The following is a 57,671-nucleotide window of genomic DNA, read 5'->3' as shown; positions in this document are numbered from 1 at the left end:
CCGAACATCAAGATCGTCAGCGTGCAGTACGGCGGCGGCGACCAGCTCAAGTCGACCGAGATCGCCAAGTCCATCCTGCAGGCCTCGCCGAACCTCAAGGGCATGTTCGGCGCGAACGAAGGCTCGGCCATCGGCGTGGTCAATGCCGCGAAGGAAACCAAGCGCAAGATCGTCATCGTGGGCTACGACTCGGGCAAGCAGCAGAAGGACGCGATCAAGGACGGCACCATGGCCGGCGCGATCACGCAGAACCCGGTGGGCATCGGCTACAAGACCGTCGAGGCGGCGGTCAAGGCGCTCAAGGGCGAGACGCTGCCCAAGGTGATCGACACCGGCTTCTACTGGTACGACAAGAGCAACATCGCCGACCCGAAGATCGCGGCCGTTCTCTACGATTGACCGGTGCGGCGCAAGCATGCAGCACGTCCTCGCGCTCGACCTGAAAGACGACCCGGCGCTGATCGCCGAGTACGAGGCGCATCACCGCGCCGTGTGGCCCGAGGTGCAGGCGCACCTGCGGCGCCACGGCGTGCTCGAGATGAAGATCTACCGGCTCGGCACCCGCATGGTCATGGTGATGCACACCGACGATGCGGTCTACGACGCCGCGCGCATGCAGGCGGCCAGCGAGTCCGATCCGGTACTGGCCGAGTGGGAGGCGCTGATGTGGAAGTTCCAGGCGCCCACGCCATGGACGCCGGCGGGCAAGAAATGGATCGAGCTGGCGAAGGTGTTCGACTTCAGGTCGCCGCCGGTATAGGGGCCTGCGGCGCGATTTCGCGGAGCGGCGTTACGCGGCCTTGCCCTTGATCAACGACAACATGTGCCCCACGCGCGGGTGGCTGCGCCCGCCGAGCACCTCCAGGTAGGCCGCCTGCACGGCTTCGGGCCCCCGATGGTGGTCGGCCACAAGCCAGGGCGCGGCCGGGTCGGTCACCTGCGCGATGAAGGCCCGCCACGACGTCAGCAGCTTCTCGCCCAGCCCGGCGGCGCCCCATTCCTCGGTGCGCTTCTTGATCTGCGCCGGCGCAAAGAACAGCGTCGCACGCGGGCCGGGCAAATCCTTCGCGCCGCCAAGGTGCTCGACGTGCGTGCCGCCGATCGAACCGCTGTACTTCAGGTTGACGAAGCGCGTGTGGATTTCGAGCCGCATCGCGGCGTTGCCGGCGAAGTCGACATACACGCAGGCTGCATCGGTCGGGATCTGGTCCAGCTCGTCGTAGCCGACCACGCGGCTGTAGCAACCGAGGCTCTCGCAGAACAGCTTGTTGCCGGGCGATGTCAGGCCGATCACATCGATGCCGGGCCGCTGCGCCAGCATGAATGCGGTGCCATAGGCGGTCTTGCTCGATGCGCTCGACAGCAGCACGGTGTCGGCGCCGAAGAAGTCGTTTTCCGCCAGGAAGTCGTCGATGAGCCACGAGGTGGTGAACAGTGGCCGCAGGAGCGCCTGGACATCCTCGCTGTCCGCGGTGTAGATCGGATCGGCGCTGCAGCGCATGTAGCGGTTGTAGACAGCGTGCAATTCGGCGCGGTGCGCGGCGGCATCGACGAAGCTTTCGGGGCGGAGCCGGTCGGCCTGAAGTACCACCTGGTCGGCCATGGGGAAGTAGCCGTAGAGGCGCTCGCCGACCGCCACGCCCGGGTTCAGCGACTGCACGACCGTGCCGAAGCCCCAGACCGGAATCACGCCCCATCCCTCTTCATGGCTCGGGAAGAACTCCCAGTAGTTCATCGCCGCGCCGAATGCGGCGTAGGTGATGTTGTTGGCCGTCAAGGCGAAGGCATCGATGCGAACCCGCACCTGGCCCGCGGCGATGGGCGCGTCCGCGGTGGTGCGCAGGCGCGTGGTGGCGAGCGCTTCCTTGCGGGTGAGGAGGGTGGTGGTGGACATGAGGTGGTTTCTGCGATGGCGGCCAATCGCGAACATTAGCGCAGGCGGGTGGCGAACGCACGAAAAAAAAGCCCCGGCCGCCGCGGGGGCGACGGCCGGGGCCTTCGAAATCAGCGCCGGATCAGACGATTTCGAGATTCACGTCGATGTTGCCTCGGGTGGCGTTCGAGTAGGGGCAAACCTTGTGTGCCGCTTCGACCAGCAGCTTCTTCTGCGCGTCGTCCAGGCCCGGCAGCGTGATGCCCAGCGTGACCGCGATGCCGTAGGCCGCGCCGCCGTTGATCGGCCCGAGCGAAACCTTGGAATCGATGGCCACGTCGTCCGGCACCTTCACGCTGATCTTCGGGCCGACAGCCTTCATGGCGCCGATGAAGCAGGCGGCATAGCCGACCGCGAAGAGTTGCTCCGGGTTGGTGCCCGGCTTGCCCGAACCGGGCGAGCTCAGCTTGAGGTCGATGGCGCCATCGCTGGACTTGCCGGCGCCGTCGCGGCCACCGGTGGTGTGGGCTTCGGCGGTGTAGAGAATCTTGTCGAGTTGGGTGGTCATGTCGTTCCTTGGGTGGATGAAAAAAATGCTTCGCTGTCGAAGCGGTGGTGGGAGAAATCTATGCAGCCGCCTTCACGCGATCGCGCAGTGACCGCAACTGCCGCGTGAGGTCAACCAGTTCATCGATCGAACACTGGCTTGCTGCCAGCAGGCAAGCCGGCACGCTCGCCGCCTTTGCCTTGAGCTTGCGGCCGGCAGCCGTCAGCGTGACGTGCACCCGGCGTTCGTCCGCGACGTCGCGCAGCCGGGTGACCAGTCCGTTGGCTTCGAGGCGCTTGAGCAATGGCGTGAGCGTGCCCGAGTCGAGCGACAGTTGCGTGCCAAGCTCCGACACCATCAACCCGTCGCGCTCCCAGAGCGCCAGCATGACAAGGTATTGCGGGTAGGTGAGGTGGAGCTTTTCGAGCAGCGGCTTGTAGAGGCGCGTCATGGCGAGCGACGCCGAATACACCGCGAAGCAGAGCTGGTTGTCGAGCTTCAGCATTTCGTCGGTGGTGGGGGCGTTGCGCATGGCCTGAATTGTAGCGATCAATTAAATTGTGTGCAACTTAATTGTAAGAGGTCGAAACCTCCGGATCTGTGGCTACAGCATCCACTCGATCGGCAACACCCGCAGGAAGTCGACCCAGCCGCGGCGCATGGCGGTGGAGCCGGGCTCGGTGGTGTAGCGCGTCTCGCCCTGCGGACCGTGCTCGATCCATTCCAGGCTGTCGCCGTCGGGCAGCAGGCGCACTTCGTACGCTTCGTTGGGCAGGCGGCCATCCAGCGTGGTCGAGAGGGTGTTTGCGAGGACCGGGCTGTCGATGATCATGCCCATCTCGGTGTTGAGGCGCGCAGAGCGTGGATCGAGATTGAACGAGCCGACGAACAGGCGGTTCCGGTCTCTCGAGAATGTCTTCGCATGCAGGGCCGCAGCCGCCGAGCCGCCGCTGCCACTTCCGCTTCCGCTTCCTCCACTGCCGGGAAGGCCCCTCGAACCTTCGTCGTTGTCCTTGGTGGGCGGCAGGGCCGCGCCGGGCTTGAGTTCGTAGAGCACGACGCCGGCCTTCAACAATTCCTTGCGGTATTTGGAATACCCCGCGTGCACCGGCGACACATCGGTCGCCGAGAGCGAGTTGGTCAGCACGCGCACCTTGACCCCGCGCTTCGCCAGGGCCACAAGGCCTGCGGTGCCGTTCGGGCCGGGCACGAAGTAGGGCGACACCAGGTCAAGTTGCCGATCGGGCTTGCCCATCGCCCTTTCCAGCTCCGGGAGCATCTGGTATTCGGTCTTGTCGCTTGTCGAAAGGGTCTTGGCCGGATCGTCGTGGAATACATGCGCCGTCGTCCATTCGAAGGGAACACGATGCTCGATGATTTCCCTCACCAGCGCGGTTTTTTCCACCACCTCGATATAGCCCTTGGCCTCTTCGCTTTGATGCACACTGCGCCACTTCTCGCGAAGGCGGGCAGCGCCGTCGGATGCGGCCGGTGGGATCACGCTTGCTGCAGGATAGGCCGAGGCACTGTTCCAGAACAAGTCGAATTCGTCCGACACTTCCTGCACCACGGATCCGATCGCCAGCACGTCCAGGTCTTGGAAACCGACGGTCTTGTCGGCACCGAAGTACTCGTCGCCGATGTTGCGGCCGCCCACGATGGCGGCCTGGTTGTCCACCGTGAACGACTTGTTGTGCATTCGGTGGTTGACGCGCGAAAAGTCGGTCGCAAAGTCGCCTGCACGGAAACGCCGGTTGGCAAACGGGTTGTAGAGCCGAAGCTCGATGTTCGGATGCGCATCCAGCGCGGCCAGCGTCGGGTCGAGTCCCTTGGTATTGGCGTCGTCGATGAGCATCCGCACGCGAACGCCGCGCTCGGCCGCGTCCCACACGGCCTCCCACAGCAGCGATCCGGTCGTGTCCGGGTGCCAGATGTAGTACTGCAGGTCGAGGCTGCGTTGCGCCGCACGCGCCAGCGCGATGCGTGCGGCAAAAGCTTCGGTTCCGAGCGGCATTGCATAGATGCCGGATTGCCGTGGATGGGCTGCAACCTGTTTGCTCACCGCCTGGCCAAGGCGGGTGTCGCCGGTCTGGGTCAACGCCCTGGTGGGTGTGCGCTCCACGTTGCCTGGCAAGGAGGAGCAGGCCGAGAGGAGGCCTGCAATGCACAGCGCGGCAAATGCGCGCGCGACGGATATTGTTCTCACCGCAGCTCCTTGACAGCAATTTGGCGCATTCTAGGCATCGCGCCAAGGGTGTCGAGGGCGATGGCTGCCCGGCGCATTCAGCCCGCCGGCGCGCCTATCGCCCGGTGAATTTCGAAGGCCGGCGCTCGATGAACGAGCGCACGCCCTCGGCCGCATCCTCGCTGTTCGACAGGCGCTTCTGCGTCTCGATGAATTCGGCAACGGCGGCCAGCGGACCGTGTTCCACGGCCTTGATGATGTTGAGCCGCGTCGCGACGACCGCCAGCGGCGCTTGCGCCGCAATGCGCTGCGCAATGGCAAGCGCCGCGTCCAGTTCCTGCCCGGCCGGCACGACCTTCTGCACGAAGTTCAGCCGGAAGGCCTCGGCGCTGTCGAACTCGTCCGCCGTCAGCAGGTGCAGCATCGCGTTGCCGACGCCGGCGCGCTCAGCCATGCGCAGCGTCGCACCGCCCGTGGCCATGATCCCGCGTTGCACTTCCAGTTGCGAGAAGCGGCAGTTGTCGGCGGCGACCACGATGTCCGCGCCCAGCATCAACTCGATGCCGACCGTGAAACAGATGCCCTTGACCGCCACCACCATCGGCTTGACGCGCCGGCGGTAGTCCGGCAGGCCGAAGTCGTGCGGCTCCACCAGCCCGGCCGGAATCGCCTTCTCGCCGCGCCGCATGTACTCCGCCACCGCGGGCAGGTCGAGCCCGGCGGTGAAGTGATCGCCAAAGGCATGCAGCACGCCGACGCGCAAGCCGGGGTCGTCGTCCAGCTGCGTATAGGCCTCGGCCAACTGCCTGAACATCGGCGGGGTCCAGCCGTTGCGCTTGGCCGGGCGGTTGATGCCGATGAGCAGCACGTGGCCGAGGACCTGGGTGTCGATGCAGCCTTCTGCGGGCGGCGTGGTGGGAATGGCGGTCATGGGCTGTCGTCTCCTCGTTCTGTTTTTCAGTAGCTGTACACGCCGCGCTTGGTCTTGCGGCCCAGTTGCCCCGCGGCGACCATCTCCTTCAGCAGCGGACACGGGCGGTACTTGGAATCGCCGAACTGCGCCAGGTACACCTCCATCACGGCGAGGCACACGTCCAGGCCGATCATGTCCGCCAGCGCCAGCGGGCCGATCGGCTGGTTGCAGCCGAGCCTCATGCCGTCGTCGATGTCCTGTGCCGTGGCGATGCCTTCGGACAGCACGAAGAAGGCCTCGTTGATCATCGGGATCAGGATGCGGTTGACCACGAAGCCCGGCGCGTTCTTCACCGTGATGGGCGACTTGCCGAGCTTCTGCGCCAGTTCCTTCACCGCGTCGTGCGTGGCATCGCTCGTCAGGTAGCCGCGGATGATCTCGACCAGCGCCATCATCGGCACCGGGTTGAAGAAGTGCATGCCGATGAAGCGGTCGGCGCGCGAGGTGGCCGCGGCCAGTTGCGTGATCGAGATCGACGAAGTGTTCGACGCGATGATCACGCCCGGCCCCAGCAACTCGTCGACCTGCTTGAGGATCTTGAGCTTGAGCGCGTGGTTCTCGGTCGCGGCCTCGATAACGAGTTGCGCGGCCTTCAGGTCCTCGTAGTTCGTCGAGCCCTTGATCAGGCCCAATGCCTCCGACTTCTGCGCCTCGGTGAGCTTCTCCTTCTTGATGAGCCGGTCAAGGCTGCCCGAGACGGTGGCAATGCCCTTGTCGACCGCGGCTTGTGCGATGTCGACCATCACGACGTTCACGCCCGAGACGGCGCAAGCCTGCGCGATGCCGTTGCCCATGGTGCCGGCGCCGATGATGCCGACGGTTTGAATGGTCATTTGAAGACTCCTGAAGTTGAAGGAACGGGAAGAGGGCGTACGCGCCCCCATTGGCGCCATTGTCGGCCACGCGCTGAATTAAAGTCCGTCACCATGACCACCCTCGGCACCCCCCTTTCCCCCTCCTCGACCCGCGTGATGCTCCTGGGCTCCGGCGAACTCGGCAAGGAGGTGCTGATCGCCCTGCAGCGCCTCGGCGTCGAGACAATCGCCGTCGATCGATACGAGAACGCACCGGGGCAGCAAGTCGCGCACCATGCACGCACCATCACGATGAGCGACCCGGCCGCGCTCAAGGCACTGATCGAGGCCGAGAAGCCGATGCTCGTGGTGCCCGAGATCGAAGCCATCGCCACGCCGATGCTGCAGCAACTGGAAGATGCCGGCGTGGTGCGCGTGATTCCCACGGCGCGTGCCGCGCGCCTCACGATGGACCGCGAAGGCATCCGCCGCCTGGCCGCCGAAACGCTGGGCCTGCCGACCAGCCCCTACAAGTTCTGCGATTCATTCGCCGAGTTGCAAGCCGCGATCGACGGCGGCATCGGCTACCCGTGCGTCGTGAAGCCGGTCATGAGCAGTTCCGGCAAGGGCCAGAGCAAGATCGACGGGCCGGCCGACGTACAGAAGGCCTGGGACTACGCGATGGCCGGTGGCCGCGTGAGTCACGGCCGCGTGATCGTCGAGGGCTTCATCGACTTCGACTACGAGATCACGCTGCTGACAGTGCGATCCATGGGTGCCGACGGCAAGGTGCAGACATCCTTCTGCGAGCCGATCGGCCATTTGCAGGTGAGCGGCGACTACGTCGAAAGCTGGCAGCCGCACCCGATGGCGCCCGCTGCGCTGCAGAAGGCGCAGCAGATTGCGCAGGCGGTCACTGGCGATCTTGGCGGGCAGGGGCTGTTCGGCGTGGAGTTGTTCGTCAAGGGCAATGAAGTCTGGTTCAGCGAAGTCAGCCCGCGTCCGCACGACACCGGCATGGTGACGATGGCGACGCAGTGGCAGAACGAGTTCGAGCTGCACGCGCGCGCCATCCTGGGCCTGCCGGTGGACACCTCGCTCAAGAGCGCGGGCGCCAGCGCGGTGATCTACGGCGGCGTCGACGCCCACGGCATCGTCTTCGACGGGGTGGCAGACGCGATGCGCGTGCCGGGCGCCGACGTGCGCCTGTTCGGCAAGCCCGAAAGCTTCCTCAAGCGCCGCATGGGCGTTGCGCTGGTGCACGCTGACGATGTGGACACGGCCCGCAGCCGCGCGCGCGAGGCGGCAGCCTGCGTCAAGCCTCGCGAGGACAGCCCCGCAAGTTGACGTCGCGACCCGGAAGGGAGGACGGCCCATCCGGGTGCCTGCGGATTCCCCAAAGTCGGGTGACGCTCCAAACTGGGCGTTTCCAACCGACCTCCAAGGGACTCCCCATGCTTCACCCCCAAGCCCGCGGCCTGCTCGACTTCATGGTTGCGCGCGGCGTGCCTGCGACGCACACCTTGCCGGCTGCAGAAGCGCGCGCCTTCTATCGCGAGCGGCGCGCCGTCACCCAGCCTGAACCATCTGCGGTGGCCGAAGTGCGCGAACTCGGCGCGCCCGGCCCCGGCGGTGCAATACCGCTGCGGCTCTATCGCCCGATGGGCAGCCAGGGCACCGACGTATTGCCCGTGCTCGTGTACTACCACGGTGGCGGCTGGGTCATCGGCGACCTCGAGACGCATGACGTGCTGTGCCGCGAGCTGTGCAACGGCTCGGGCTGCGCGGTGGTCGCGGTCGAATATCGACTCGCGCCCGAGCACCGCTTTCCTGCCGCGGTCGACGACGCGCTGGCGGCGGCGCGCTGGGTGCGCCAGGAGGCCGCTTCGCTCGGCGTCGATGCGAGCCGGCTCGCCGTCGGCGGCGACAGTGCCGGCGGCAATCTCGCCGCGGTGATCTCCATCATGGCTCGCGATGCGGGCGACCTGCCGATCGCGTACCAGTTGCTGATCTACCCCGGCACCGACATGCGCCGCGGCCACGCGTCACACACGACCAACGGCAAGGGCTACCTGCTCGAGGCCGACACCATCACCTACTTCCACGACCACTACATCACCGATGCGGCGCAGGACCTCGACTGGCACGCGTCGCCGCTCTTGCACAAGGATCTGTCCAGGTTGCCGCCGGCCCTCGTGATCACGGCGGGGTTCGATCCCTTGCGCGATGAAGGCCTCGACTATGCCGACTCGCTGGTCGCGGCCGGCAATCGCGCGTCTTACGTCTGCTTCGAGCGGCAGATTCACGGCTTCATCACGATGGGCAAGGTGCTCGACGAGGCGAACGCCGCCGTCGCGCTCTGCGCTGCCGAATTGCGGCGCGCATTGCGGCCCTGAGCTGTTGCGGGCCACTAGGGAAAGTCCCGGCGCAAATGAGCCTCGCGCGTCGATTTGCGCCGCTACGATGCCCCGACCGCGAAACGAAGTCACGACCATGCCCATCGAATCCACCAACGCAGGAGGCAATCAGGGCATGCAGGAGTCAATCCGCAGCGCGCGACCTGCAAAGAGGGGCGAGCGACTCATGTGGATCACCACGCAGCGCGTTTTCTACGCGGGCTTGCTCGGCGCGGCGGGCGAGCGAACGCTCGGCGGCCACGCCGTGTATGTGACGCCTGACGGCGCGCCGCCGAACCGCATCCGCATGGGCGGCGGCGCCTGGCAAAGCGGCGAACTCCTGGTGGTGCCGCCGCAGGTGCCGCACCAGATCCAGAGCGCGAGCCCGCTGATCCTCAACCTGCTTCTCGAAGCAGATTCGGTCGACGCCGGCGCGCTGCCTTCGTTCCTGAAGCACTGCGGCCCGGTCGATGCGCCCGCCTTTGTGCAGCGCGTGCGCGACGGCCATGCGCTGCTGCTCTCGGCCTCGGGCAGGGAGTGCTTCAGCAGCCTTGATTTCGACAGCCTGTTCTTCGGCGCGGTACTGGCGCAGCGCAGCTTCGACGCACGCATTCGCGAAGTTGTCGACCGCATCAATGCCGATCCCGCAGGCCCCGCGTCGGCCGAATCCTGTGCCGCTGCAGTGCATCTGTCGTTCTCGCGCTTCCTGCATCTGTTCAAGCAGGAAACCGGCATGCCGTTTCGATCGTTCCGCGCCTGGAAGCGCGCGCGCAGCCTGCTGCGCTACGTCCGCGAGCCGTCCACGCTGACCGACATCGCCCTTGACACGGGCTACCCCGACTCCACACATTTCAGCCATTCGATCCGGCAGGTCTATGGCCTGCGTCCGAGCGACATCCTTGCCGGATCGCGCCGCCTCGCGTTGCATGACGCCGGGCGCGTGGTGTTGTGAATTCGGGAGGCTTTTCTTGCTGCAAGTCATCCAGCTGCTGATCTCCGGCATCGCACAGGGCTGCATCTACGGCCTGATCGCGCTGGGCTTCGTGCTGATCTACAAGGCCACCGAAACGGTGAGCTTCGCGCAGGGCGAGTTGATGATGCTTGGCGCGTTCACAGCCTTTGCCGGCATCTCGATGATGGGCTTGCCGTTCTGGCTGGCGGCGGTGCTGGCGATCGTGGCGATGGCGGCGTTCGGCGTGTTGCTGGAGCTGGTGGTGATCCGGCCGATCCTCGGGCAGCCGCAGTTCTCCATCGTGATGCTGACCATCGGCATTGCGTATGTTGCGCGCGGTGTGATCACGATGCTGCCGGGTATCGGCACCGACACCAACACGCTGCCTGTGCCTTACAAGGACCAGATCTGGAACGTCGGTGCCCTGGTGCTCAACGTCGAGCAGATGGTGATCATCGCGGCCACGTCGGTGCTGTGCGTGCTGTTGTTCGCGATGTTCCGCTACAGCAAGCTCGGCATCGCGATGCAGGCTTCCTCGCAGAACCAGCTCGCGGCGTACTACATGGGCATTCCCGTCAAGCGGCTCAACGGCCTGGTGTGGGGGCTGGCCGCAGCGGTCGCCGCCATTGCCGGCATGCTGCTCGCGCCGATCACGTTCGTGCACGCGAACATGGGCTTCATCGGGCTCAAGGCGTTTCCGGCGGCGGTGGTCGGCGGCTTCGGCAGCTTGCCGGGTGCGATCGTCGGCGGGCTGGTGATCGGCGTCGTCGAATCGTTCTCGGGCTTTTATCTGCCGGATGGTTTCAAGGATACGGCTCCGTACATCGTGGTGCTGCTGATGCTGATGTTCAAGCCCAACGGTCTGTTCGGCGAGAAGCTGCGCAAGAAGGTCTAAAGGATGTTGCTCGCCCTGGCTCCGCGCACTGCGTGTCGCTCCTCCCACCCCCTGCCGGGGGCAACACCAGCGGCCCGGCAAAGCCGGTTCCGCGGTGGAAATGTTGCTCGCCCCCAGGCTCCGCGCACTGCGTGTCGCTCCTCCCACCCCCTGCCGGGGGCAATACCGGCGGCCCGGCAAAGCCGGTTCCACGGTATTCCTGGCAATTGCGCTGCATCGATCGACCGTTGCAGTTCGCCTGTTGCGTAGCGGGTGACATGCGGTTCATCTTCAAGACCTCCTATGCGCAGGACATCGCACTGGCCAAGCATGGCGGGCACATGTTCTGGTACGGGTTGTTGTGCGTTGCCTTGTTTGTCGCGCCCTGGGTGGTGCCCGAGTACTGGATGGCGCAGCTCACTTTCGTGTTGATCTACGGCATCGTCGGACTGGGGCTGATGTTGCTCGCGGGCTTTACCGGGCAGTTCTCGATCGGGCATGCGGCGTTCCTGGGCACGGGCGCCTATACGCAGGCGGTGCTGGCCAACATGGGCACGCCGTTTCCGATTGCGCTGCTCGGCGCGGCGGCACTGTCGGCTGCGGTGGGTGTGGTGGTGGCGATGCCTGCGCTGCGCGTGAAGGGCATCTATCTCGGCATCGCGACGCTGTCATTCGGCTTCATTGTCGAGGAGGTGTTCGCGCGGTGGGAGAGCGTGACGGGCGGCAATTCGGGGCTGCATGTGAACGCACCGGCGCTGTTCGGCTGGGAGTTGGGCTCGGGCAATGGCTTCTACTACTTGTGCCTCGTGGTCGCGGTGCTGGCGACGCTCGGCATCCTGAACCTGTTGCGCTCGCCGACGGGTCGCGCCTTCGTGGCGATCCGCGATTCGGAGATTTCAGCGCAGAGCATGGGCATTCATCTGGCGCGCTACAAGACGATGTCGTTCGCGATCTCGGCCGCGCTCGCGGGTGTCGGCGGCGGGTTGTATGCGCACAAGCTGAGCTTCATTTCGCCGGACCAGTTCAACATCCTGCAGTCGATCGATCTGTTGTTGATGGTGGTGATCGGCGGGCTCGGCTCGGTGCACGGTGCGTTCCTTGGCGCGATCTTCCTGATTGCAATGCCGCAGTTGATTTCGCTCGGCAAGGATTACCTGCCGGCGGTGGTGGGGCAGGCGCCCGGGTTGCAGGGGCTTGTGTATGGCGTGGTGCTGATTGCGTTCGTGATGTTCGAGCCGCTGGGCTTGTATGGACGCTGGTTGAAGGTGCGGACGTGGCTGCAGTTGTTTCCGTTCTACAGACGCGGGCTGTTCAAGCGCCAGAAGTCGTTCACCAAGTCGGATCGATTGAAATGAATCACCCCCGATGCGCCTGCGGCGCCTCCCCCTCGAGGGGGTGCACCCGGCGGCCCGGCAAAGCCGGTTCCGCAGGTGCCCACGAACAGACTTCGCCGTGCTCGTCCTGGTTTCATGCGTCGCGGGTCACGCGATGCGTGGTGGAAAACTGAGATGAAAACGATGTCGTGTGGCTCGGGCGTGGTGGGGCTGAACCTGGAGCCTTGGCTTGGGTTGCGGTTGCGGTTGCGGTTGCGGTTGCGATTGGGGCGGGATCACGCCGACGGCGTGCTCTGCTCCGCGAATGTCCCCCGCCGTCAGCCTGCGGCTGCCGGCTCCTCCTTTATTTCGCTGCGCAGAGCACACCATCGACGTGATCCAGACGCGCAGTCGTTGATCGGCCGCTACCACCGACCGTTCCACGTGCCGGGGGTGCTGGGTGTCCCCCACAGCGAAATAAAGGAGGAGCCGAAGGCGGGGGACATTCGCGGAGGGGGATACCCAATGGCCTCGGCACGCACCCCGGACCTCCGCACCCCGGACCTCCGCACCCCGGACCTCCGCGCTCCAACCCCGAGCACGCCCGATCGCATTCAGCCAGCAATACAGCTCGAGCTGGAGTAGCCCAGATGAACAGCAACGACGTCCTTCTCTCCGCGAAAGACCTGAGCGTGCGCTTCGGCGGCGTGCTGGCGGTCAACAAGGTGAGCTTTGACGTGCGGCGCGGCGAAGTGTTCACGCTGATCGGCCCGAACGGCGCCGGCAAGACGACCGTGTTCAATCTCATCAGCCGCATCTACACGCCGACGACGGGCGAGATCACGTGGCACGGCGAAAGCAACCCGCTCGCGCTGACACAGCAGGCACCGCACTCGATCGCGGCGCTGGGCATTGCGCGCACGTTCCAGAACATCGAACTGTTCGAGTACGCCACAGTGCTGCAGAACCTGTTGATAGGCCGCCACACGCATCGCGAGACGGGCTTCTTGAGCGAGGTGTTCTTCACGCCGGCCACGCGCCGCGCGGAGATCGCGGCGCGCGAAAAGGCGGAGCAGGTGATCGACCTGCTCGACCTGCAGCATCACCGCGATTCGATGGTGGCCGGCCTGCCTTATGGCGTGCGCAAGGTCGTGGAGTTGGCGCGTGCGTTGTGCACCGAACCGAAGTTGCTGCTGCTCGATGAGCCATCGTCGGGATTGAACGTCGAAGAGACGGCCGACATGGCTTTCTGGATTCAGGACATCCAGCAGGAACTGGGTGTGTCGGTGCTGATGGTCGAGCACGACATGTCGCTCGTGTCCAAGGTTTCCGATCGCGTGTTGGCAATGAATCAGGGCGAGGTCATTGCCACCGGAACGCCGATCGAGGTTCAGTCCGATGCGAAGGTCATCGAGGCTTACCTTGGGACCGTCGATGACGTGAGCAGTTTGCGGAGGGCCGTGGCGTGATTGGCGTCGGCCGCCCTCGCCCCAGCCCTCTCCCCGAGGGAGAGGGAGCAATGCCACGGCGCACCCCGAACAAACGAGCGCTCCAAGGACAAGCAGCATGAGCACAGACCAGCCAGTCCTCCGGTTGCTCAACGTGGAAAGCGCCTACGGCCCCATCAAGGCCATCCGCGGCGTGAGCCTCAAAGTCAGACCCGGTGAAATCGCAACGGTCCTGGGCTCGAATGGGGCCGGCAAGACCACGATCCTGAAAACCATCTCCGGCATCATCGACCCGCGCAAGGGCAGCATCGAGTTCAAGGGCGAGAACATCACCGCCAAGGATCCGGCGTTCATCGTGCAACAGGGCCTGAGCCATGTGCCCGAGGGCCGCGAAGTGTTTCCGCTGCTGTCGGTGAAGGACAACCTCCTGATGGGCGCCTACACCCGCACCGACCGCGACGGCGTGGCGCGCGACATGGAGACCGTGTTCGGCTATTTCCCGATCCTGCGCGAGCGCGCAACACAGGATGCCGGGCTCTTGTCGGGCGGCCAGCAACAGATGCTCGCGATCTCGCGCGCCATCATGGCGTCGCCGGCGCTGATCCTTCTCGACGAACCCAGCCTCGGCCTCTCGCCCAAGCTCACCAAGGAAATCTTCGAGATCGTCGTGCGCATCAACCGCGAGCGCGGAACCACCATCCTGCTGGTCGAGCAGAACGCCAACATGGCGCTCAATGCATCGGACTACGGCTACGTGCTCGAGAACGGCCGCATCGTCATGGAAGACAGCTGCGACCGGCTGCGCGAGAAGGACGACATCAAGGAGTTCTACCTCGGCCTCAAGGACGACGGCGTGCGCGGCGAGCGGCGCTGGAAAAAGAAGAAGACCTGGAGATAAGCCGCCATGCAAGGACTCTGGGACACCAGCGCCATCCAGCCAAAGCTCGAAATCGTCGTGCCTGGCGACACCATTCCCGCCATGTTCTGGAATGCAGTGCGGCAACGCGGCGACAGCGTGTGGATGCGGCAGAAGCAGCTAGGCATCTGGCGCAGCTGGAGCTGGCACCAGACGGCCGATGCCGTGAAGGAAATCGCAGGCGGCTTGATGGCGATCGGTTTCGGATCGGGCCAATGCGCATCGATTCTTTCCAACACCGTCATCGAGTGGGTGCTGTGCGACTTGGCCGTCCTGAGCTGTGGTGGCGTGGCCAACGGCATCTATCCGACCGATGCCGCGTCGCAGGTTCGCTACCTCTGCGAAGACTCGCGCACCACGGTGCTGTTCGTCGAGGACGACGAGCAACTCGACAAGGCGCTCGAAGTGCGGGCGGGGCTGCCTCTGTTGCGCAGGATCATCGTGCAGGACATGGAAGGCCTGCGCGATCTCGACGATCCGGACGTGATGAGCCTCGATGCCTTGCGCGCACTCGGCCGCGAGTACCTGAAGACGCATCCTGGTGCAGTGGAGCGTGCGGTGGCCGCGTGCCGTCCGGATGACCTCGCGATCCTCGTCTACACCTCTGGCACCACCGGCAAGCCCAAGGGGGCGATGCACAGCCACGGGGGGCTTGTCTACTCGGCGCGCGGCCTCAACACGCAGATCGCGCAGGACGAGCGCGACCAGCGCATGTGCTTCCTGCCGCTGTGCCACATCGCCGAGCGCATGGGCGGCGAATACTTCGGGATGTACACCGGCACCATCCTCAACTTCGTCGAGAACCCCGAGACCGTGCCCGAGAACGTGCGCGAGATTGCCCCCACGGTGTTCACCGCCGTGCCGCGCGTATGGGAGAAGTTCTATTCCGGCGTGATGATCGCGCTGAAGGAGGCGAGCCCGCTGCAGCAGGCCGCGTACAAATGGAGCATCGGCGTTGGCGAAGCGATCGCGGCCAAGGTGCTGGCGGGCGAGGAGGTCGGCGGCATGCTCAAGCTCAAGTTCCGCATTGCGCGCACGCTCGCGCTCGACAACGCGCGCAAGATGATCGGCATTCATCGCGCGCGCTTCCTGGTGACGGGCGCGGCGCCCATCTCGCCGGAGCTGGTGAAGTGGTATCTCGCGTTGGGCGTGCCGATGCTCGAGGTGTGGGGCATGACTGAATCGTGTGGCGCGTCGACTGCGATGCCGGCCACGCGCATCAAGCCCGGCTCGATCGGGCCGGCGACGACGTACAACGAGGTGCGCATCGATCCGCCGACAGGCGAGATCCTGGTGCGCGGTCCCAACGTGTTCATGGGCTACCTCAACCAGCCGGAGAAGACGGCCGAGACCATCGACGCCGACGGCTGGCTGCACACGGGCGACGTGGGCGCGATGGACGGGGACGGCTACTTCCGCATCACCGACCGCATGAAGGACATCATCATCACGGCCGGTGGCAAGAACGTGACGCCGAGCGAACTGGAGAACGAACTCAAGTTCAGCCCCTACATCACCGACGCGGTGGTGATCGGCGACAAGAAGCCTTACCTCACGGTGATCATCATGATCGATCAGGAGAACGTCGAGAAGTTTGCGCAGGACCACGACGTTCCGTTCAGTAACTACCAGAGCCTCACGCGCGCGAAGGAGGTGCTTGAATTGATCCAGTCGGAGCTCGACCGCGTCAACGTCAAGTTCGCACGCGTCGAGCAGATCAAGAAATTCTTCCTGCTCGAGACGCAGCTCGGCGCCGAAGACGAAGAACTCACGCCTACGATGAAGCTCAAGCGCAAGCTCGTGCAGACGAAGTACGCCGAGCGCATCGAGGCGATGTATTCATGACTCGCCCCCAGGCTCCGCGCACTTCGTGCGCTCCTCCCACCCCCTGCCGGGGGCAACACCAGCGGCCCGGAAGGCTTGTTGCTCGCCCCCAGGCTGCGCGCACTGCGTGCGCTCCTCCTCCCCCCTGCCGGGGGCAACACCAGCGGCCCGGCAAAGCCGGTTCCGCGGTGTTCCTGGAATTGATACGGTTTTTTGACCAAAGGAGACAGTGATGATGAAGACGACATTGACGGCGTTGGCTCTGGCTGCATCGTTGGCGCTTGGCGCCGGCGCTGCGTTTGCGCAATCTCAGGGTGTCAGCAAGGACCAGATCCTGGTCGGCACGATCCAGGACCTGTCGGGTCCGCTGGCCGCCTACGGCAAGCAATCGCGCAATGGCATGCAGCTTCGCGTGGACGAAATCAACGAGCAGGGCGGCGTCAACGGACGCAAGCTCAAGCTGCTGGTCGAGGACTCGGGCTATGACCCGAAGAAGGCCGTGCTGGCGGCGCAGAAGCTGGTCAACCAGGAAAAGATTTTCATCATGGCCGGCCACATCGGCACCGCGCCGAACATGGCGGCCATGCCGGTGCAGTTCGAGAAGAACGTGATCAACTTCTTCCCCATCACCGCGGCGCGCGAGATGTACGAGCCGTTCAACCGCCTGAAATATTCGTTCGCCGCCACCTACTACGACCAGATGCGCATCGCGCTGCCGAAGCTGGTGAAGGACAAGGGCGCGAAGAAGGTCTGCACCATCTACCAGGACGACGAGTTCGGCCTGGAGGTGGAGCGCGGCGCCGAGGCCGGCCTGAAATCGATCGGCATGGAAGTGGCCGAGAAGACCTCGTACAAGCGCGGCGCCACCGACTTCAGCTCGCAGGTCGCCAAGCTCAAGTCATCCAATTGCGACCTCGTGGTGCTGGGCACCATCGTTCGCGAAACCATCGGCACGGTCGGCGAATCGCGCAAGACGGGTTTCAATCCGATCTTCATCGGCACCAGCGCTGCCTACACCGACCTCATTCACAAGCTCGGCGGCAAGGCGATGGATGGCATCTACGCGACGATGACGGTGCAGAACCCCTACACCGACGAGCAGTCGCAGCCGCTGCGCTTCTGGGCCAACAAGTACAAGACCAAGTTCAACGAAGACCCGACCGTCTTCAGCGCCTATGGCTACGAGATCATCGATGCCTTCATCCAGGTGGCGCAGAAGACCGGCGCCAACCTATCGACGGACAGCTTCATCAAGGTGATGGACAACACCACCTTCGAGCCGGACATGTTCGGCTCGCCAAAGATGAGCTTCACCGCGACCAAGCGGCTGGGCAATGACCAGTCGCGCCTGTCGCAGATCGTGGACGGCAAGTGGAAGGTGATGTCCGACTACGTCGCGCCCTGACTGTTGCTCGCCCCCAGGCTCCGCGTCACGTCGTGACGCTCCTCCCACCCCCTACCGGGGAGGGTTGTTGCTCGCCCCCAGGCTCCGCGTCACTTCGTGACGCTCCTCCCACCCCCTACCGGGGGCAACACCAGCGGCCCGGCAAAGCCGGTTCCGCGGTGTTCCCCGGATGGGTTGCTTTCGGATCGGTTTATGCGGCCATGATGGAGACGGCCTTGGTCGTCACGTAGGCTTCCATCGCCTCCGGTCCGCCTTCCGAGCCGTAGCCTGAATCCTTCATGCCGCCGAAGGGCATTTCGGGCGTGGGCGCCGCGGGCTGGTTGATCCACAGCATGCCCACCTCCACCTGCTGCGCCAGGATGTGCGCGTTCTTGATCGACTGCGTGAACGCGTAGCCGGCCAGGCCGTAGGGGAGGCGGTTGGCTTCGGCGATCGCTTCCTCGAGCGTGTCGAAGCCGCGGATGGCCGCGATCGGGCCGAAGGGCTCGTTGTTGAACACATCGGCTTCGAGCGACACCTCGTCGAGCACGGTCGGCGCGAAGAAGTTGCCGTCGGTGCCCACGCGCTCGCCGCCGGTCACCACCCTGGCGCCGGTGGCGCGCGCGTCGGCCAGGATCTTTTCCATCGCGCCGATGCGGCGTGCGTTGGCGAGCGGACCGAGCGTGGTGGTTTCGTCCAGGCCGTCGCCGAGCTTCAGCTTCTCGGTTTGCGCACCGAGCGCACGCGCGAACTCGCTGCGGACGCTGTTGTGCACGAGGAATCGGGTCGGCGAGATGCAGACCTGCCCGGCGTTGCGGAACTTGGCGCTGCCTGCGGCCTTCACCGCCAAGGCGATGTCGGCATCGGCGGCCACGATGACGGGTGCGTGGCCGCCCAGCTCCATCGTCGCGCGTTTCATGTGCAGGCCGGCCAATGCAGCCAGTTGCTTGCCGACCGGCGTCGAGCCGGTGAAGGTCACCTTGCGGATGATCGGGTGCGGGATCAGGTAGCTCGAGATCTCGGCCGGATCGCCATACACCAGGCCGACCACGCCAGGCGGAATGCCCGCGTCGACGAAACACTGCAGCAGCGCGGCGGGCGAGGCGGGCGTTTCTTCCGGTGCCTTCACCAGGAACGAGCAGCCGCTGGCCAGAGCCGCGCCGAGCTTGCGCACGATCTGGTTGATCGGGAAGTTCCACGGCGTAAAGGCAGCGACCGGACCGAGCGGCTCCTTCATCACGAGCTGTTGCGCGTTGATGTTGCGCGACGGCACGATGCGGCCGTACAGGCGGCGGCCTTCGTCGGCGAACCATTCGATGATGTCGGCGCCGGCGGTGGCTTCGCCGCGGGCTTCGACGTACGGCTTGCCCTGTTCCTGCGTCAGGATGCGGCCGATGTCGCCGGCGCGCTGGCGCAGCAGGCCGGCCGCCTTGCGCATGAGGATGGCGCGCTCGTTGGCGGGCGTCCTGCGCCACTTTTCGAAGCCGCTCTGCGCAGCGGCCAAGGCGCGATCGAGGTCGGCGATGCCGGCGTGCGCAACCTTCCCGATGACCTTGCCGTTGGCCGGGTTGATGACATTGATGGTCTTGCCGCTGATGGCGTCGACCCACTCGTTGGCGATCAGGAGTCGGGTGTCGGGGTAGGTGGTGGTCGTGGATGTCATGCGAAGTCCTCAAATGGGACAGCGATGATAGGCCGACCGCGCGGGCGGCTGCGGCTGCCCGCCTTAAGCCCGCAGCCGGCGGGGTTCTATGCTTCGTCGGGCCTGCGCCGCGCCGCCGGAAAGCCCTGGACGCTGGCGCAATCCCGCAATTCGGCGGCGAGCGCGTCGACGTGCCGGTCAAGGCCATGCGAGTGTTGTCGCGTGTCGAGCTCGACGCGAACTGGGACGAGGCGGTCGCGTTGCAGCAGCAGTTCCACATCCGCTCGACGCGTCGACCGGTGGAGCCCGCGGTGCCCGGGACGGTCATGTTCGAGATGGATGCACTGCCGGGCGTCGAGGCCTTCGACTCGGCCGAACTGGCGCTCGACAGCGAGGCCGACATCAACCCCGGCATGGACACGTTGCAGGCCGAGGCGCGCGCGATGGCGATGCCCAACTTGGGGCACGGCACGGTTCGCAATGGCTCGGCGCTGCCGTCGACCTCGGGGTCTACGGCGAAGACTGGCTGGTGCGCACGCTCATCAACTACGGCGGCATCTGGGCCAATGCCCGGAGGAAGTCATCGACTACAAGGCTTTCATGGACACGGGGGCAAGCCGCTGTCGGGGGACCATGCCTACACGATGCACTTCACGAAAGAACAGTTGCCTGCCCAATACGCAACGCACTTCTGGTCCGTGATCGCCGTCGATTCGGTCCAGCGACGCGTGCTGCCCAACGCGCTGAAGCGCTACCTCCTCAACAGGGAGTCCAAGCTGCAATACGGCGCGGATGGATCGCCGATGCTGTACTTCGCCGACGCGCAACCCAAGGAGGCCCCGCATGGCAACTGGTTGCCGACGCCCAAGGGCCAGGGCTACAGCCTGACGTTCCGGTTCTATCGCCCCAGGGGCGACGTGGCAGCGCGCATGTACGTACCGCCGCCGCTCGCTGTTCAATGAGCCTGCGCCACTGGAACCGGCGTCCTCTCGGGTTGCTGGCGGGAGACTTGGGAGCAGTCTTCTCGACTCGACCGCCGTCGCCTCCGGCCGCCTAATTCATCACCATCCGCATGATGGTTTCTATATTGAATTTGATTCTTGCTGCCAAGGCTTCGCGGCTTGCAAAATTAAAACCAAAAAGCACACCCCCGGTGTGTCGATTATTCAGGTAATAAAATCCAATTGCGGCAATCGTGATGCAGAGCTGAGCGGCATCGATGTCTTTTCGAAACTCCCCGGAAGCTGCTCCACGCTCAAGGATTTCCCTCACCGTGTCCACATATTCCTTTTGCAGTTTACGCAGTTGTTTGCTGCCTGCTATGTGCCTAGCCTCATGCAAGTTCTCGCTATTGACAAGGGTAATGAACTCGGGATTTTCAAGGTAGTACTCCCAAGTGAACTCGACCAGCTTCTTGATCGCCTCCGAAGGCTTCAGGTCGAGCAGCCCCAATAGGCGCTCCTGGCTTCGGATTCCCAGATAGGCGTCCTCGACGACAGCCGCGAAGAGTTCCTCCTTTCCACCGAAGTAGTGGTAGATCATTCCCTTGTTGGCGCCCGACGTTTCGGCAATCTTGTCTACTCGCGCACCACCCAGCCCTGCCTTCGCAAACTCGATTTTTGCCGCATCCAGAATAAGCTGTTTGGTGTTATCCGGATTGCGTGCGCGGAAGGGTAGCTTTTCGCCCATTTGGAATGTCTGTGTCGGGTAGTCGTCAATTGAGCGGCAATTCAAGCAGGGAAATCGTGGAACGACCGCCGCGGGTGTCGCTTGACCAATCTCGTCACTATACTGCGGCTTCGAATGGCGGTCGACCTGTCGATTCGAGGCAATTCATTCAATGGAACCGCACACCTTTTCGCGGATCGACCAACGGCGCCTGATCTCGCCGCCCGGGAACTCCGCGAACGATGGCGATGCCGATGCCGTCGAGAACGATCGGCGGCCGCCGCCATGCTCGACGCGACGGCGTCTGCCGGTGTGCTCATCGGGTAACCCGCCGTGCTTCGCACTGCGGCGCGAGCGCCTTCGGGCGGCCGGGCGGCGCTCATCACTTCACCATGGCGAGCTTGCTTCGGTCGATCGTCAAGGCAATGGCCGCAATCAAGACGACGCCGAACACGATCTGCTGCGCGGTCGGCGGAACGTCGAGGTACACCATCGCCGTGCGGATGACCGCAACGATCAGTGCGCCGATCAACGTATTCAAGACACCCCCGACGCCCCCCGTCAGCGGCGTGCCACCGATCAGGACGGCGACGATCGCAGGGAGCAGGAAGCCTTCGGCAATGTTGGGTGCACCGCCGGCCAACTTCACGGAGAACAACAAGCCCGCGAGCGCCGAAATCAGGCCGGCTATCGCATAGACGGCAATCTTGTAGGCGTCCACTCGAAGTCCGGAGGCGATAGCGGCTGGCTCGCCCGCGCCGATGGCCTTGAGTGCGCGTCCGAGCGTCGTGCGTCGTTCGATGAACAGCAGGACCAGGAGCAGCGCTGCAGCCACGAAGATCTCATTGGGCAACCCGAAGGTGCTGCCGATGATCCAGCCGAAAGCCGCGTCGCGTGCCGTGGGGTCCATGAAAACGGCCTGCTGGCCCGACGCGAACTGCCCAACGGAAAGTGCCACCCCTCCAAGTGCAAGCGTGGAGATGAACGAAGGGACCTTCAGCTTCGTCGACGCGTAGCCCGAGACGAAGCCGATCACCGCGCCTGCAAGCAGCACGCAAAGCGCCGACCAGATGCCGAGCGTCGGCAGCGACAGCGTGACCAGGACGGTCGTCATGTTCGCGACGGACTGTGCGGAAAGGTCGATGCCGCCGATGTAGATGACCAGCGTGATGCCGAGCGACAGCACGAACAAGGTCGACACGTCCGCGGTCATTTGCACGAGGCTGTTGAGCGCCAGGAAGCCGGGCGCGATCGCCGTCACCGCGAGCGTCAGGAATACAAGGGTGATCCACGGAAGATAGGGCCGAAGCCTTTCGATGTTCATATCCAGGCCTTCAGGTCATGTAGTGCACGAGGTCGAACAGGGTCGGTTTGGCGCCGGGCTTGCAGTCGAACCATTGCTGAATGCGGCCATCCTTGATGACGGCGACTGTGTGCGAGAGGCCGATCGCCTCTTCCAGCGTGTCGGCCATCAGGAGAATGCCGCAGCCATCGGCCGACATCTCGCGAACGACCTCGTAGATGTTTTCCTTGGCGCCGACGTCCACGCCGCGCGTGGGGTGGTCCAGCAAGATGATGTCCGAGCCGCCACTGCGCCACTTCGAGATCACCACCTTCTGCTGGTTGCCGCCGGACAGCTTGCCCGCGTTGGCGTCGACCGAAGGCGTCTTGATCTCGAAGCGGTCGACCCATTCCTTGGCCGTCTTGCGCTCGGCGCCGCGCTTCATGACGCCGCCCGCGCTGTACTTGCCCATTTGCGAGAGCGTCATGTTCTCGAACACCGACATGCCGGCGACGATGCCCTCGATCTTGCGCTCGCGAGGGATGTATCCGACGCCGCACCGAACGCCATTCGCCGGCGAGAACTGCCGCACCGTGTGGCCCTTGATCTTCAGTTCACCACGGTCGGGCCGCTCGAGCCCGAATATCGTGCGCATGATCTCTTCGCCGCCAGCCCCCTCCACGCCGACCAGACTGAGGACCTCGCCGCGCCTGAGCTTGAGAGAGACATCGTCGTACTTGCCTTTGAGGCTCATCCCCCGGGCTTCGACCAGGACATCATCCTGGTAGGGGCGCTGCTTCTCCTCGCGGTAGTACTCCTTGCTGATCTCGCGTCCAACCATCCTGTGCTGGATCTTCTCGGCCTGCGCGCCTTCGCCCTGGACAACGTCCACGACCTCTCCGTCCTTCAGCACATAGATGCGGTCCGAGATGTCGATCACCTCGTCGAGCCGATGCGAGACGAAGATGAAGGCCGCGCGCGAGCGCAGTTCGCGCACCAGCTTGAAGAGCAGTTGCACTTCCTCCTTGGACAGGACGGAGGTCGGCTCGTCCAGAAGGATGACCAGGTCGCCATGGACCCGCTCCTCCAGTGTCAGCACCTTGGCCAATTCGACCATCTGGCGTTGCGCAAAGGAGAGCTGCGAGGTGGTGGTGTAGGGGTCCACGTCCAGGTGGACCTTCGCCAGCTGCCGCTTCGCGGCCTCCGCCATCCGTCTCCATCGGATGACGCCCCACTTCACGAACTGCTGCTCGAAACCCAGGAAGATGTTTTCCATCACCGAAAGGCTCGGAATCAGCGATTGCTCCTGGAAGACCATGCCGATGCCTTGGAGCATGGCCTCGCGCGGGTTGGCGAACTTCGTAGCCCTGTCGTTGACGAGGACCTCGCCACCATCATGCTGGTAGGCGCCGTAGATCACCTTCATCAGCGTGGACTTTCCCGCGCCGTTCTCGCCGACCAGGCCCACGACCTCGCCCTTGGCGACCTTGAAATCAATGCCCTTGAGTGCGCGAACACCCGGGAACGTCTTTTCGACTTTTCGGAATTCAAGCATGACGTCTCACTTCACGAGGGAATGCGACTTGCGACTGGTGGACAGCACCACGGCGACGATGACCAGGATTCCCAGCACACCATCCTGCACATAGCTCGGCAGGCCCAGCACGACCATGCCGTTGGCGATGACGTTGACGATCAACACGCCGATCACGGTGTTCCAGACGCCGCCGTTGCCGCCCATCAAGGACGTTCCGCCGACGACCACCGAGGTGATGGAGACGAACATGTAGTTCGAACCCGTCAGCGATTCAGCCATGCCCCCGCGCGCCACCGCGAAGATCGCCCCGATGCTGTAGAAAACGCCGGCCAGCATGAAGCCCAGGATGCGGACCCGGCGCACGTTGAGACCCGACGCATGGGCGAGATCCTCGCCGCCCCCCACAGCGTAGAAATTGCGGCCAAGCGTCGTGTTTCGCTGGATGAACCAGGCGATGAACACCACCCCGATGGCCGCGTACACCATGAGCGGGAAGCCCAGGATGCGCTTGAGCAACAACCCCCGGAAGACGTCGTCGTTCACCCGAATGATGTCGCCGCCGGTCAGGAGGACCGACAAGCCCATGCCGACAAAGCCGATGGCCAGGCTCGCCATGAACGACGGGATCTTCAGCTTGACGTGCACGAGACCATTGACGAGCCCGACGCCGGCGCCGGCGAGCATGGCCGCGAAGATCGCGAGCGCGCCCAGGCCGGCCAGTTGCCCGCCCAGTGCGTTGAAGCAAAGCGCAAACAGCACGGCGGTCGTCGAGACGGTGCCTTCCATCGAAAGATCGATGGAGCCCATGATGACGATGAACGTCACGCCGAGCGCGACCATCAGCGCCGGTACGGATGCGATCGCGACCCGCGCCAGGTTGCCGAGCGACAGAAAGTTAGAGTTGGCAACGGACAACGCTGCCACCAAGGCCGCGAGGACCAATACGGGAGCCCAGCGCGAGACGAACTCCCTTCGATGGGCTGTCGATTTGCCAGGCGCCATCGCGTGCGTGGCCAAGGCGCCGGGCTCCGGGCGCGGCCCCGCCGCGCTCGCCTGGTCAAGGGCTGCCATCATGCCTTGCCCGCGTACTTGATCTGTCCGCGAGACGGACCCCAGAAGTCCTTCCAGTCGTAGGTCGGCGTTCCGGTGATGTACTTCTTCTTGAACTCGGCAGCGTCTTTCTGGGTGACCAGGATCGTCGGCCCATAGAACTCGCGGTGTTCCCTGGGCTCCGAGGACGGCTTGAATGTGCCGACCGCGGCATGGTAGGCCAGCGCCGCGGTGACACCACCACCCCAGTACGGATTGGTGAAGCAAGTGGCCAGCAAGTCGCCCTTGATCACCAGGTCGGTGGCCTCGGCATTTCCGTCATATGCCACGACGGGCAGCTTTCGTCCTTCTGCCTTCAATGCCTCCAGAACGCCGTAGGCCATCGAGTCATTGGCGCAGAACACGCCGGTGATCTTGTTGCCGAAGCGGGTCAGGAAGCCCTGCATGACCTGATTGGCCTTCTGTGTGGCCCAGTCGGCTGGCTGGTAGTCCAGCAGTTCGATGTTGGGGAAGTCCTTCAGCGCCTTCATCATCCCGTTGCGTCGCTCGATCGCCGGGTTGTTGGCGGCAATTCCCCCAACCCCGACAAATGCGCCCTTGCCGCCCATGGCGTTGAACAGGATGCGGGCCGTCTGCTCGGAGGGCCCCTCGTCGGACCAGGTCATGTGGGACACCCAGTTGTCGCCGAAGTCCCACGGATGCAGGTCGTCGGGCTTGTTCCAGATCGTGGACACATAGCCGCCGGCCTTCTTGACCGACTCCACCACCGGGCGGCAGTTGGGCGCGTCGTTGGCGTCGCAGGCGATGGCCGCATTCCCATTCGTCTTGGCCAGCAGCGCCTTGATGTCCGCCAGGGACTTTTCCGAACTCCCGCCGTTGAGCAGGTGGACCAGGTCGGATTTCTTCATGCCCACGCTCTCGAGGAACGACTCGCCTCCGGAGACGACGGAGTGCCAATAAGGGTTGTTGCGGTCGCGGTAGCTCCAGGCCACCGTCGGCTTGTTCTGTGCAAACACGCCGAGCGGCGCGCCTGCCGCAGCGACACCGGCAAGGCCGTATGCGCTGGCCAGCAGGAAGTCGCGGCGGCGCGAAGTTTCCTGTTCGATGAAGGACTTGATGAACGCCATGTTGATCTCCGTTTTCCAGGACCCCCAACTGCGCATGGGTCTGCGTTGTTTCGCTTGAACAGCGAGTAACTATCTATCTAGTTGGTTAGTATAGAAGTGAGGCTGGCCGACTTCTACAGGGTTAACGCTGATGCGGGTGCGTTATTGCGCCGGCACTGGCGCGTCTTCCCGCAGCAGGCCCAGGCGCTTGAGTTCGGCCCAGAAATCGGGCGGGATGGCGTGGTTGAACCAGGCCAGGTTCTGCTCGAGCTGCTCTACCGTACGCGTGCCTGCGATGAACGAGGGAATCGCCGGGTGCGCGACAACAAACTGCAACGCGACGGCGGGCAGCGGCACCTCATACCGGGCGCACACTTTCTCGATGTCTGCGACGCGGCGCATCACGGATTCGGGCGCGGGCGCATAGTTGTATTTCGCCCCTGGCCTGGCCCCTGTGGCCAGGATTCCGGAATTGAAGCCGCCGCCAACGACCACGGCGGCGCCGCGCTTCTCGCACAACGGAAGAAAGGCATCGAGCGCATCCTGTTCCAGCAGCGTGTACCGGCCCGCGAGCAGGAAGCAATCGAAGTCCCGCTGCTTCAGCGCTTCGTGGCACACCTCCCATTCGTTCACGCCGACACCGATGGCCTTGACCACCCCTTCCGATCGCAACTTCTCCAGCGCTTTCCAGCAGCCATCCATGGCCTGCTTGAACACCGCCGGCTGTTCGGCGCCGCGTGAGAAGACGTCGATGTCATGGATGAAGCAGATGTCCATGCGCTCCAGGCCCATGCGCTGCAACGAGTCCTCGAACGCGCGCATCGTCCCGTCGTAGCTGTAGTCGAAATGCATGGCGAACGGCGCCCCGTCCACCCAGGGCGCGAAGTCGATGTCGGATCGCCGCGCCGGCTTGAGCACACGTCCCACCTTCGACGACAGCACGAACTCATCCCTGTTCTTCCAGCGCAGGCTGTGACCCGTGCGCTGTTCCGACAACCCGTGCCCATACATGGGTGCCGTATCGAAATAGCGAACGCCGGCGTCCCACGCCGTGCGGAACATGGCTTCGGATTCCTCCTCCGAAATGCGCTTGAAGATGTTGCCGATCGGTGCGGTTCCAAACGCGAAGGCCGTTACATCGAGGTCGACGCGGCCAAGCTTGCGCCTTGCAGAGGGGTTCATTGCAGTCTCCGGTGAAGTTGTTCTGGAAGCGTTCGCCAGCGGCTCAGTCCCACTCGGGCGCCCATGGCACGAGCGACTTGTCGACGATTCGGTAGCCGGTCTTCGTCATGGCATCGATGCGGTCCATCTCGATGCTCGAGAGCGTGAAATCCATGACCTCGAAATTGGCCGCGATGTTGGCGGGCTTGGTCGACATGGTGTTGATGGACACGCCCTTCTGGAGGATCCAGCGCAACACGACCTGGGCGGCGCTGCGGCCGCAGGCCTGGCCTATCTCCTCGAAGATCGGATGCTTGAAGACTTCGCCGCGAGCGACCGAACAGTACGACGCGAGCGGGATGCCGGTGCGTGTCGCTGCCTGCAACATCGCCGATTGGTCCAGCAGCGGGTGAAATTCGATCTGGTTGGTCACGAGCGGCACCGAGACCACGTCCGCCGCGGTTTCCATCATGGCCGCCGTGTAGTTGCTCACGCCGATATGCCGCGTCAGGCCGTTCCTTGCGGCTTGCTCCAGCAGCTTGAGCGAAGGCACGACATTGCCGTCCATGGGTGGCCAATGCACCAGCAAGACGTCCACGTAGCTCAGCTGAAGCTTCTTCAGGCTCTCCACTACCGACGGGATGAAGCGCTCGGGCGTGAAGTTGTCCGGATGGACCTTGGTCGTGACGCACAGCTCGGAGCGCGGCACGTTCCCGCTCTTGAGCGCAGTGCCGACGTCCTCTTCGTTCTCGTACATCTGCGCGGTGTCGATCGACCTGTAGCCGACGTCCAGTGCCGTGCGAAGTGCATCTGCCAGAACCTCTCGCCGCAGCGGATAGGTGCCGAACGAACGCTCGTAGGTGTTGCGGAAATAGATGCTCATCGCGGTGTCTCCTGCGCCGTCATGCCACGGCAATCTGAACCTTGTTGATGCTCTTGTCGGAGACGAAGGCCTCCATCGCCCGGGAAATGTCCGCCAGCGGATAGACGACCTGCGCGAACTCCTCCAGCCGAACCCGGTCGTGCGCGACCAGCGTCATTGCCTCGTGCATGTCGTCGCCCATTCCCGCGACGCTGCCCTGCAAGCCGATCTCGCCCAGCACGACCTTGAAAGGGTGGTACCGGGCCTGCGCCTCCTGGTCGGCCAACCCGAAGGCCAGCACTCTTCCTCCCGGACGCACCAGGTCAAATGCCTGCTCGTACAACGCGGGCAGCCCGACGGATTCGATGACCAGGTCGGCACCTCGGCCACCGGTCGCTTCCATCACCGCGGCCTGCAGTTGTTCCGGGTCGCTCACGACGACGTCAGCGCCCGAGCGGCTGGCCCATGCGGCGCGACCCGGATTGGGCTCGGACACGATGATGGGCGCCGCCCCGACGGCGCGCGCCAGCTGCAAGTGCAAGTTGCCGATGGGCCCCGCGCCCAGAATCAACACCGACTCGCCGAGGCGCAGGCGGCTCTTCTTCACGGCGCGCACGATGCAGGAAACGGGCTCCACCAGGGCACCCATTTCGATGGGTGTGCGCGGCGGGATCCTGACCAGATGGCTGACAGGCACCTTGACATACTCCGCCAGCCCGCCGTTCACGTGAATGCCGATCTGCGCCATCGTGCGGCAATTGAGGATCTCGTTCTTTCGGCAGTAGAAGCAGCGCCCGCATCCCACATTGATGTCGGCGGTGACCGCCGTGCCGATCTCGACGTCATCGACGTCCGAGCCGGTCTCGACGACCCAGCCCGAAAACTCGTGGCCGGGAATCAAGGGCAGCTTGTCCGCGGAATAGTGACCCTGGTAGATGTGAATGTCGGTGCCGCACAGGCCGCAACGACTCACCTTGATCAAGACCTCGTTTGGCGCGAGTGTCGGTACCGGAACCTGTCGCAACTCGAAGCGCCCCGGCGCAACGAGCACCGCGGCCTGCATCGTGGCGGGCGTGGTCATGTGGATTCCTCCGATGTGTGGGCTGAGGTCTGGTAGTCGACGACGAGCACGTCGGCAACCCAGGCACCGGTCTCCTGGACAAATGCCTGGTGGGCGGGATGCGGCAGATACGCGTCCCGATCGGCCGGGTTGTCGAACGAAACGAGGAAGCAATGCGTGAATCCCTTGTCCAGGCCTTCGGGACTGGAATTCACACCCGACTCCAACCGCCGAACCTGCGCGATCCGGGTTGAAAGCGCATGGAAGGCCCGAACGAACTGCGCACGTTGCGCGACCGTCGTGTGCTCCTTGAAGCGGACGAGAACAACGTGTCGGATCATGGGTTTCTCTCCGCGGCAGCTTGTCGAATGGCAGCGCGCGCGGCCGCGTCGCTGAGCGACGCCAGGGTAGGACTGCCGGCAGGCCGCGTGGTCGCGATGCCCTTGATCAGGTCGGCGGCTTTCTCGCCGATCATGATGGAGGGGGCATTGGTGTTGGAACTCACCAGCCGGGGCATCACCGAGCTGTCGCAGATCCGAAGACCCGCAACGCCGCGCACGCGCAACTGCGGATCGACCACCGAGAGCGCATCGCCACCCATCCTGCACGTTCCTACCGGGTGGTAGGAAGTTCGGCCGTACTGGCGTGCATAGGCCTCGAGCTCGGCCTGCGAGGCCACGTTGCTGCCGGGGAAGTGCTCCTTGCGCACGTATTTGGCGAATGCGGACTGACTCATGATTTCGCGGCTCTGCCGAACGCCTTCGACGGAGATGCGGAGATCGTCGGGATGACCCAGGAAGTTGGGGTCGACGATCGGCAAGTCCTTCGGATTGGCGCTTCGCAAGGTGACGCTGCCTCGCGCCTGCGGCCGGAGCGCGTACGAATTCAGGGTGATTCCCGAACCTGATCCGATCTTCGGCACGCCCGCTTCGACACCGGCACCGACCAGGAAGTGAAACTGGAGATCCGGTGTGGCGGCGTGTGGATCGGCATACCAGAACGCCCCGCCTTCGACGATGTTGGAGGCGACCGGGCCTTTCTTGTAGAGGGCGTACTGCAGGCCCGCCCAGGCACTCCAATGCGGCTTCGCATACTTGTCGAAGCTGTGGGGGCCGTTCAGTTCGTAGACGATGTCGATGCCGAAATGGTCATGAAGGTTGCGGCCCACTTCGGGCAGGTCCGCGACGACCTCGATGCCGGCGCTTCGCAGCGCATCGGCCGGCCCGAGGCCCGACAGCATCATCAGCCTCGGCGATCCAATCGCTCCCGACGTGATGAGCACTTCGCGTTCGGCACGCATCAGCTCGGCGCGGCCGTTGTGAGTCACTGCTACGCCTACCGCACGACCTCCCTCCACCTTCACGCGATGAATTTCGGCGTCGGTTCGCACGGTCAGGTTCTTGCGGCCTGCAGCGGGTCGCAGGTAGCCGACAGCGGCGGAGCAGCGCCGCGCCCCTCGCGTGGTCGTCTGATACGGTCCCGCGCCCGCCTGGGTCGGGCCGTTGAAATCCGGGTTGTAGGGCATGCCTGCCTGCTGGCAAGCCTGCACGAACGCTCGCGTCAACGGGTCCGGGCAAGGGGTGGACACGCCCAGCGGGCCGCCCGTGCCGTGCCATTGGCCGGCGAGCGTATCGTTGTCTTCGGAGCGTACGAACAGGGGTTGCACGTCGGCGAATGCCCAGCCTTCGCAACCGAACTCCTGCTCCCAGGCGTCATAGTCTTCAGGGCATCCACGCGTGAACACCTGTGCGTTGATGGAGCCGCCTCCGCCCAGGACCCGGCCCTGTGCGTAGGGAATCTCCCGGTTCATCGCATGGCGCTGCGGCGCGGTCTTCAGGCCCCAGGTCAGCGGGCCGGCGGTCATCTTGTAGAAGCCGACCGGCAGGTGAATGAAGGGATTCCTGTCAGTGGGGCCTGCCTCGAGCAGCAGGACCGAAACGCCCGGGTCTTCCGACAGGCGCGCCGCCAGCGCGCAGCCGGCCGAGCCGGCGCCCACCACGATGAAGTCGTATGCATCCATGATGACCTCAGCTGATCCAGTGCACGCGCGGGTGCAGGTTGATGTGTGCGGTCTTGAGCTCGGTGTATTCCTCGATGCCCGCCAGACCCGCTTCCCGCCCGAGCCCGGACTGCTTCACGCCGCCCAGCGGCGTCTCGGGCCCGTTGTCCAGGGTGGTGTTGATCCACACGCGGCCCGCCTGCACCTTTCTCATCGCGCGCAGGGCCTTGGTGAGGTCCTGTGTCCAGATGGATGCCGAGAGGCCGAACACGCTGTCGTTGGCGATTTCCAGTGCCTCGTCGAAGGTGTCGAAGGGCACGACGGCAAGCACCGGTCCGAAGATCTCCTCGCGCACCAACGGCATCTCGGGTCGTACGTCGGTCATGAGCGTGGGCTGCACGAAGTAGCCGTTCTGGTCGTCCGTCCTTGCGCCGCCGCAGACGATCCTGGCGCCCATGCGCACGCCGTCGTCGACATAGGACAGCACCTTCTCCATGTGCGCCTCGTCGAACAATGCGCCGACCTGGGTCTGTTCATCCAGCGGATCGCCGACGCGGATGCGCCGCATCTTCCCGGCCAGCTTCTCGGTGAACTCGGCGGCGATCGATCGTTCGACCACCAGGCGGCTGCCGCCCACGCAGCACTGGCCGGCATTGAAGGCCATGCCGAAGGCTACGCCGTCGGCTGCTTCGTCGAGGTTGGCGTCGGCAAAGACGATGTGGGGATTCTTGCCACCCAACTCGAGCCCCAGCTTCTTGATGCTTCCAGCGGACGCCGCGATGGCCTTGCGGCCGGTCGCTATCGAGCCGGTGACGGAAACCATGTCGACCTGGTCGCTGTCCAGCAGGCATTGGCCCACCACGGACCCGCGGCCCGTCACGACATTGACCACGCCGGCCGGCAATCCCGCCTCGTGCAGCAGCTCGCACAGCTTCAAGGTGGTGCCGCTCGTGGCCTCCGATGGCTTGACGACCACCGTGCATCCCGCGGCAAGAATGAAGGGCAAGCGCTCGGCAAGGATGAAGAAGGGAAAGTTCCAGGGCGTGATGAGTCCCACCACGCCGACGGGCTCGCGCAGGACCATGGCGATGACCCGGTCGCCCAGGTTGTTGTGCGCGTCGCCTTTCACGACGCGGGCAGCGCCCGCGGCGAAGCGCCAGACATCGACTGCGCCCTTGATCTCGCCAATGGCCTGCGTGATCGGCTTGCCGGTTTCCAGTGACTCGATCAGGCCGAATTCCGCTGCGCATTGCTCGATGAGGTCGGCCACCTTGAACAGCACAGTAGCTCGCTCCCCCGCGCTCAAGTGCGGCCAGGGGCCTGCGTCGAAGGCCCGCCGCGCCGCAGCGATGGCGCGCTGCGCATCGGCGGCCGACCCGGACGGCCACTGTGCGACGGCCGTTCCGTGCGCGGGGCTGTGGCGCGTCGTGGTGTCGCCCGAGGCGCCATCCGTGAACTCGCCGCCGATGTACATCTGGAACCTGCGCGGCTCTTTCGGGAGAGAAATCCTGCTCATCGTTGCTCCTGCGTGCTGCTAGAAAACCGCCGCCGATTTCGCGGCGAAAGCTTGAATCCCGATTGCGGCATCGCGGCTTCCCTTGAGGGCCGTGGCTGCGCTTCGGTGGAATGTTCTGGAGTCGCCATTGCCGAGGATGGCCGCCTTGGCGTGCCTCGCCGCGCACGGAGAGACTCGCGCAAGCCGTTCGGCAGTGGAAGCGACGAGGCCCTCGAAAGCTTCCTGCGGACACCACGCATTGACCAGGCCCCAGCCGTGCGCAAGTTCAGCGCTGATCTCGCCTGCGCAGAGCACCGCTTCCAAGGCACGGCCCCGCCCCACGGTGCGTGCCAATCGCGGCCCACCCTCCCAGCCCGGCATGGCACCGATCGCCACTTCCGGGAAGCGGAATCGCGCGCCCTGGCTGGCGATCCGCAGGTCGGCGCACAGCGCAAGTTCCAGGCCCCCGCCGAAGCAGATCCCTTCGACCGATGCAATCGTGGGGCAGCGAAGCATCTCGAAGCGCCGGAAGATGATGTTGCCGTGGTCGATCCAGTCGCGACCGAACTGCTCCGGCGACATGGGCCCCCATTCGCCGATGTCCGCACCCGACGAAAAAGGGCCACCCTGCGGACCGCGCAAGACGACGACACGAACGCTCTCGTCGCGCTCGACGTCGGACACCGCTTTGTCGAGCGCATCGAGCATGGCCAGGTCCAAGGCGTTCGCCTTGCCCGCATTGGACAGCTCCAGCGTCCACACAGGCCCGGCGCGATGGGAGATCAGGGTGCCCATGGTCGCTCCAGGTGCGGGCAAGTCAAGCCTGCACGCCATGGAGCGCCAGGAATTGCCGCATGCGCGCCGCCGCCAGTTCCGGCTCCCTCAGCAGACCGGCCGCGTCCGCGAGCTTGAAGATGTCCACGAAGTAGGGCAGTGGGCGCATCGCCTGATGGCCCGCCAGCATGACCATGTGGGGCTGGTGCCCGTTGAGGTAGGCCAGGAACACCACGCCGGTCTTGTAGAAGCGCGTGGGTGCACCGAAGATGCGCCGCGACAGTGGAATCGTCGGCTCGAGGATCTCCAGGAACTTCGGCTTGTCGCCGTTCGCAAGTGCCGAGAGTGCATGCGACGCCGCCGGCGCGATGGCATCGAAGATTCCCAGCAGCGCATGCGAATACCCCTGGTCGTCGCCGGCGATGAGTTCGGGATAGTTGAAGTCGTCGCCGGTGTACATCCTGACCGGCGCGGGCAGGCGGCGCCGCATGTCGATCTCGCGGTCCTTGTCCAGCAGCGAGATCTTGATGCCGTCGACCTTGGACTGGCTCTCTTCGATGACTTGCAGCGCGATGTCGCGCGCAGCCGTCAGGTCGCCCGTTCCCCAATAACCCTTGAGTTCGGGATCGAACATGTCGCCGAGCCAATGCAGCACCACCGGCTGGTCCGCGGCGGCGAGGACTTTTCGGTAGACCCGCAGGTAGTCGTCCGGGCTCTTCGCGACACGCGCGAGCGCCCTGCTGGCCATCAGGATCAAGCGGCCGCCGGCCTGCTGGATCGCTTCCACCTGTGTCAGGTACGCCGCGATCACATCGTCCACCGTGCCAACCGCCGACGGGTCCAGATGGTCGGTGCCGCAGCCGTTGAAGATGGGAACGCCGGTGCCTTCCAATGCCTGGCTGGTGCGCCGGATGAGCGTCAGCGAATCGTCCCAGCTCAACCCCATTCCCCGCTGCGCGGTGTCCATCGCCTCGGCAATCCCCAGGCCAAGGTCGGCAAGATAGCGTCGATAGGCGAGCGTCGCATCCCAGTCGATCGCACCGCCCGTCCAAGGGTCGACGTTCGCATACGGATCCGCAACCACGTGGGCCGCGGAGAACACCACCCGGTTGAATGCCCGGGCCGGCTTCGCCGCATCCCAGGGCGTGCCCTGCAGGGTGTAGGCGCAAAGCTTTCCGGACGTATCCGGCAATTGCAGTTTCGTCATCTCATGCCTCGCGGGCGATAGCCCATTTCTTGTAAACGAATCGACAGCGGCCGAGCCCTTGCCCGGTCGCATCACACCACTGTGTTCAAGCGCTCCCGGCAGATGCGCAGGATCTCTTCTGGCGGCCGTTTCCACCAGTTTTCCTTCGAGAAGATCTCGACTTCCACCGGGCCTTTGAATCCGCGGGTTTCGACGGACTGACGCAGCCGCGCGAGCTCGATCACGCCGTCGCCCATCATTCCGCGATCGAGCAGCGGATCGCCGGTCTGGCGCATCCAGTCGCATACGTGCAGCGCCATGATCCGGTCCGAGGCGCGATCCAGAGAGCCTTCGAGGTCTGGATCCCACCAGACGTGATAGGCATCGACCGCGATTCCGAAAAGGCCCTCGTTGTCCGGGTCGAGGCGTTCGCACCATCGCCGCGCCTGTTCCACGGTGTTGAGCAGGCTGCGGTCGGCGGCATAAAACGGATGAAGCGGCTCCAGCGCGATCGCAACACCCGTGGCCTTGAGCGTTGGCTTGAGGGCCTCGAGGCCCTCCAGGATCTGCTCCCGGCAGGCTTGAATATCCCGCGAGTTCGGCGCGAGCCCACCCACCACGGCGACGACGAACGGCGCCCCGAGAACGGCCGCGACCTCCACTGCACGCCGATTGGAATCGATGGAGGCGGTACGGCCGCCGCGATCATCGGCAGAGAAGTATTCCGTTCGGCAATAGCCGCCGACCTTCAGGCCTGCATCGCGGATCACGTGGGCCGCGCGCTCGGGATGGCGTTCGTCCACTTCCTGCCGCCACGGTGTGATGAAGCCAAAGCCGGCCTCGGCAACGCGGCGCACGGTGAGTTCGAGGGGGTCGCGGAAACCCAGGGTCGCGGTGTTGAGGCAGACGCAATCGGGGCCGACGGAAAGGTCACGCATGGCCGCCTCTAGAAGCGTTGAATCAGCAGGCCGCCGTCGACGCGGACTTCCTGCGCCACCGTGTAAGGCAGGAGTCCGGCCGCCATCGTGCGAATCACGCGCGCCACGTCTTCGGGCAATCCCCAGCGTGGCGTTGCGGTCATGCCCTTTTCGATCAGGTCGTCGTACTTCGCCTTCGATGGCGCAGTCATCTCGGTCAGGATGAGTCCCGGCTGGACCTCGTACACCCCGATGCCGTCCCTGGCCAGGCGCAGTGCATAGAGCCGGGCTGCCATGTGGGATGCGATCTTCGACATGCAGTACTCGCCACGCTCGATCGTGGCGGCGACAGCGTTCGAGGATGTGACGAAGACGATGCTGCGAAATGCCTCGCCGGGGCCTTCCGTGTTCACCATGCGGCGCGCGACAGACTGCGTGAAGAAGAAGGTTCCGCGGGTATTGACGTCGAAGCAGCGGTCATAGCTCTCTTCCCCGACATCCAGAAGGTCGCCCCGCGCAAGCACCGAGACGCCGGCGTTGTTGACGAGGCAATGCACGTCGCCGAATTCGCGGGCGACGTCGTCGAGGAACGGCTCGTGCGCCGCGCGCTCGCCGATGTCCAGGTCATAGGCTTTGCAGCGCCGACCCAGTTTTTCGATGTCGGCAACCAATGCGCCGAAGCGCTCGGCGTCGCGCCACGCGACGGCAGCGATGTCGAAGCCTTCCTCGGCCAGGGCGAGTGCCGTTGCGCGGCCGATGCCACGCGAGGCGCCAGTAACGATGGCTGTTTTTCGCATGGCGTCACCCGTTCAGAAGCTTGCGCGCGATGATCACGCGCTGGATCTGGTTGGTGCCCTCGTAGATCTGCGTGATCTTGGCGTCCCGGTAGAGACGCTCCACCTCGTATCCGCGGATATAGCCGCTGCCGCCGAAGATCTGGATCGCGTTGGACGTCTGCGCCACGGCCGCGTCGCCCGCAAAGCACTTGGCCATCGACGAGGCCGCCGTCGCATCGATGCCGGCGTCCAGCTTGCGTGCCGCCGAGCGCACCAGCAGCCTGGCGGCCTCGGTGTCTTTTGCCATGTCGGCGAGCATGAACTGGATTCCCTGGAAGTCGGCGATGGCCTGGCCGAACTGCTTGCGGATCTTGGTCTGCTCGATGGAAGCTTCCAGGGCCGCCTGCAGGATCCCGACGGCGAGCGCGGCGATGCCGACGCGCCCTTTCTCGAGGACGCTCATCATCATGTGGAAGCCGCGCCCCTCCTTTCCAAGCAGTGCATCGGCGGGCAACGCGACGTTCTCGAAGTGCAACTCGCCCACCTGCGACGAACGCTGCCCCAGCTTGTGCTCCTTGGGTCCCTTGGATACCCCCGCGGCCGTGCAATCGACGATGAAGATGCTCATCCCTCGCTTGCCGGCTTCCCGATGGGTCCGCGCGAGGACGAATGCGACATCGGCCACCGGCGCGTTGTGGATCCAGAGCTTCGCGCCGTTCAGGATCCAACCGTCGCCAACGCGCTCGGCCGTCGTCTTGATGCCCGACACGTCCGAACCAGCCCCGGCTTCCGTAATGCAATAGGCGGCGCGTTTTTCGGCACGGATGATGGGGCCGATCCAGGTTTCTTTCTGCGCGTTGGTGCCGTGGGTGCAGAGCAGGGTCGTGACCAATTCGACGAGTCCGCACTGGTCGGCGACCGATGCATACCCACGGCTCAGTTCCTCCATCACGATGCTGTAGGCCAGCGCGTCCAGGCCGGCGCCGCCATAGGCCTCGGGGACCGTGATGCCGAACAGGCCGTTGTCGGCCATCGCCTTGTAGATGTCGCCTGCAAAAGCTTCCTCGCGGTCCAGGCGCTCCGCTTCCGGCCGGATCTGTTCGTTGGCGAAGCGACGGGCCATGTCGGCCACCTGCTGGTGTTCTGTCGAAATTTCCACTTTGTCTCCTTGGAATCCACACAACTATCTAACTAGTTAGTAGAATCATGCCACGACGAACTTCAGCTTGCAAGCCCCTCAAAGGAGACCGGAATGAAAAAAGCAGTTTGGGTAGATGCCGCCGCGATGGCGCAAGAGATCTTCGACGGCGCGTGCGTCGTGCTCAGTGGATCAGGCGGAGGACTGCAGGAGGCCGATCACATTGCAGAAGCCATCGAGAAGCGATTTCTCGCAACCGGGCATCCGCGCAACCTGACGCTGGTGCATGGCCTGGGCATCGGCGACGGCGTCGCAACCGGCATCAGCCGCTTCGCGCACAAGGGAATGGTCAAGCGGGTCATCGGTGGCCACTGGACCTGGTCCAAGCGCATGCAGGAACTCGCGCGCCAGAACGAGATCGAGGCGTACACCCTTCCGGCAGGCCCGATCCAGACCCTGCTGCGCGAGATAGGCGCCGGGCGCCATGGTCTTGTGACCCACATTGGCCTTCACACCTTCGCGGATCCTCGACATGGCGGCGGTCGATGCAACGCCCGGGCAACGGACGAACTCGTCGAAGTCGTCACGCTGGGTGGGAAGGAACTGCTTTGGTACAAGCCCTTCAAGGTCGATTTCGCACTGGTGCGCGGAACGGCAGCCGACCCCCAGGGAAATCTGACTTCCCGCGACGAACCTGCAGACATGGACGTGTTCGCCGCGGCAATGGCTGCGCACAACTCTGGCGGGAAAGTCTTTGCGCAGGTGCGCGATGCGTTGGATGAGCCCATCTCGCCAGCTCGCGCCGTCAGCTTGCCTGGCGTGTTCGTGGATTCCATCTGCAGATACGCCGAGCAGACGCAAACGACGGGCGCCGCCTACGACCTCTCCATCAGCGGCGCGCTGGCTGCGCCGCCGACCCGCCGCGCGCCGGCCGTGCCGGAGGGCTTGCGCTACTTGATCGCACGACGCGCCGCCCAGGAATTGCGACCCGGCAAATGCGTGAATTTCGGCTTCGGCGTCCCCGATGGCATACCGGCCATTGCACATGAAGAGGGCCTTGAAATCGGCTGGACGACGATCGAGCAAGGACCCCACAACGGCGAACTGCTGGGGGGACACCTGTTCGGCGCGACCCGCTATCCCAGTGCGATCGTGAAGTCGACCGAGCAGTTCGATTTCTTCAGTGGCGGCGGGGTCGACATTGCCTTCCTGGGGATGGGCGAACTCGATGCGCAGGGAAACGTCAATGTTTCATGGCTGGGTGAAAACATCGTGGGCCCTGGTGGCTTCGTCGACATCACGCAGCGCGCAAAGAAGGTTGTGTTTTGCGGCGCCTTCGAGGCCAAGGGTCTCGAAGTGAAACACGACGGCGCTCGGGTCGAGATCGTCAGGCATGGCTCTGTCCCGAAGATCGTCACGGAGGTCCGACACATCACCTTCAGTGGCAAGCGGGCCCAGGCCGACAAGCAACAGGTGCTCTATGTGACCGAGCGTGCGGTGTTCGAACTCGGAACGGATGGGCTTCGGCTGATCGAAGTGGCGGAAGGAGTCGACATCAACTCCGACGTCCTCGAGAGGCTTCCCTTCGCCGTGAACTTGACACCGGAGCTTGCCGCCCGGCTCCCCAATGGTCGGTCCGCATTTTCCGAGGCGATGACCACGGTGTTTGGAAACCAGGACAAGTGAGCAGGACAAGCGAGCAGGACAAGCGAGCAGGAGAGGATGCTCGTGTTGCCGGCCTGTTGGCTAACGCGCCGTTCGAGGGGCGACGCGAGACCCGACAGGTTCGTGCGGGCGGGCAGGAAGAGACTTGACTCGTTGCGGGCGTTCGGATTGGCGGGTCAACGGCAGCTACCGCCGCGACCATGATCGACCCATCCGCTGCTCGGCCGTCCGCGCTGCCTCCTGAAACTGCCGCCCCAACAGGTTCCGAGCGGCCGCCGCGCCGCAGCCACGGTCGCTGAGATCTGCTTCGCGCAGCAACTCGGACTGCTGGTCCATCAGCTGGGCGTCGATGCCGGCATGCGGTGGGTGCAAATGGGCGCGTGGGCGGTCCCGGTGTCGCTCAAGCCGCTCGACGTCACGTATCTGGTGCTGCCAACCCCGCAACAGTGTCAGATCAACTACCACGGTCTGGAATAGGTGCTGCGGGTGCCGCTTGTCGGGTGCGTCCGGCAACCCGGTACGGCCTACGTGGAGGCCTCCGGCACCCGGCAAAGGGACAGTGGGGGAGCCGGCACGACGCACCAGGTGATCGAGCAACTGAAGCTCACGCGGCAAAAATTGAAGGGCATTGCCAAGAGGAAGAAACATACCCGCAAGCCGGGCCGGAAGCTTGATCAGGCGTCTACTCGTTCAAGACACTGACCCGGGTAGAGCAGATCGAATAGCGCCTTGGCAGCAGGTGTCAGGTCCTGGGCCCTTGGACGCAAGAGTTCGCTGGGGACCAGCACCTTCGCATAAATCGCCTCGTAGACCCGCTTCACGACGCCCGGCGCAATCACCTCTCTGTCGAATCCCGGCGTGATGCCGATCAACTGCCAGCCCATTCGTTCGAACGTCGCCTGCATGTGGGGGTACTTCAGCGTGGCCAGGCCGTACACCATCCCCATTCCCATGGCGCGCCCCAATGCTTCCTCGAGAAGCGGGACGCTTCTACTCAGGTGTGAACCTCGATGCCGGTGACTGATTGCACAAATGCGTCCGTACAGCACTTCGCTGTCCGGGTCTCGCTCCACCGAGAACATGCCGACCATCTCGTCGTCGTGCTTGAAGAGGATGACAAGGAAGTCGCGCTCTGTCTCGCCGTCAAGGCACACCTTTTCCGCATAGAAGGATTCACGCATGTGGCAACTCGCGTTGCCGACCGCGATACCCGGGTACCAAACCTTGAGTGCAGAGATGAGCGCGGGCACTTGGTGCCGGCTCAGGTACTCGTAGCGATAGCCCGCTGGCAAAGGTGCACTCGCCGTGATGTCGTCAACGGGTGGCCATTCCATGTTGTCCTCCTCGATGCCGTCAGACCCGTGCTATTCCGCGTGAAGACTCACTCGCCGGGTCGCGTCATATTCTCAGATGGAACGCCGCCTTCCGCCAGAGCGCTGAGCGAACGTTGTGTGCTAAAACGCCCAGAGGACAGTGAGTCGGCTCCTGGTGATCAAAATGCGTCAGCGACCTGTGGTCGCACGCAACAGTTCGCCACAGCCGGGGGGGCTCATCGAATGGTGGTCTCCCCATGCATCGCAAAACGAAAAAGGCAAGGAGGCGCACGACACCGATCCGAACACATTCAAACCAAGGCCCCCGGGGCCTGCCGCCACTGAACCAATGCTGGCTCATGCGCGCGGCATTTCGTTTCTCCTCCTCTCCTGCTCACGGCACCGACAGAAGTGCCGTTCATTCAAAAAGGGAATTTCATGAATATCTGGCCAAGACTGCGCCGACAAACAGCGCTGTTTCTCATAGGCGGGGCCGCATTGCTCGGCGTCGTGGCGCCTGCGCAAGCCGCCGACAAGAAGCCCAACATCGTCGTCATCTTCGGGGACGACATCGGCATGTGGAACCTCGGCGCGTATACGCACGGCATGATGGGCCGCACGCCGAACATCGATTCGATCGCGAAGAACGGCGCGCTGTTCACGGACCACTACGGGCAGCCAAGCTGTACCGCCGGTCGCGCCGCCTTCATCATGGGACAACTGCCGGTCCGCACCGGCATGACCACCGTTGGCATTCCAGGCTCCACGCGCGGCATCCAGAAGAGCGACCCCACGCTTGCCGAGACGCTCAAGTCGGTCGGCTATGCCACGGCCCAGTTCGGCAAGAACCACCTGGGTGACCGCAACGAGTTCCTGCCCACGGTGCACGGCTTCGACGAATGGTTCGGCAACCTCTATCACCTGAATGCCGAGGAAGAACCCGAAGAACTCGACTACCCTGGCCAGAAGAACCCCGAGTACAAGAAGAAGTTCGGCCCGCGCGGCGTGCTGCATGCCTGGGCCGCCTCGACCGACGATCCAGCCACGGATCCGAAGTTCGGCCGCGTCGGCAAGCAACGCATCGAAGACACCGGCCCGCTGACCCGCAAGCGCATGGAAACTTTCGACCAGGAGGTGACCAACGAAACGCTGAAGTACCTCGACAAGGTCGGCAAGGGCGACAAACCGTTCTTCGTGTGGTTTAACACCACGGCCATCCACATCTGGTCGCATCCGACCAACAAGTACATCCAGCAGGCGGTGGACGAAGGGCGTGCGGAGGAGGATCTGGTTCGAGCCCGGATGATCGAGCACGACGAACAGGTCGGCTCGATCATGAAGAAGCTCAAGGACCTGGGCATCTCGGACAACACCATCGTCGTCTACAGCACCGACAACGGCAACGAGATGATGTTCTATCCCGATGGCGGCTATGCACCGTTCCGTGGCGAGAAGGGCACGACCTGGGAAGGTGGCCTGCGCGTGCCGATGATGGTGCAATGGCCGGGCAAGATTCCTGCCGGCACCGACCTGAACGGCATCCAGAACCATGAAGACGTGTTCGCCACGCTGGCTGCCGCTGCCGGACTGCCGAACCTCAAGGCAGACCTGCTGAGGGGCTACTCGATGAATGGCACCAACTACAAGGTGCACCTCGACGGCTACAACAACCTCGACTACTGGACCGGCAAGAGCAACAAGTCTGCACGCCGCGAGATGCTCTACTACGACGAGACGGACCTGATGGCTATTCGCGTCGACGCCTGGAAGATGCACATCGGCGTCAAGCACAACGGCAACTGGTTCGACGAGAAGTCCTACCCGAGCGTTCCGTACATCGTGAACCTGCTGATGGACCCGATGGAGAAATCGACACCCGATTCACGCGAGTTTGCCTATGCGGGCCGCAAGTTCGTCGGGCAAAAACTCTGGGCACCCACGGGTGCAACTCCCTTCCTTGCGGAGCACCTGAAGAGCCTGCAGGAGTTCCCGCCGAGCCAGGGCGCCGATACGCTGAGCATGCGCAAGGCCATCGAGAGCGCCATGAAGAAGATGGACAACCCGCGCGGCAGCAGCAACTGACCGACACCGCATCGCCGCGTCGATGACAAGAAAAGAAGGCCGCCCCCGGGCGGCCTTTTCATTTGGCGCGCCGCGCGCTCAATCCTCCACGAAAGCCTCTTCGCGCTTCGACTTGATCGATGGCAGCAGCACGATGCCGAGCAGCATCAAGGCGGCCAGCAGCAGGCCCGCCGACAGCGGCCGCGTGACGAACACACTCCAGGTGCCTCGCGACAGCAGCAGCGCGCGGCGCAGGTTCTCTTCCATCATCGGCCCGAGGATGAAGCCCAGCAGCAGCGGCGCCGGCTCGGTCTTGAGCTTGATGAACAGGTAGCCGATGAAACCGAAGGCCGCCACCATCCAGATGTCGAAGGTGTTGTTGTTGGTCGAGTACACGCCGATCGCGCAGAACAGCACGATGGCCGGGAACAGGAACTTGTAGGGCACCGTCAGGAGCTTGATCCACATGCCGATCAGCGGCAGGTTCAGGATGATGAGCATCGCGTTGCCGATCCACATCGAGGCGATCAGGCCCCAGAACAGCTCGGGGTTGCTGGTCATCACCTGCGGACCCGGCTGGATGTTGTGGATGGTCATGGCGCCGACCATCAGCGCCATCACCGCGTTGGGCGGAATGCCCAGCGTCAGCAGCGGAATGAACGAGGTTTGCGCGCCCGCGTTATTGGCCGATTCCGGCGAAGCGACGCCGCGGATGTTGCCCTTGCCGAAGGCCACTTCGCCGGGCCTCATCTTGATCTTCTTCTCGAGCGCGTAGGCTGCGAAGGCCGCCAGCAGCGCGCCTCCGCCGGGCAGGATGCCCAGCGCCGAGCCGAGCGCGGTGCCGCGGATCACCGCGGGCGTCATGCGCTTGAAGTCGTCCTTGGTGGGCCAGAGGCCCTTCACGCTGGCGGTGAAGACCTCGCGCTCATGCTCGGGCTGCGAGAGATTGCCGATGATTTCGCCATAGCCGAACACGCCCATGGCGATCACGACGAAGCCGATGCCATCGGTGAGTTCGGGCACGTCGAAGCTGAAGCGCGCCACGCCCGAATTCACGTCGGTTCCGACGATGCCCAGCAGCAGGCCGAGCACGATCATCGCCACCGCCTTGAGCAGCGAACCCGAGGCCAGCACCACGGCGCCGATCAGGCCCAGGCACATCAGCGAGAAGTATTCGGCCGGGCCGAACTTGAAGGCCAACTCGGTCAGCGGCGGCGCGAACGCCGCCAGGATCAGCGTGCCGACGCAACCCGCAAAGAACGAGCCCAGACCGGCCGCGGCAAGCGCAGGCCCCGCCCGGCCTTGCCGCGCCATCTGGTAGCCGTCGATACAGGTCACCACCGAGGACGATTCGCCCGGCAGGTTGACCAGGATGGCGGTGGTGGAGCCGCCGTACTGCGCCCCGTAGTAGATGCCGGCCAGCATGATGAGTGCAGACACCGGGGGCAGCGCGTACGTGGCAGGCAGCAGCATCGCGATGGTCGCGACCGGGCCGATGCCCGGCAGCACGCCGATCAGCGTACCCAGGATGCAGCCGATCAGGCAATACAGCAGGTTGGTGAAGGTGAACGCGACACCAAACCCGATCGACAAGTTGTGAACCAGTTCCATGGTGCAGGTCTCCTTAGCCCGTGATGAATGTGGGCCAGACCTGGATCTGGAGTTTCAGCGCCCAGATGAAGGCGACGTAGCTGCCGGCGGCAAGGATGGTCGATAGCACCAGCACGTCGCGCAGCTTGAAGTGTTCGCCGGCCAGGCTGGAGATGATGGTCAGCGCGTAGATTGCGATGATCATGCCCATCGCCGGCACGCCGATGCTGGGCAAACCGCCCAGCAAGACGCCAAAGGCAAGGTTGGCCAGGATGACGAAGAACAGCGGTTTCCAGGCCCATGCGCCGATCGGCTCGCCATCGGGCGTCTCGACCACGAGGCCCTCGAACATGATGATCACGCCGAGGATCGCCAGGATGACGCCCAGCATCAGCGGGAAGTAACCCGGCCCCATGCGGGCGCCGTCTCCGATGTTGTAGGTGGTCGCGCCGATGGCGAAGGCGCCCCCGACGGCGGTGAACATGACTCCTGAAAAGAAGTCGGTTTGGCTCTTGATGCGCATGGCCATGTGTCTCCAAATTAGTCAGGTAAGCATCGTTTGCGAAACCTGACCATTTGCTGACCACTGCAGTAAGCACTAACGCGTAGCGCTGGTCTTGCGCTATCAAAAAAATAGCGATCTTCGAGAGGCTTAGCTGACTTCTACAGCCACTGCCCGCTGCTGGGCATCCGGATCTCGGTATCAGGTGTTCCGCCGACGAAGAAGCCGCCGATGACGATGCTGAGCACCGAGATGAAGAGGCTGGCGAACAGCGCGGTCCAGAAGCCCGACACCCTGAAGCCGCGCACCAGCGCGGCCACCAGCAGGATCATCAGCGCATTGATGACGAGCAGGAAGAGCCCGAAGGTCACCAGCGTGAGCGGCAAGGTCAGCACGATGAGGAGCGGCTTCACCACCGCGTTGGCCAGCCCCAGCAGCAGCGCGGAGACGACCAGTGCCCCGGTGCCGTCGAACTTGAGCCCGCGAAACAGCAGGCTCGCGATCCAGAGCGACAGCGCGGTGATGGCCCAGTGGAGGAGAAATGGCGTGAGGTTGGCGAGCATGGGTGTTGAGTATTCAACAACTTCTGAAAGGTCGTCCGCGGGCAGCTCGGGGGCATCCGAAGCGCACGCTCCGATCGCACGGACACTTGACAGGCACGCACCCGCTCAATTCCACCTGAGCCTCATCCCCACGCTGCCCTGCACGGAAGAACTGACGCGGACGTCCCCCGAGATGTCGAACACACGCCCCACTTCTGCATAGAGGCTGGCCGTCGCGTTCACCGCCAGCGTCAGGCCCGCGGCCAACTCGGCCGAGGTGTAGCCGGTGCGGCTGGCAATGTCGGTGATCGCGGCCGGCGAGATGAATCGTGCGACATCGGTGCCGGAGCTCGCGTAATACAGATTCGCGCGCCCATAAGGTTGCAGCCGTCCCGCGGTCGTCATCATGTCGCCCTTGACCCGGAGGCCCAGCCGGCCGATCCAGCCGCTGTCGGTCTTTTGCTGCACCCGTGCGCCACTGAGCCACAAGTCATCAAAAGAACTCTTCTGATATGCAAGTTGAGCTTGCGGCTCGATCGTCCACCCATCCGAAAGCGCGAAGGGCTGGCCTGTCTCGATCGAGGCCGTCAGGCTGCTGGCCTTGCCCGATGCGTTGGGATTGAGATCGGGACGCACGCCGTATCGATGGTCGCCGGCCTGCAGGACAGCGTCAGCGTAGCGTCCGTTCGCATCGGTCCACGTCGCATAGCCGCCCAGATAGCGTGACTGCAGGTCGTTGTAGCCGACTCGCCCCACCACGCCGCGGGCGTTCCCGGTGACGTCGGCGCCGCCCTCCAGGTATCCGACATACACCCCCGCGCGCCAGGAGGCGCTGGACAACAGGTCGACGCCAGCCTGCAATCCACCCAGATACCCATCGCTGTGGGGACTGACCGTTCCCTCCTGGCGGATGTTCAGATCGGTGTAGACGGCTCGAGCCCAGGCACGCCGATCGAGCGAAGCTGGGCTCGCGCCCGTCGCCAACTGCGCTGCGTCGTCGTCGCCGACTCGCCTGTGCAGGTTGGCGAGCATGGCCAGGTCGCCCTGGCGCAGTTGTGCCGGAAGTGCGGCGACCAGAGGTACCTCAGCACGGTAGGTGGGCGCGACGATCGGCGGAACGATCTCTGGGGTGGTCGGAGGCGGAACCACCTCCGGGCCGGTCGGAGGCGGAACGACCGTGGTGGTCGAGCGCAGATACCAGTTCTCGCCCGTTCCGTCGGCCGCACCCGCGTAGAGCTGGTATTGGTAGGCGCCGGCGTCGATGTGGGGCGCCGCCCGCGGGGAGGCGCCCTTGGCGAGTCCGGCTGTCGCGACCCCTCCGGCGAGCACGAAGGCATCCTTGGTCGTCTGCGCGGTGGTGGTGGCGCCGTTGTTTGCACTGACGACCTCGATGCCATTGCCGCTGGTGAGTGCGCCCAGGCCGCCAAGGTTGGTGATTTGCAGGTTGGTGGTGCCGCTGGCACTGGCGCCCGGGCCGCTCAGGACGAGGCGATCGCTTGCGTTGGCGCTGTTGCCCAGGACCGTGCCGAGGCGCAGGTTGCCGCCGCGACCGACATAGGCGCCGGTCACTGTGAGGGTGCTGCCCGGCCTGGTGCCGAGCAGGCTGACCGTTCCTGCGTTGTCGAGCGCAGCGACGGTCTGGTTGAAGCCGCCGGAATCCAGGGTGGCGCCGCTCGATACGGTATGGGCTGATTGGGCGCTGAAGGTGTTGGCGGCGCCTGCCTTGAGGGTGCCGGCTACGACCTGGGTTGCACCGCTGTAGGCATTGGCGCCGCCGATCGTGGTCGTCCCCGCGCCGGCCTGGGTCAGCGACCCGCTGCCGCCGATCGCACCGCCCAGGGCGAATGCGTCGGAGCGATTGATGACAAGGGCTGCGTTGTTGGTGATGTTGCCGACAATGCTGCCGGTCGTGCCGCCGTTGCCGATCTGAAGCGCGCCGGCACTGATCGTCGTGCCGCCGGTGTAGGTGCTGTCGTCGGTCAATGTGAGCGTGGATGCGCCTGTCTTGATCAGGCTGCCCGCGCCGCTGACTACGCCGCCGAAGCTCGTGTTCATCGTGTCGTCGACCGTCAATGCTGCGCTGCCCAGCGTCACGTTGCCCGCTCCTGAAAGGTTGTTGGCGGTCTGGTTGAAACCGTTCAGGTCCAGCGTGGCGCCGCTGGCGATGTTGACCGCACTGCTGCTCGCGAAGGCGTTGGCGATGCCACTTCGCAGCGTGCCACCGTTGATGGTCGTGGCTCCGGTGTAGGTATTGGCCGCCGAGAGGACGAGGGTCCCTGCACCGTTCTTGGTCAGCGTCATGCCGTCCCACGGAGCGCTGGAGGGCGCCTGGTTGGCCAGCACCAGGTCGACGTTGAAGGTGTCGGCTGCGCCCGCGAGCGTGAAGACGCCGTTGCCTCGTGTGGCGCCTGCAAGCCAGGTCAGCCCGAATCCGACGTTGTAGTCCTGCGAATTGGCCGACTTGTTGGCGACCAGCCTGAGGTAGTCGACCGGGCTGGTGGCTCCGCCCGATGTCACTGAGGTGAAGCCGTTGGTGATACCGCCAGGGGCGGCCGTGTGGACGACGTTGAACAGGGTGCTGGCCACGGCACTGGCGCTGTTCGGAATGCTGGTGCCGAAGCCGGTGATGTTGAGCGTGCCGTTGAGGTCGGCCGTGGCGGCGGAGATGATGGGCTGGGTGCTGCCGAGATCGACGTTGAGGGTGCTGCCGGCCACTTGAGTGAATGCGCCGCCGACGCTCAGTGTGGAATTGGCAGCGAGTTGGGTGACTGCGCCTGAAGCAGTGGTGTAGTTGCCGGAGGTGGTGAAGGCGCCGGCCTGCGCCAGGCTCAAGGTACCGGCCGTCACGCTGACGCTGCCGATCGAGGAGCCGGCACCGCTCAGCGTTGTCATGCCGCCACCGGCTTGCGCGAGGGAGCCGGAGCCGGTGATGGTGCCCGCATAGGCAAGTGCATCGCTGCGGTTGAAGATCAGTGCGGCGTTGTCTGTGATGTTGCCGACGACCGAGCCCGTCGTGCCGCCATCGCCGATCTGCAGCGTTCCGGCGCTGATCGTCGTACCGCCGGTATAGGCATTCGTGCCGGTCAGCGTGGTCGTGCCGCCACCGATCTGATTGACGGCACCGGTGCCGCTGATCGCGCCCGCAAAGGTCAGTGCATCCGATCGATTGAACGCCAGGGCGCCGTTGTCGACCACGCCGCCGGTGATCGAGCCCGTGGTGCCGCCAGCGCCGATTTGCAGCGCCCCGCCCGAGATCGTCGTGCCGCCGGCATATGAGTTGGTGGCGGTCAGCGCGGTGGTGCCCGTTCCCATCTGATTGACCGCACCGGTGCCGCTGATGGCGCCGGCGAAGGTGGTTGCACCGGGGTCGTCGAAGGCCAGGATGCCGTTGTCGACGACGTCGCCGAGGATCGAACCCGTCGACGCGCCGTCGCCCAACTGCAACGTGCCTCCGCTGATCGTGGTGCCGCCGATGTAGGTGTTCGTGCCCGTCAGGCGCAGCGTGCCGAGGTCGGTCTTGTCCACCCCGCCGGTGCCGCTCAGAACGGCCCCGATGGTGGCAACGTAGCCCGCCCCCGTTCCGGTCCCGTCGCCCACGCGCAAGACGTTGCTGCCGGCCAGCAGCGTGATGGGGGCGCCCTGGAGCACATAGCCGCTGGTGGCGAACTGCATGCCGGAAGAGGTGGCCGCGCCCAGGCTGTTGTCCACGGTGACCGTGCCGGGCGCGCCGGCGAAGATGGCGAAGGCGCCATCCGTGTACGGCGCGTTCAGCGCTCCCATGGATTCGGTCCAGTTGTTGTTGCCGCCCGAGGCTTGCCAGGTGCCATTGCCGCCGTCGATGACCCCATTGAACTTTGGACCCGTGCCGTCCCAGTAGTTGAGGGTCAGGCCAGTCGTGTTGACCAGATTGACCTGTCCGGGAATGCTCGTCTGCACGAAAGTGGTCGTGCCCGCCGGCATCGTGCCCAGCGCGAGCCCGTTGTCGGTGAGGGCGCCGCCGTAGTTGATGATGTGGTAAAGCCCGGGGCCAAAGGTGCCCCCGCTCGATGTGGTGACATTGAGCGTGCCGTCCAGCGTGAGGCTGCCGCCCACCACGATGTGGTCATTGAAGGCGCCGCCAGATGTTCGGGCTTCTCCCAATTCGTAGTTCAGTGTCGACGCGCTGGTGAGCGTGGCGTTGCCACCGATGTTCAATGTGCCGACAGAGTCGCTGCCGCCGCTGGAGCCGCCGGGCGAGAGGGCACCGTTGGCAATCGACACGCTGCCGCCGATGGCGCCGTGGCCGCCGAGCACGCCGCCATTCGACACGGATATCGTGCCTCCCGTTCCACCGAGGGTTCCGTCCACCAGCAGCGTACCCCTGGTGACGTTCGTGATACCGGAGAAGGCGCTGCTGTTGCCTGTCAGCCGCGTCGCGCCGAGGCCGAGCTGCTGGATGAGTCCCGACCCGCCGATTGCACCGGCGAAGGTCACGTCATCCGAGCGATTGAAAGTCAGCAGGCCGTTGTCGATGATGTTGCCGGTGATCGATCCATTCGTTCCGCCAAGGCCGAGTCGCAACGTGGCGCCCGGGGCAATGATCGTGCCGCCACCCGCCCCGCCGTTGGTCAGCGCACCCGCAATGGCAAGCACGCCACTCTGGACGGAGGTGGCGGAAATGGTTGTCCCGGTGGTCGAGACAGGTCCGGTCAAAAGCCAGGTCCCACCCGACATCGTCAAGCCGTCAAATCCGGTGATCGCGTTGCTTGCGCTGCCGTTGCCTTGCAGCGTCAGCGTATTGCCGGTGCCGGTACTGACGACATCGCCATTGAGCGCAGCGCCGGTGTCCAGGGTCAAGGCGCTGTTGCTTCCAGCAAGCCTGATGGCGGTGCCGCTCCTGCCGGTGATCGTGCCGCTGTTGGAGATCGAGCTCCCGTTGCCCTGCAGAAACACGCCCGTGCTGGCATCGATCGTGCCGCCGTTGTTGTTGACCACGACAACGCCACTGCTATCGCTCTTGACCCCCGAGTAGATCCCGCTCGCCGGTCCCAGGATCGTGCCGCTGTTGATGACAGTACCCGTCGCGCCGAGCCACACGGCATCGCTGGCCGCCGTGACCGACGCGCCGGCGTGATTGTTCAGCGTCCCGCCATTCTGCAGATTGACGCCGGCGTTGCCGCCGTTATCGAGGGCGCCGATGTTCTGGGTGATCGAGCCGAAGTTGTCCAGTTGGACACTGTTGACGAGTTGCGACTGGAGAAAGACGCCGGACGTCGTGGCAGTCACCGTGCCGGAATTGGTCAGTATCCAGTTCTGGGAGTTGTCGCCTTCAATACCGTTTCCCGTGGTGTTGATGACGGTGAGGGCCGGCGCATCGAACGACGCTGCCCCTGGGCTCAACGTCTGCAGGACCACGGTCGTCGAGGAACTGGAAATGGTGACCTGGGATTGGGCAGGAAGTGCCATGGCGCCCAGAAACGTCAGTGCAACGCCCGCCCTGCCGTATTTGCCGCATGTCGCCGAGAACTCGCTGGTTCCAGCCCAGCTTCCCGAAGCAGTTGGCGAAAAATCGAGGCCGCGTCTCGATTCCGTGGTTGCGCAAAAAAATTGTCTCTCCCCACCCGCTATATCGTTCTTCATGCCGAGCTCCCAACCCGTTGTAGTGCTTCTTGCGGGGGGCCGCAGCATCATTGCGGACATAGATTCCTTAGAACCGCGCGACGAGCGCGGTCTCGGCCACCCAGCGTATCTTTTGGTGATCAGGACACTATCAGCAAGATCTGGGGTTGTCGATGTACCAAGGTGCTGGTCAGCTACCGCCGCTGATGGCCAGCGCATGACGCCAACAGCATCATGAACATCACGCCGGGGTCGCCGCGGGCGGTGCGCGGCGCGCCTCACTGCGACACCCCATCGGGTCCTGGCGCTGGCGTTGATCGATGAGTTGCCACCTGTCGCGTTCAGCGCGCGCGCCTTGCTCCGGATGCTGTTCGATCGCGGCTGCCTGGTGCCGATGCAGTCGCTGTACCGGATCCTGTCCGACTTCGAAGCGCGCGGCCTGCTCGAACGCGCGCAGGAGGACCAGGTCCTGCGCTAGAGATCGAGGCGCGCGTCGGTCCAGCGGCCATCCGCCTTGCTGGACTCGACAACCGCCTCGATGAACTTCACGCCGCGGGCCCCGTCTTCCACGGTCGGCACCGTGCAGGCCAGCGGATCGGGCGCACGGCCTTCGCGCCGCGCCTGCAACTGCTCGGCCACGTCGCGGTACAACTGCGCGAAGCCTTCCAGATAGCCTTCCGGATGCCCCGGCGGAATGCGCGTTGCGTACGCTGCCGCCGACCCGCTGCCGGGGCCGCCGCGTGTGATGCGTTGCGGGCGCTGGCCCAGCGGCGTGAACCACAACTCGTTCGGATGCTCCTGCCGGAACTCGAGGCCCGCCTTGGTGCCGTAGATGCGAACGTGCAGTCCGTTCTCGTTGCCCGGCGCGACCTGGCTCGACCAAAGCATGCCGCGTGCGCCGTTGGTGTAGCGCAGCAGCACATGCGCGTTGTCGTCGAGGCGCCGGCCGGGCACGAAGGTCGTGATGTCGGCGCTCACGGCCTTCAGTTCGAGTTGCGTCATGAAGCGCGCAAGGTGCTCGGCATGCGTGCCGATGTCGCCGAGCGAGCCGCCCGCACCGGCGATGGCCGGGTCGACGCGCCAGCTCGCCTGCTTCTGGCCGGTCGATTCCAGATCCGTGCTGAGCCAGTCCTGCGGGTATTCGGTTTGCACCACGCGGATCTCCCCCAACTCGCCGGCCGCGATCATCTCGCGTGCCTGCCGCACCATCGGATAGCCGCTGTAGTTGTGGGTGAGCGCAAACAGGCGGCCGCTGTCGCGCACCTGTTTCACGAGCGACATCGCCTGCGCCAGCGTGGTGGTCAGCGGCTTGTCGCAGATCACGTCGATGCCGGACGCGAGGAAGGCGCTGGCGATGGGCGCGTGCAGGTGGTTCGGCGTGACGATGGCGACCACGTCGATGCCGTCCTCGCGTGCCGCCTCGGCCTGCGCCATCACGGCGTAGTCGGCATAGCCGCGGTCGGCTTCGATGTGGAGCTCGGCCGCACTCGCGGCGGCGCGTGCGGCGTCGGACGACAGTGCGCCTGCCACCAGTTCATAGCGGTCGTCGAGCCGCGCCGCCATGCGGTGCACGCCGCCGATGAAGGCGCCTTGGCCGCCGCCCACCATGCCGAGCCGGATGCGCCGGGCCACTGCCGTCGCTTGTTGTGCGCCTTCGATGGTCATGCCGCTTCCCGTGGCTCAGGCGATGCCGAGCATCTTCTTGTTTGCAGCGGTGTTCACGCCGCCGCCGGCGAAGTCGTCGAACGCCCGGTCGGCCACTCGGATGATGTGTTCCGCGATGAAGGTCGCGCCCTCGCGCGCGCCGTCTTCCGGATGCTTGATGCAGCACTCCCACTCCAGCACGGCCCAGCCCGGAAAGTCGTATTGAGCCATCTTCGAGAAGATCGCCGCAAAGTCGACCTGTCCGTCGCCCAGGGAACGGAAGCGCCCCGCGCGGTTGATCCACGACTGGAAGCCGCCGTACACGCCCTGCCTGCCGGTCGGGTTGAACTCCGCGTCCTTCACATGGAAGATCTTGATGCGCTCGTGGTAGTTGTCGATGTAGTCGAGGTAGTTGAGCTGCTGCAGCACGAAGTGGCTCGGGTCATAGAGCAGGCAGGCGCGCCGGTGGCCGCCCACGCGCTCCAGGAACATCTCGTAGGTCACGCCGTCATGCAGGTCCTCGCCGGGATGGATCTCGTAGCAGACGTCGACGCCGGCGTTGTCGAAGGCGTCGAGGATCGGCTTCCAGCGCCTGGCCAGTTCGTCGAAGGCGTCTTCGATCAGTCCTGGCGGACGTGGCGGCCAGGAGTAGAGGTAGGGCCATGCCAGCGCGCCTGAAAAGGTGGCATGCGCGGTCAGCCCCAGGTTGGCCGAAGCCTTGGCCGCGAAGTGCATCTGTTCGACCGCCCATTGCTGGCGTTTGACCGGATCGTTGCGGACTTCGGCCGCGGCAAAGCCGTCGAAGCCCGCGTCGTATGCGGGATGCACCGCCACCAGCTGGCCCTGCAAGTGCGTGGAGAGTTCGGTGATCTCCAACCCGTGCGATGCGAGCGTTCCCTTCACTTCGTCGCAATACGTCTTGCTCTCGGCCGCCTTCTTCAGATCGAACAGGCGCGCGTCCCAGCTCGGGATCTGCACGCCCTTGTAGCCCAGGCCACCAGCCCATGCGGCGATGGCGGCGAGCGAATTGAAGGGCGCGGCGTCGCCGGCAAACTGGGCCAGGAATATGGCTGGCCCCTTGATGGTCTTCATGTGGTGTGTCTCCGTTGTGGATGGCTTCGACGCACCGCGCGGCATCATCGGGCCGGCGTCGATGATGCGGTTCGGAAAATCCGAAGTCAATAATTGGCCTGACCAGTTGACGCGCGCTGGCTGCGCTCCTAACCTGCATCGCCGCGCTGCGGCGACAGGAGGTTGCGCATCATGTTGCTGGGTCAACTCTTCCACACGGCCATCAAGACGGCCCACCTCGAAGCGACGGTGCGCTTCTACACCGAGGTCCTCGGCATGGTGGTGGCCGATCGTCCGCCGCTGGCCTTTCCAGGCGCGTGGCTCAAGCCGGCGCAAGCAGGCGCGGATGCAATCTTCCACTTCTATGCCGGCGATGCGGCCAGGGACGCAGACGGGTCCGTTCAGACGGGCACCGCGGCCATCGACCACGTGTCTGTGGTGTGCCAGGGCTACGGCGCATTCAAGGACAGGTTCGAGCGCTACGGACTGCCCTACCGCGAGAACCTCGTGCCGGCCACGCCGCTGTGGCAACTGTTCATCTTCGACCCGAACGGCGTGCAGCTCGAACTCACGTTCCACTCGGCGGCGGAGCATGAAGACGTGCCGGCGATTCCGGCGGAGCGCCGCTACAACGCGCGGGAGCGGTGGTTCCAGCCGGAGCTCTATCGCCAGTTCGAGGCACTGGCGGCATGAAGGCGGGACGGGCCGCGCCCGGTCTTGTGTTCGGGAATCCGGTCACCATCTGTGCCACTTGAGTGGAATGCAAATCATGGGTGCTCGACCAGACTTCACTGACGACGACTTGCTGGATGCCTATTCGGAAACGGTCGCCTCGACCGTCGAGAAAGTCCAGGATGCGGTCGTCTATATCGCGGCGCACAAGGCCGGCCGCCGCGGTCCTCAGAGTGGCGCCGGCTCCGGCTTCCTGTTCACGCCCGATGGCTACCTGCTGACCAACAGCCACGTGGTGCACGGCGCGACATCGCTCGAAGTGGTGCGGCCCGACGGCACTCGCAGTGACGCGCAACTCGTCGGCGAAGACCCCGAGACAGACCTGGCGGTGCTGCGCGTCGGCGCCAGCCGTTCGCTGTCGCATGCCGAACTGGGCGACTCGTCGCGGCTGCGCGTCGGGCAGGTCGCCATCGCGATCGGCAACCCGCTCGGCTTCAACCATACGGTGACGAGCGGCATCGTCTCGGCACTCGGCCGCTCGCTGCCATCGAGCGCGGGGCGGATGATCGACAACGTGATCCAGACCGACGCCGCGCTCAACCCCGGCAACTCGGGCGGCCCGCTGCTCGACACGCGGGGCCGCGCCATCGGCGTCAATACGGCCATCATTCCCGGTGCGCAGGCGATCTGCTTCGCGGTCGCGGTGAATTCTGCCAAGTGGGTGGTGCAGCAACTGTTCGCGCATGGCCGCGTGCGGCGGGCCTACATCGGACTGTCGGGCTCGACCGTGCCGATGTCGCGCCGCGTGGCGCGCTTCCTCGAAGTCGAACAGGACACCGGCGTGCGCGTTTCGCAAGTGCAGCCGGGTTCGCCTGCGGGGGTGGCCGGGCTCAAGGTCGATGACCTCATCGTCGGTATCGACGGCGCTCCGGTGCGCACGGTCGACGACCTGCAACGGCTGCTCGACGAATCCCGCATCGGCAAGCTCTGCGTGCTGCGCATCCTGCGCGGTGCGCAGCCGCTCTATCTCAACGTGACGCCGGTCGAGTCCCGTCGCGCGTGAGTTGCACAAGGGTGCTTAAAAGTACTGGTGAAGTGGACATTCGTTAGCAAATTGTCACAATATGGTCGTTCGAATGCACCGAAAGGCCGGGTCCATGACATCTGACGATTCCGCAAGCTCGCTCGAGAACCCGGCGGCTGCGGCTGCAGGCAAACCTCCGCGCGGCGCCGGGAAGAAGACGAAAGCCGCGGCGAAACCCACGGCGAAACCCACGGCACCCGACGCCGGGTCGGCCAAGTCCGCAAAGCCCAAGGCGGCGGCGAAGAAGGCCAGCACAGCCAGCGTCGCCAAGCCGATGACGCAAGCCGCAGCGGCCCCCGTGAAGCAGGATGCGAAAAAGCCGACCCGGAAGGCGCAGGCTTCAACTGCCGACACCAGGAAGAAAGCGAAAGCCGCGTCGCCCGCCAAGCTCGAGGCCGATGTCAAGAAGGCCGAAAGTCCCAAGGAAAAGCTGGTGCATGACAGCTTCACGATGCCGAGGTCGGACTACGCGTTGATCGTCAAACTCAAGAATCGCGCGCTGTTGATCAAGCGCCCGGTGAGGAAGAGCGAATTGCTGCGCGCGGGATTGCGTCAGTTGCAGGGGCTCACGGAGTCGGCCCTGTATGCGGCGCTCTCCGCGATTCCCCCGTCGAAGCCGCGGCCCGACAAGAAGGCGCATTGACGCCATCTCGCTCCGCGGCCTCGGTACGAGGCAGTTTCATCAGCGCCTGACCCATCCGCATCGGCGTGCCCGGCACGATGCCCTCGGCCAGCGTGAAGCCGCGAGGCGCGAAGACGATGATGGTCGAGCCATGCTCGAACCAGCCCATCTCGTCGCCCTTGCGGTAGTCGGCCCTGCAGTCGATGCGTTTCGGCCCTCGGTAGCGCAGGTGCAGCAGAAGATTCACGCAATGCAAGCGCAGGCTTGCCACCAGGATCGCTGCCACGGGCACGAGCGCGATCGGATGGCCACCGGCTTGCAGGCGCATGCCGATCACCGCACGCTCGTTGCGGCAGAACAGCCGCTCGACACGCTTGAGCGCGATCGGGTTCACGTTCCACGTATCGCCTGACAGATAGGTCAGTCGTTCGACCCGGCTGTCGTGCGGCGCATGGAAGCGGTGATACATGCTCGACGTCAATCGCAGGGTGGCGTTGCAGCCATTGCGAAACGGCTCGATCGACTGTGCGTCGCCGAACAACTCGGCCACCTCGTATGGAAAGCCTTTCGCCTGGAACACCTGCAGGTCATCGACCTCGCCACAGGCGCCGACGATCGCATCGCAGGGGCTGGCCAGCACACCTGGCGCGTGATCGATGGCGCGCGCGCCCGGCTTGAGCTCGCGCGTGAAGCAGTCATGCAGGCTGTCGAAGCGGCTCTTCTTCGCATCGCTCAAATCGAGTTCGGCGAACAGTCGCCACACCGCGATCGACAGGTCACGCACGATGGGCTGGCGCAACCCGGTGCCGGCACGCGAGACTTTCACGCTGCGGGAGATGGACGATCGCACCCTGCGCGTGCTGCGCAAGCGTGGCGACATCGCCTGCGTGCTGGTCAACCCGCTGCAGGCGCTGCATCCGAATGCCGGCGCACCGGGCGATGCGTTTTTCGCTCACCGACAGCAGCCGCCGCGCAGCCTTCGACCGCGATGCCTATGCGCGCTGGTTGGGCGAGACGGGTGCGCCGCTCAGCTCGACGACCTGGGTGATCCGAACATTGCCGACTTGCCAGGTGCTCATGCCAGGTGCCCTTTGCCGGGAACGAAATTGACCTCGATCCGGATGCCGTCCGGGTCCTCGAAAAGAACGGAGTAGTAGCCCGGTGCCCAGTTCGTCTCCGTGGGCGGGCGAACAATACGGGCTTCGAGTTCGACTGCGACCTTGAAGAGCGCATCCACGTCCTCCCGCGTCTTGGCGCGAAAGCACAGGTGATGCAGGCCGGCCCGCCGCTGGTTGAAAGACTGATCCTGGAACTCGGGCTCGATGGGTGAAATGGCGACGCCGGTCTTGCCGCCGATGCAGTAGAAGAACTGCGGGTCATTGACCAGGGTGACCATCTCCATTGCATGGAGCAATGTCTCGTAGAACGGCACCGAGCGCGCCATGCTGGAGACGGAAAGCTGGATGTGGGCGATACCGCTGATGCTGGCCATGTCGGTCCTCAGAGGAAGTTGGTAATTCTGAGGCAGCTGTTCTCCGCCTCGAAGTGAACCTGCTGGCGAACCAGTTCGTTGGCTGCGAATTTCCTGGAGAGGCCGAATGCAAGGAGGCCCTGGTAGCACATCTCGGCGGGCTCATTGTCATTGACCGGACGGTCTGTCCACGCGCACTGGCCCGCCGGCAACGACGCGGACGCTGGACCGGCGGCTTTGGAAAACCCGATGCGGGCCGCGAACAAGCCTTCCGACTGGATTCCGAATGCGCCACCGCCCTTGCACACGAGCGTGTAGTCGGTGGAATCGGTGTGCAGCAGAGAGACGCCGGCGACGACCGCCAGCGCCGCGCCGCCGACGGCAGAGACAAGCCAGGCTGTCCGGGAGATTCGCAGCCTCGGCCTGGTTGTTGCACCTGCGGAAGTGGCCTCGAATGTCGGCGGCGCTCCGCTCAGCCTTTCGGAGATCGATTCGAGCAGCGGCACCAGTGCCGTGTCCGTGGGGGTGCGGTCCCATCCCGACAAATCGATCGTCTGCTTCCTTCTGAATTCGATGGGCAAGCGGATGTTCTCGATCATGACCGGGACCAGCGCTTTCCGCTCCACGGCGGCGGCCGCCTCGTTCTTGACCCAGTCCGAATCGATGGAGGTCTTCGACCAGACCACGACGACGCACTTCGCCGA

51 protein-coding genes (2 of these 51 only partly in view) are annotated in these 57,671 nt (G+C 64.6%); 18 read left to right on the top strand and 33 right to left on the bottom strand.

Annotated elements, in window-relative coordinates; genetic code table 11:
* Positions 1-399 carry the end of an ABC transporter substrate-binding protein gene (locus WKW80_RS19055; RefSeq protein ID WP_422822923.1) on the top strand. The gene continues 474 nt to the left of window position 1, outside the view, so only the last 399 of its 873 coding nucleotides appear in the window; its start codon lies beyond the left edge, outside the window; it ends in the stop codon at positions 397-399.
* Between the two features lie 16 nt (positions 400-415).
* The gene (locus WKW80_RS19050; protein WP_340365135.1) at positions 416-760 is read left to right on the top strand and encodes an L-rhamnose mutarotase; all 345 of its coding nucleotides are present in this window, start codon (positions 416-418) and stop codon (positions 758-760) included.
* Between the two features lie 30 nt (positions 761-790).
* Here the strand turns inward: WKW80_RS19050 and WKW80_RS19045 are convergent, their stop codons facing one another.
* From WKW80_RS19045 to WKW80_RS19020, 6 genes are all read right to left on the bottom strand, one after another.
* A complete protein-coding gene (locus WKW80_RS19045) occupies positions 791-1,894 on the bottom strand; it encodes a DUF2855 family protein (protein WP_340365134.1) in 1,104 nt (367 codons plus the stop codon).
* Between the two features lie 121 nt (positions 1,895-2,015).
* Entirely contained in the window at positions 2,016-2,441 is a 426-nt protein-coding gene (locus WKW80_RS19040) for an organic hydroperoxide resistance protein (RefSeq protein ID WP_340365133.1), read from the bottom strand.
* A 58-nt stretch (positions 2,442-2,499) separates the two neighbouring features.
* The gene (locus WKW80_RS19035; RefSeq protein WP_340365132.1) at positions 2,500-2,952 is read right to left on the bottom strand and encodes a MarR family winged helix-turn-helix transcriptional regulator; all 453 of its coding nucleotides are present in this window, start codon (positions 2,950-2,952) and stop codon (positions 2,500-2,502) included.
* Positions 2,953-3,024: 72 nt separating this feature from the next.
* Entirely contained in the window at positions 3,025-4,626 is a 1,602-nt protein-coding gene (locus WKW80_RS19030; RefSeq protein ID WP_340365131.1) for a phospholipase D family protein, read from the bottom strand.
* Between the two features lie 94 nt (positions 4,627-4,720).
* Positions 4,721-5,536, bottom strand: a complete 816-nt coding sequence (locus tag WKW80_RS19025) for a crotonase/enoyl-CoA hydratase family protein (RefSeq protein WP_340365130.1) — start codon at positions 5,534-5,536, stop codon at positions 4,721-4,723.
* A gap of 26 nt (positions 5,537-5,562) precedes the next feature.
* Positions 5,563-6,411: a 3-hydroxybutyryl-CoA dehydrogenase gene (locus WKW80_RS19020; protein ID WP_340365129.1), complete on the bottom strand. Its 849-nt coding sequence runs from the start codon at positions 6,409-6,411 to the stop codon at positions 5,563-5,565.
* Between the two features lie 93 nt (positions 6,412-6,504).
* On the opposite strand from WKW80_RS19020, the gene purT reads away from it, so the two are divergent.
* The 9 genes from purT to WKW80_RS18975 all read left to right on the top strand — a co-directional run bounded on the left by purT (position 6,505) and on the right by WKW80_RS18975 (position 17,500).
* A complete protein-coding gene (gene purT / locus WKW80_RS19015) occupies positions 6,505-7,719 on the top strand; it encodes a formate-dependent phosphoribosylglycinamide formyltransferase (protein WP_340365128.1) in 1,215 nt (404 codons plus the stop codon).
* Positions 7,720-7,826: 107 nt separating this feature from the next.
* Positions 7,827-8,768: an alpha/beta hydrolase gene (locus tag WKW80_RS19010; protein WP_340365127.1), complete on the top strand. Its 942-nt coding sequence runs from the start codon at positions 7,827-7,829 to the stop codon at positions 8,766-8,768.
* A 136-nt stretch (positions 8,769-8,904) separates the two neighbouring features.
* On the top strand, positions 8,905-9,720 hold the full coding sequence (locus tag WKW80_RS19005; protein ID WP_340365155.1) for a helix-turn-helix domain-containing protein: 816 nt from the start codon (positions 8,905-8,907) through the stop codon (positions 9,718-9,720).
* A gap of 19 nt (positions 9,721-9,739) precedes the next feature.
* Complete coding sequence (locus tag WKW80_RS19000; protein ID WP_340365154.1) at positions 9,740-10,615, top strand: branched-chain amino acid ABC transporter permease; 876 nt, start codon at positions 9,740-9,742, stop codon at positions 10,613-10,615.
* A gap of 257 nt (positions 10,616-10,872) precedes the next feature.
* Positions 10,873-11,949 (top strand): branched-chain amino acid ABC transporter permease, encoded by a 1,077-nt coding sequence (locus WKW80_RS18995; RefSeq protein WP_340365126.1) that lies wholly within the window; start codon positions 10,873-10,875, stop codon positions 11,947-11,949.
* 608 nt (positions 11,950-12,557) lie between these two features.
* Positions 12,558-13,376 carry an ABC transporter ATP-binding protein gene (locus WKW80_RS18990; protein ID WP_340365125.1) on the top strand — a complete coding sequence of 273 codons (819 nt, stop codon included), beginning with the start codon at positions 12,558-12,560 and terminating at the stop codon, positions 13,374-13,376.
* Positions 13,377-13,473: 97 nt separating this feature from the next.
* A complete protein-coding gene (locus WKW80_RS18985; RefSeq protein WP_340365124.1) occupies positions 13,474-14,253 on the top strand; it encodes an ABC transporter ATP-binding protein in 780 nt (259 codons plus the stop codon).
* A gap of 6 nt (positions 14,254-14,259) precedes the next feature.
* Positions 14,260-16,116 carry an AMP-dependent synthetase/ligase gene (locus WKW80_RS18980; RefSeq protein ID WP_340365123.1) on the top strand — a complete coding sequence of 619 codons (1,857 nt, stop codon included), beginning with the start codon at positions 14,260-14,262 and terminating at the stop codon, positions 16,114-16,116.
* Between the two features lie 211 nt (positions 16,117-16,327).
* Complete coding sequence (locus WKW80_RS18975; protein ID WP_340365122.1) at positions 16,328-17,500, top strand: ABC transporter substrate-binding protein; 1,173 nt, start codon at positions 16,328-16,330, stop codon at positions 17,498-17,500.
* Between the two features lie 190 nt (positions 17,501-17,690).
* Here WKW80_RS18975 and WKW80_RS18970 read toward each other — a convergent pair whose 3' ends face one another.
* Positions 17,691-19,142 carry an NAD-dependent succinate-semialdehyde dehydrogenase gene (locus WKW80_RS18970; RefSeq protein WP_340365121.1) on the bottom strand — a complete coding sequence of 484 codons (1,452 nt, stop codon included), beginning with the start codon at positions 19,140-19,142 and terminating at the stop codon, positions 17,691-17,693.
* A gap of 185 nt (positions 19,143-19,327) precedes the next feature.
* Between WKW80_RS18970 and WKW80_RS18965 the strand changes: the two genes are divergently transcribed.
* A complete protein-coding gene (locus WKW80_RS18965) occupies positions 19,328-20,083 on the top strand; it encodes a DUF1214 domain-containing protein (protein WP_340365120.1) in 756 nt (251 codons plus the stop codon).
* Between the two features lie 91 nt (positions 20,084-20,174).
* Here WKW80_RS18965 and WKW80_RS18960 read toward each other — a convergent pair whose 3' ends face one another.
* The 16 genes from WKW80_RS18960 to WKW80_RS18885 form a co-directional block, all read right to left on the bottom strand.
* Positions 20,175-20,810 carry a TetR/AcrR family transcriptional regulator gene (locus tag WKW80_RS18960; protein WP_340365119.1) on the bottom strand — a complete coding sequence of 212 codons (636 nt, stop codon included), beginning with the start codon at positions 20,808-20,810 and terminating at the stop codon, positions 20,175-20,177.
* A gap of 361 nt (positions 20,811-21,171) precedes the next feature.
* Complete coding sequence (locus WKW80_RS18955) at positions 21,172-22,113, bottom strand: ABC transporter permease (protein ID WP_340365118.1); 942 nt, start codon at positions 22,111-22,113, stop codon at positions 21,172-21,174.
* Positions 22,114-22,123: 10 nt separating this feature from the next.
* The gene (locus WKW80_RS18950; RefSeq protein ID WP_340365117.1) at positions 22,124-23,626 is read right to left on the bottom strand and encodes a sugar ABC transporter ATP-binding protein; all 1,503 of its coding nucleotides are present in this window, start codon (positions 23,624-23,626) and stop codon (positions 22,124-22,126) included.
* Positions 23,627-23,632: 6 nt separating this feature from the next.
* Positions 23,633-24,682, bottom strand: coding sequence for an ABC transporter permease (locus WKW80_RS18945; RefSeq protein ID WP_340365116.1), 1,050 nt, complete (start codon positions 24,680-24,682; stop codon positions 23,633-23,635).
* Positions 24,679-25,785 (bottom strand): sugar ABC transporter substrate-binding protein, encoded by a 1,107-nt coding sequence (locus WKW80_RS18940; protein WP_340365115.1) that lies wholly within the window; start codon positions 25,783-25,785, stop codon positions 24,679-24,681. The genes WKW80_RS18945 and WKW80_RS18940 overlap by 4 nt, the downstream gene beginning before the upstream one ends.
* Before the next feature lie 141 nt (positions 25,786-25,926).
* The gene (locus WKW80_RS18935; protein ID WP_340365114.1) at positions 25,927-26,946 is read right to left on the bottom strand and encodes an aldo/keto reductase; all 1,020 of its coding nucleotides are present in this window, start codon (positions 26,944-26,946) and stop codon (positions 25,927-25,929) included.
* 43 nt (positions 26,947-26,989) lie between these two features.
* Complete coding sequence (locus tag WKW80_RS18930) at positions 26,990-27,808, bottom strand: aldo/keto reductase (protein ID WP_340365113.1); 819 nt, start codon at positions 27,806-27,808, stop codon at positions 26,990-26,992.
* Between the two features lie 19 nt (positions 27,809-27,827).
* Positions 27,828-28,868: a zinc-dependent alcohol dehydrogenase gene (locus WKW80_RS18925; protein WP_340365112.1), complete on the bottom strand. Its 1,041-nt coding sequence runs from the start codon at positions 28,866-28,868 to the stop codon at positions 27,828-27,830.
* A complete protein-coding gene (locus WKW80_RS18920; RefSeq protein ID WP_340365111.1) occupies positions 28,865-29,188 on the bottom strand; it encodes a Dabb family protein in 324 nt (107 codons plus the stop codon). The genes WKW80_RS18925 and WKW80_RS18920 overlap by 4 nt, the downstream gene beginning before the upstream one ends.
* On the bottom strand, positions 29,185-30,867 hold the full coding sequence (locus tag WKW80_RS18915; protein ID WP_340365110.1) for a GMC family oxidoreductase: 1,683 nt from the start codon (positions 30,865-30,867) through the stop codon (positions 29,185-29,187). The genes WKW80_RS18920 and WKW80_RS18915 overlap by 4 nt, the downstream gene beginning before the upstream one ends.
* Before the next feature lie 7 nt (positions 30,868-30,874).
* Complete coding sequence (locus WKW80_RS18910) at positions 30,875-32,362, bottom strand: aldehyde dehydrogenase family protein (protein ID WP_340365109.1); 1,488 nt, start codon at positions 32,360-32,362, stop codon at positions 30,875-30,877.
* 18 nt (positions 32,363-32,380) lie between these two features.
* Positions 32,381-33,136, bottom strand: a complete 756-nt coding sequence (locus tag WKW80_RS18905) for an enoyl-CoA hydratase/isomerase family protein (RefSeq protein ID WP_340365108.1) — start codon at positions 33,134-33,136, stop codon at positions 32,381-32,383.
* Between the two features lie 22 nt (positions 33,137-33,158).
* Entirely contained in the window at positions 33,159-34,322 is a 1,164-nt protein-coding gene (locus WKW80_RS18900) for a dihydrodipicolinate synthase family protein (protein ID WP_340365107.1), read from the bottom strand.
* Positions 34,323-34,393: 71 nt separating this feature from the next.
* Positions 34,394-35,239, bottom strand: a complete 846-nt coding sequence (locus tag WKW80_RS18895) for a sugar phosphate isomerase/epimerase family protein (RefSeq protein ID WP_340365106.1) — start codon at positions 35,237-35,239, stop codon at positions 34,394-34,396.
* Between the two features lie 8 nt (positions 35,240-35,247).
* The gene (locus WKW80_RS18890; RefSeq protein ID WP_340365105.1) at positions 35,248-36,015 is read right to left on the bottom strand and encodes a 3-ketoacyl-ACP reductase; all 768 of its coding nucleotides are present in this window, start codon (positions 36,013-36,015) and stop codon (positions 35,248-35,250) included.
* Positions 36,016-36,019: 4 nt separating this feature from the next.
* Positions 36,020-37,153, bottom strand: a complete 1,134-nt coding sequence (locus WKW80_RS18885; protein WP_340365104.1) for an acyl-CoA dehydrogenase family protein — start codon at positions 37,151-37,153, stop codon at positions 36,020-36,022.
* Between the two features lie 93 nt (positions 37,154-37,246).
* On the opposite strand from WKW80_RS18885, the gene WKW80_RS18880 reads away from it, so the two are divergent.
* On the top strand, positions 37,247-38,818 hold the full coding sequence (locus WKW80_RS18880; protein ID WP_340365103.1) for a CoA-transferase: 1,572 nt from the start codon (positions 37,247-37,249) through the stop codon (positions 38,816-38,818).
* Positions 38,819-39,471: 653 nt separating this feature from the next.
* On the opposite strand, the gene WKW80_RS18875 is transcribed toward WKW80_RS18880, so the two are convergent.
* Entirely contained in the window at positions 39,472-40,131 is a 660-nt protein-coding gene (locus tag WKW80_RS18875) for a hypothetical protein (RefSeq protein ID WP_340365102.1), read from the bottom strand.
* 417 nt (positions 40,132-40,548) lie between these two features.
* Between WKW80_RS18875 and WKW80_RS18870 the strand changes: the two genes are divergently transcribed.
* Entirely contained in the window at positions 40,549-42,192 is a 1,644-nt protein-coding gene (locus WKW80_RS18870) for an arylsulfatase (RefSeq protein ID WP_340365101.1), read from the top strand.
* Between the two features lie 78 nt (positions 42,193-42,270).
* On the opposite strand, the gene WKW80_RS18865 is transcribed toward WKW80_RS18870, so the two are convergent.
* The 4 genes from WKW80_RS18865 to WKW80_RS18850 all read right to left on the bottom strand — a co-directional run bounded on the left by WKW80_RS18865 (position 42,271) and on the right by WKW80_RS18850 (position 50,250).
* The gene (locus WKW80_RS18865) at positions 42,271-43,782 is read right to left on the bottom strand and encodes a tripartite tricarboxylate transporter permease (RefSeq protein WP_340365100.1); all 1,512 of its coding nucleotides are present in this window, start codon (positions 43,780-43,782) and stop codon (positions 42,271-42,273) included.
* 13 nt (positions 43,783-43,795) lie between these two features.
* A complete protein-coding gene (locus WKW80_RS18860) occupies positions 43,796-44,284 on the bottom strand; it encodes a tripartite tricarboxylate transporter TctB family protein (RefSeq protein ID WP_340365099.1) in 489 nt (162 codons plus the stop codon).
* A 140-nt stretch (positions 44,285-44,424) separates the two neighbouring features.
* Positions 44,425-44,826, bottom strand: coding sequence for a phage holin family protein (locus WKW80_RS18855; RefSeq protein WP_340365098.1), 402 nt, complete (start codon positions 44,824-44,826; stop codon positions 44,425-44,427).
* A 105-nt stretch (positions 44,827-44,931) separates the two neighbouring features.
* On the bottom strand, positions 44,932-50,250 hold the full coding sequence (locus WKW80_RS18850; RefSeq protein ID WP_340365097.1) for an autotransporter outer membrane beta-barrel domain-containing protein: 5,319 nt from the start codon (positions 50,248-50,250) through the stop codon (positions 44,932-44,934).
* A 466-nt stretch (positions 50,251-50,716) separates the two neighbouring features.
* On the opposite strand from WKW80_RS18850, the gene WKW80_RS18845 reads away from it, so the two are divergent.
* Positions 50,717-50,881: a hypothetical protein gene (locus WKW80_RS18845; protein ID WP_340365096.1), complete on the top strand. Its 165-nt coding sequence runs from the start codon at positions 50,717-50,719 to the stop codon at positions 50,879-50,881.
* Here the strand turns inward: WKW80_RS18845 and WKW80_RS18840 are convergent.
* Together WKW80_RS18840 and WKW80_RS18835 are read right to left on the bottom strand one after the other, a co-directional pair.
* On the bottom strand, positions 50,878-52,068 hold the full coding sequence (locus WKW80_RS18840; protein WP_340365095.1) for a Gfo/Idh/MocA family protein: 1,191 nt from the start codon (positions 52,066-52,068) through the stop codon (positions 50,878-50,880). The two genes, WKW80_RS18845 and WKW80_RS18840, sit on opposite strands and share 4 nt — an antisense overlap.
* Positions 52,069-52,083: 15 nt before the next feature.
* Positions 52,084-53,139, bottom strand: a complete 1,056-nt coding sequence (locus tag WKW80_RS18835; protein WP_340365094.1) for a sugar phosphate isomerase/epimerase family protein — start codon at positions 53,137-53,139, stop codon at positions 52,084-52,086.
* A 171-nt stretch (positions 53,140-53,310) separates the two neighbouring features.
* Here WKW80_RS18835 and WKW80_RS18830 point away from each other — a divergent pair, with 171 nt between their 5' ends.
* The 3 genes from WKW80_RS18830 (at position 53,311) to WKW80_RS18820 (ending at position 55,517) form a co-directional block, all read left to right on the top strand.
* Complete coding sequence (locus WKW80_RS18830; protein ID WP_340365093.1) at positions 53,311-53,811, top strand: VOC family protein; 501 nt, start codon at positions 53,311-53,313, stop codon at positions 53,809-53,811.
* A gap of 76 nt (positions 53,812-53,887) precedes the next feature.
* Positions 53,888-54,853, top strand: a complete 966-nt coding sequence (locus tag WKW80_RS18825; protein ID WP_340365092.1) for a S1C family serine protease — start codon at positions 53,888-53,890, stop codon at positions 54,851-54,853.
* A gap of 94 nt (positions 54,854-54,947) precedes the next feature.
* A complete protein-coding gene (locus tag WKW80_RS18820; protein ID WP_340365091.1) occupies positions 54,948-55,517 on the top strand; it encodes a hypothetical protein in 570 nt (189 codons plus the stop codon).
* Here WKW80_RS18820 and asd read toward each other — a convergent pair.
* The 3 genes from asd to WKW80_RS18805 all read right to left on the bottom strand — a co-directional run.
* Entirely contained in the window at positions 55,441-56,322 is an 882-nt protein-coding gene (gene asd / locus WKW80_RS18815) for an archaetidylserine decarboxylase (protein ID WP_340365090.1), read from the bottom strand. The two genes, WKW80_RS18820 and asd, sit on opposite strands and share 77 nt — an antisense overlap.
* Before the next feature lie 249 nt (positions 56,323-56,571).
* Positions 56,572-56,988: a VOC family protein gene (locus tag WKW80_RS18810; RefSeq protein ID WP_340365089.1), complete on the bottom strand. Its 417-nt coding sequence runs from the start codon at positions 56,986-56,988 to the stop codon at positions 56,572-56,574.
* Positions 56,989-56,996: 8 nt separating this feature from the next.
* Positions 56,997-57,671 carry the 3' portion of a toll/interleukin-1 receptor domain-containing protein gene (locus tag WKW80_RS18805; protein ID WP_340365088.1) on the bottom strand. It continues 153 nt past the right edge of the window, so only the last 675 of its 828 coding nucleotides appear in the window; the start codon falls outside the window, past its right edge — the gene reads right to left on this strand; the stop codon is at positions 56,997-56,999.

Source organism: Variovorax humicola, from assembly GCF_037889915.1.
In the GTDB taxonomy this organism is placed as follows: Bacteria; Pseudomonadota; Gammaproteobacteria; order Burkholderiales; family Burkholderiaceae_C; genus Variovorax; species Variovorax humicola.
This window is presented reverse-complemented; position numbering and strand designations above follow the sequence as displayed.

Bases quoted from the DNA above. Each gene is read 5' to 3' on its own strand.
- WKW80_RS19050 (WP_340365135.1), top strand. From the start codon at position 416: ATGCAGCACGTCCTCGCGCTCGACCTGAAAGACGACCCGGCGCTGATC.
- WKW80_RS19045 (WP_340365134.1), bottom strand. From the start codon at position 1,894: ATGTCCACCACCACCCTCCTCACCCGCAAGGAAGCGCTCGCCACCACG.
- WKW80_RS19040 (WP_340365133.1), bottom strand. From the start codon at position 2,441: ATGACCACCCAACTCGACAAGATTCTCTACACCGCCGAAGCCCACACC.
- WKW80_RS19035 (WP_340365132.1), bottom strand. From the start codon at position 2,952: ATGCGCAACGCCCCCACCACCGACGAAATGCTGAAGCTCGACAACCAG.
- WKW80_RS19025 (WP_340365130.1), bottom strand. From the start codon at position 5,536: ATGACCGCCATTCCCACCACGCCGCCCGCAGAAGGCTGCATCGACACC.
- WKW80_RS19020 (WP_340365129.1), bottom strand. From the start codon at position 6,411: ATGACCATTCAAACCGTCGGCATCATCGGCGCCGGCACCATGGGCAAC.
- purT (WP_340365128.1), top strand. From the start codon at position 6,505: ATGACCACCCTCGGCACCCCCCTTTCCCCCTCCTCGACCCGCGTGATG.
- WKW80_RS19010 (WP_340365127.1), top strand. From the start codon at position 7,827: ATGCTTCACCCCCAAGCCCGCGGCCTGCTCGACTTCATGGTTGCGCGC.
- WKW80_RS19005 (WP_340365155.1), top strand. From the start codon at position 8,905: ATGCAGGAGTCAATCCGCAGCGCGCGACCTGCAAAGAGGGGCGAGCGA.
- WKW80_RS18995 (WP_340365126.1), top strand. From the start codon at position 10,873: ATGCGGTTCATCTTCAAGACCTCCTATGCGCAGGACATCGCACTGGCC.
- WKW80_RS18990 (WP_340365125.1), top strand. From the start codon at position 12,558: ATGAACAGCAACGACGTCCTTCTCTCCGCGAAAGACCTGAGCGTGCGC.
- WKW80_RS18985 (WP_340365124.1), top strand. From the start codon at position 13,474: ATGAGCACAGACCAGCCAGTCCTCCGGTTGCTCAACGTGGAAAGCGCC.
- WKW80_RS18980 (WP_340365123.1), top strand. From the start codon at position 14,260: ATGCAAGGACTCTGGGACACCAGCGCCATCCAGCCAAAGCTCGAAATC.
- WKW80_RS18975 (WP_340365122.1), top strand. From the start codon at position 16,328: ATGATGAAGACGACATTGACGGCGTTGGCTCTGGCTGCATCGTTGGCG.
- WKW80_RS18970 (WP_340365121.1), bottom strand. From the start codon at position 19,142: ATGACATCCACGACCACCACCTACCCCGACACCCGACTCCTGATCGCC.
- WKW80_RS18965 (WP_340365120.1), top strand. From the start codon at position 19,328: ATGCGAGTGTTGTCGCGTGTCGAGCTCGACGCGAACTGGGACGAGGCG.
- WKW80_RS18960 (WP_340365119.1), bottom strand. From the start codon at position 20,810: ATGGGCGAAAAGCTACCCTTCCGCGCACGCAATCCGGATAACACCAAA.
- WKW80_RS18955 (WP_340365118.1), bottom strand. From the start codon at position 22,113: ATGAACATCGAAAGGCTTCGGCCCTATCTTCCGTGGATCACCCTTGTA.
- WKW80_RS18950 (WP_340365117.1), bottom strand. From the start codon at position 23,626: ATGCTTGAATTCCGAAAAGTCGAAAAGACGTTCCCGGGTGTTCGCGCA.
- WKW80_RS18945 (WP_340365116.1), bottom strand. From the start codon at position 24,682: ATGATGGCAGCCCTTGACCAGGCGAGCGCGGCGGGGCCGCGCCCGGAG.
- WKW80_RS18940 (WP_340365115.1), bottom strand. From the start codon at position 25,785: ATGGCGTTCATCAAGTCCTTCATCGAACAGGAAACTTCGCGCCGCCGC.
- WKW80_RS18935 (WP_340365114.1), bottom strand. From the start codon at position 26,946: ATGAACCCCTCTGCAAGGCGCAAGCTTGGCCGCGTCGACCTCGATGTA.
- WKW80_RS18930 (WP_340365113.1), bottom strand. From the start codon at position 27,808: ATGAGCATCTATTTCCGCAACACCTACGAGCGTTCGTTCGGCACCTAT.
- WKW80_RS18925 (WP_340365112.1), bottom strand. From the start codon at position 28,868: ATGACCACGCCCGCCACGATGCAGGCCGCGGTGCTCGTTGCGCCGGGG.
- WKW80_RS18920 (WP_340365111.1), bottom strand. From the start codon at position 29,188: ATGATCCGACACGTTGTTCTCGTCCGCTTCAAGGAGCACACGACGGTC.
- WKW80_RS18915 (WP_340365110.1), bottom strand. From the start codon at position 30,867: ATGGATGCATACGACTTCATCGTGGTGGGCGCCGGCTCGGCCGGCTGC.
- WKW80_RS18910 (WP_340365109.1), bottom strand. From the start codon at position 32,362: ATGAGCAGGATTTCTCTCCCGAAAGAGCCGCGCAGGTTCCAGATGTAC.
- WKW80_RS18905 (WP_340365108.1), bottom strand. From the start codon at position 33,136: ATGGGCACCCTGATCTCCCATCGCGCCGGGCCTGTGTGGACGCTGGAG.
- WKW80_RS18900 (WP_340365107.1), bottom strand. From the start codon at position 34,322: ATGACGAAACTGCAATTGCCGGATACGTCCGGAAAGCTTTGCGCCTAC.
- WKW80_RS18895 (WP_340365106.1), bottom strand. From the start codon at position 35,239: ATGCGTGACCTTTCCGTCGGCCCCGATTGCGTCTGCCTCAACACCGCG.
- WKW80_RS18890 (WP_340365105.1), bottom strand. From the start codon at position 36,015: ATGCGAAAAACAGCCATCGTTACTGGCGCCTCGCGTGGCATCGGCCGC.
- WKW80_RS18880 (WP_340365103.1), top strand. From the start codon at position 37,247: ATGAAAAAAGCAGTTTGGGTAGATGCCGCCGCGATGGCGCAAGAGATC.
- WKW80_RS18875 (WP_340365102.1), bottom strand. From the start codon at position 40,131: ATGGAATGGCCACCCGTTGACGACATCACGGCGAGTGCACCTTTGCCA.
- WKW80_RS18870 (WP_340365101.1), top strand. From the start codon at position 40,549: ATGAATATCTGGCCAAGACTGCGCCGACAAACAGCGCTGTTTCTCATA.
- WKW80_RS18865 (WP_340365100.1), bottom strand. From the start codon at position 43,782: ATGGAACTGGTTCACAACTTGTCGATCGGGTTTGGTGTCGCGTTCACC.
- WKW80_RS18860 (WP_340365099.1), bottom strand. From the start codon at position 44,284: ATGCGCATCAAGAGCCAAACCGACTTCTTTTCAGGAGTCATGTTCACC.
- WKW80_RS18855 (WP_340365098.1), bottom strand. From the start codon at position 44,826: ATGCTCGCCAACCTCACGCCATTTCTCCTCCACTGGGCCATCACCGCG.
- WKW80_RS18850 (WP_340365097.1), bottom strand. From the start codon at position 50,250: ATGGCACTTCCTGCCCAATCCCAGGTCACCATTTCCAGTTCCTCGACG.
- WKW80_RS18840 (WP_340365095.1), bottom strand. From the start codon at position 52,068: ATGACCATCGAAGGCGCACAACAAGCGACGGCAGTGGCCCGGCGCATC.
- WKW80_RS18835 (WP_340365094.1), bottom strand. From the start codon at position 53,139: ATGAAGACCATCAAGGGGCCAGCCATATTCCTGGCCCAGTTTGCCGGC.
- WKW80_RS18830 (WP_340365093.1), top strand. From the start codon at position 53,311: ATGTTGCTGGGTCAACTCTTCCACACGGCCATCAAGACGGCCCACCTC.
- WKW80_RS18825 (WP_340365092.1), top strand. From the start codon at position 53,888: ATGGGTGCTCGACCAGACTTCACTGACGACGACTTGCTGGATGCCTAT.
- WKW80_RS18820 (WP_340365091.1), top strand. From the start codon at position 54,948: ATGACATCTGACGATTCCGCAAGCTCGCTCGAGAACCCGGCGGCTGCG.
- WKW80_RS18810 (WP_340365089.1), bottom strand. From the start codon at position 56,988: ATGGCCAGCATCAGCGGTATCGCCCACATCCAGCTTTCCGTCTCCAGC.